The sequence below is a fragment of the Actinosynnema sp. NPDC059797 genome (genome assembly GCF_042732085.1).
Taxonomy (GTDB): domain Bacteria; phylum Actinomycetota; class Actinomycetes; order Mycobacteriales; family Pseudonocardiaceae; genus Actinosynnema.
Window position 1 is genome coordinate 1 of record NZ_JBHWIE010000006.1, and the last position, 57671, is coordinate 57671.

49 protein-coding genes (1 of these 49 running past the window's edge) are annotated in these 57671 nt (G+C 74.4%); 34 read left to right on the forward strand and 15 right to left on the reverse strand.

The window, feature by feature from the left end; translation table 11 throughout:
* Window positions 1-172 precede the first annotated feature (172 nt).
* The 13 genes from ACFV4N_RS03530 (at window position 173) to ACFV4N_RS03590 (ending at window position 18750) form a co-directional block, all read left to right on the forward strand.
* Window positions 173-2926 carry an AfsR/SARP family transcriptional regulator gene (locus ACFV4N_RS03530; RefSeq protein ID WP_499670910.1) on the forward strand — a complete coding sequence of 918 codons (2754 nt, stop codon included), beginning with the start codon at window positions 173-175 and terminating at the stop codon, window positions 2924-2926.
* 205 nt (window positions 2927-3131) lie between these two features.
* Window positions 3132-5870 carry an AfsR/SARP family transcriptional regulator gene (locus ACFV4N_RS03535; RefSeq protein WP_499670911.1) on the forward strand — a complete coding sequence of 913 codons (2739 nt, stop codon included), beginning with the start codon at window positions 3132-3134 and terminating at the stop codon, window positions 5868-5870.
* A gap of 81 nt (window positions 5871-5951) precedes the next feature.
* Complete coding sequence (locus ACFV4N_RS03540) at window positions 5952-8606, forward strand: AfsR/SARP family transcriptional regulator (RefSeq protein WP_499670912.1); 2655 nt, start codon at window positions 5952-5954, stop codon at window positions 8604-8606.
* A 196-nt stretch (window positions 8607-8802) separates the two neighbouring features.
* Window positions 8803-10575 carry a type VII secretion-associated protein gene (locus ACFV4N_RS03545; RefSeq protein WP_499670913.1) on the forward strand — a complete coding sequence of 591 codons (1773 nt, stop codon included), beginning with the start codon at window positions 8803-8805 and terminating at the stop codon, window positions 10573-10575.
* 4 nt (window positions 10576-10579) lie between these two features.
* Window positions 10580-11020 (forward strand): hypothetical protein, encoded by a 441-nt coding sequence (locus ACFV4N_RS03550; RefSeq protein WP_499670914.1) that lies wholly within the window; start codon window positions 10580-10582, stop codon window positions 11018-11020.
* A 145-nt stretch (window positions 11021-11165) separates the two neighbouring features.
* The gene (locus ACFV4N_RS03555; protein WP_499670915.1) at window positions 11166-11477 is read left to right on the forward strand and encodes a WXG100 family type VII secretion target; all 312 of its coding nucleotides are present in this window, start codon (window positions 11166-11168) and stop codon (window positions 11475-11477) included.
* Window positions 11478-11559: 82 nt separating this feature from the next.
* Entirely contained in the window at window positions 11560-11859 is a 300-nt protein-coding gene (locus ACFV4N_RS03560) for a WXG100 family type VII secretion target (RefSeq protein WP_499670916.1), read from the forward strand.
* A 492-nt stretch (window positions 11860-12351) separates the two neighbouring features.
* Window positions 12352-12795, forward strand: coding sequence for a 50S ribosomal protein L13 (rplM, locus tag ACFV4N_RS03565; RefSeq protein WP_499670917.1), 444 nt, complete (start codon window positions 12352-12354; stop codon window positions 12793-12795).
* 29 nt (window positions 12796-12824) lie between these two features.
* Window positions 12825-13385, forward strand: coding sequence for a 30S ribosomal protein S9 (gene rpsI / locus ACFV4N_RS03570; protein ID WP_499670990.1), 561 nt, complete (start codon window positions 12825-12827; stop codon window positions 13383-13385).
* A 113-nt stretch (window positions 13386-13498) separates the two neighbouring features.
* Window positions 13499-14833: a phosphoglucosamine mutase gene (gene glmM / locus ACFV4N_RS03575; RefSeq protein ID WP_499670991.1), complete on the forward strand. Its 1335-nt coding sequence runs from the start codon at window positions 13499-13501 to the stop codon at window positions 14831-14833.
* Between the two features lie 322 nt (window positions 14834-15155).
* Window positions 15156-15449, forward strand: a complete 294-nt coding sequence (locus tag ACFV4N_RS03580; RefSeq protein ID WP_499670918.1) for a WXG100 family type VII secretion target — start codon at window positions 15156-15158, stop codon at window positions 15447-15449.
* A 5-nt stretch (window positions 15450-15454) separates the two neighbouring features.
* On the forward strand, window positions 15455-18304 hold the full coding sequence (locus ACFV4N_RS03585) for a hypothetical protein (RefSeq protein WP_499670919.1): 2850 nt from the start codon (window positions 15455-15457) through the stop codon (window positions 18302-18304).
* 2 nt (window positions 18305-18306) lie between these two features.
* Entirely contained in the window at window positions 18307-18750 is a 444-nt protein-coding gene (locus ACFV4N_RS03590) for a hypothetical protein (RefSeq protein ID WP_499670920.1), read from the forward strand.
* 97 nt (window positions 18751-18847) lie between these two features.
* On the opposite strand, the gene ACFV4N_RS03595 is transcribed toward ACFV4N_RS03590, so the two are convergent.
* Window positions 18848-19663 carry a dienelactone hydrolase family protein gene (locus ACFV4N_RS03595; protein ID WP_499670921.1) on the reverse strand — a complete coding sequence of 272 codons (816 nt, stop codon included), beginning with the start codon at window positions 19661-19663 and terminating at the stop codon, window positions 18848-18850.
* A 124-nt stretch (window positions 19664-19787) separates the two neighbouring features.
* Here ACFV4N_RS03595 and glmS point away from each other — a divergent pair, with 124 nt between their 5' ends.
* Genes glmS through tsaE form a run of 5 tightly spaced genes read left to right on the forward strand, consistent with a single transcriptional unit; the run spans window position 19788 to window position 25749 of the window.
* Window positions 19788-21650: a glutamine--fructose-6-phosphate transaminase (isomerizing) gene (gene glmS / locus ACFV4N_RS03600; RefSeq protein ID WP_499670922.1), complete on the forward strand. Its 1863-nt coding sequence runs from the start codon at window positions 19788-19790 to the stop codon at window positions 21648-21650.
* A 15-nt stretch (window positions 21651-21665) separates the two neighbouring features.
* Window positions 21666-23060 carry an NAD(P)H-hydrate dehydratase gene (locus ACFV4N_RS03605; RefSeq protein WP_499670923.1) on the forward strand — a complete coding sequence of 465 codons (1395 nt, stop codon included), beginning with the start codon at window positions 21666-21668 and terminating at the stop codon, window positions 23058-23060.
* A gap of 30 nt (window positions 23061-23090) precedes the next feature.
* A complete protein-coding gene (gene alr, locus ACFV4N_RS03610) occupies window positions 23091-24200 on the forward strand; it encodes an alanine racemase (protein ID WP_499670924.1) in 1110 nt (369 codons plus the stop codon).
* Window positions 24197-25300, forward strand: coding sequence for an alpha/beta fold hydrolase (locus ACFV4N_RS03615; RefSeq protein WP_499670925.1), 1104 nt, complete (start codon window positions 24197-24199; stop codon window positions 25298-25300). Before alr ends, ACFV4N_RS03615 begins: the two co-directional genes overlap by 4 nt.
* On the forward strand, window positions 25282-25749 hold the full coding sequence (gene tsaE, locus ACFV4N_RS03620; protein ID WP_499670926.1) for a tRNA (adenosine(37)-N6)-threonylcarbamoyltransferase complex ATPase subunit type 1 TsaE: 468 nt from the start codon (window positions 25282-25284) through the stop codon (window positions 25747-25749). The genes ACFV4N_RS03615 and tsaE overlap by 19 nt, the downstream gene beginning before the upstream one ends.
* Here the strand turns inward: tsaE and ACFV4N_RS03625 are convergent.
* Genes ACFV4N_RS03625 through ACFV4N_RS03640 form a run of 4 tightly spaced genes read right to left on the reverse strand, consistent with a single transcriptional unit; the run spans window position 25738 to window position 29027 of the window.
* Window positions 25738-27006 (reverse strand): carboxyl transferase domain-containing protein, encoded by a 1269-nt coding sequence (locus ACFV4N_RS03625; protein ID WP_499670927.1) that lies wholly within the window; start codon window positions 27004-27006, stop codon window positions 25738-25740. The genes tsaE and ACFV4N_RS03625 overlap by 12 nt on opposite strands.
* On the reverse strand, window positions 27003-28328 hold the full coding sequence (locus ACFV4N_RS03630) for an acyl-CoA synthetase (RefSeq protein WP_499670928.1): 1326 nt from the start codon (window positions 28326-28328) through the stop codon (window positions 27003-27005). Before ACFV4N_RS03630 ends, ACFV4N_RS03625 begins: the two co-directional genes overlap by 4 nt.
* A 34-nt stretch (window positions 28329-28362) precedes the next feature.
* Window positions 28363-28668, reverse strand: a complete 306-nt coding sequence (locus ACFV4N_RS03635; RefSeq protein ID WP_499670929.1) for a thioredoxin family protein — start codon at window positions 28666-28668, stop codon at window positions 28363-28365.
* Complete coding sequence (locus tag ACFV4N_RS03640) at window positions 28656-29027, reverse strand: MerR family transcriptional regulator (RefSeq protein WP_499670930.1); 372 nt, start codon at window positions 29025-29027, stop codon at window positions 28656-28658. Before ACFV4N_RS03640 ends, ACFV4N_RS03635 begins: the two co-directional genes overlap by 13 nt.
* 70 nt (window positions 29028-29097) lie before the next feature.
* On the opposite strand from ACFV4N_RS03640, the gene tsaB reads away from it, so the two are divergent.
* The 3 genes from tsaB to tsaD are packed head-to-tail and all read left to right on the forward strand — an operon-like array spanning window position 29098 to window position 31287.
* Complete coding sequence (tsaB, locus tag ACFV4N_RS03645; protein ID WP_499670992.1) at window positions 29098-29787, forward strand: tRNA (adenosine(37)-N6)-threonylcarbamoyltransferase complex dimerization subunit type 1 TsaB; 690 nt, start codon at window positions 29098-29100, stop codon at window positions 29785-29787.
* Window positions 29784-30242: a ribosomal protein S18-alanine N-acetyltransferase gene (gene rimI / locus ACFV4N_RS03650; protein ID WP_499670931.1), complete on the forward strand. Its 459-nt coding sequence runs from the start codon at window positions 29784-29786 to the stop codon at window positions 30240-30242. The genes tsaB and rimI overlap by 4 nt, the downstream gene beginning before the upstream one ends.
* A complete protein-coding gene (tsaD, locus tag ACFV4N_RS03655; protein ID WP_499670932.1) occupies window positions 30235-31287 on the forward strand; it encodes a tRNA (adenosine(37)-N6)-threonylcarbamoyltransferase complex transferase subunit TsaD in 1053 nt (350 codons plus the stop codon). The genes rimI and tsaD overlap by 8 nt, the downstream gene beginning before the upstream one ends.
* 62 nt (window positions 31288-31349) lie before the next feature.
* Here tsaD and ACFV4N_RS03660 read toward each other — a convergent pair whose 3' ends face one another.
* Window positions 31350-34490 carry an AfsR/SARP family transcriptional regulator gene (locus ACFV4N_RS03660; protein WP_499670933.1) on the reverse strand — a complete coding sequence of 1047 codons (3141 nt, stop codon included), beginning with the start codon at window positions 34488-34490 and terminating at the stop codon, window positions 31350-31352.
* A 96-nt stretch (window positions 34491-34586) separates the two neighbouring features.
* On the opposite strand from ACFV4N_RS03660, the gene ACFV4N_RS03665 reads away from it, so the two are divergent.
* Window positions 34587-35462, forward strand: a complete 876-nt coding sequence (locus tag ACFV4N_RS03665; protein ID WP_499670934.1) for an NAD(P)-dependent oxidoreductase — start codon at window positions 34587-34589, stop codon at window positions 35460-35462.
* Between the two features lie 49 nt (window positions 35463-35511).
* On the opposite strand, the gene ACFV4N_RS03670 is transcribed toward ACFV4N_RS03665, so the two are convergent.
* Window positions 35512-37038: an alkaline phosphatase D family protein gene (locus tag ACFV4N_RS03670; RefSeq protein ID WP_499670935.1), complete on the reverse strand. Its 1527-nt coding sequence runs from the start codon at window positions 37036-37038 to the stop codon at window positions 35512-35514.
* Window positions 37039-37265: 227 nt separating this feature from the next.
* On the opposite strand from ACFV4N_RS03670, the gene groES reads away from it, so the two are divergent.
* Both groES and groL read left to right on the forward strand, forming a co-directional pair.
* Window positions 37266-37559, forward strand: coding sequence for a co-chaperone GroES (groES, locus tag ACFV4N_RS03675; RefSeq protein ID WP_015105192.1), 294 nt, complete (start codon window positions 37266-37268; stop codon window positions 37557-37559).
* Between the two features lie 86 nt (window positions 37560-37645).
* A complete protein-coding gene (gene groL / locus ACFV4N_RS03680) occupies window positions 37646-39271 on the forward strand; it encodes a chaperonin GroEL (RefSeq protein ID WP_499670936.1) in 1626 nt (541 codons plus the stop codon).
* A 307-nt stretch (window positions 39272-39578) separates the two neighbouring features.
* Here the strand turns inward: groL and ACFV4N_RS03685 are convergent, their stop codons facing one another.
* A complete protein-coding gene (locus ACFV4N_RS03685; RefSeq protein ID WP_033428626.1) occupies window positions 39579-39875 on the reverse strand; it encodes a WhiB family transcriptional regulator in 297 nt (98 codons plus the stop codon).
* A gap of 292 nt (window positions 39876-40167) precedes the next feature.
* Between ACFV4N_RS03685 and ACFV4N_RS03690 the strand changes: the two genes are divergently transcribed.
* From ACFV4N_RS03690 to ACFV4N_RS03710, 5 genes are all read left to right on the forward strand, one after another.
* Entirely contained in the window at window positions 40168-41055 is an 888-nt protein-coding gene (locus ACFV4N_RS03690; protein WP_499670993.1) for a MerR family transcriptional regulator, read from the forward strand.
* A gap of 255 nt (window positions 41056-41310) precedes the next feature.
* Window positions 41311-42273 (forward strand): hypothetical protein, encoded by a 963-nt coding sequence (locus ACFV4N_RS03695; protein ID WP_499670937.1) that lies wholly within the window; start codon window positions 41311-41313, stop codon window positions 42271-42273.
* A gap of 80 nt (window positions 42274-42353) precedes the next feature.
* On the forward strand, window positions 42354-42950 hold the full coding sequence (locus ACFV4N_RS03700; protein WP_015805222.1) for a response regulator transcription factor: 597 nt from the start codon (window positions 42354-42356) through the stop codon (window positions 42948-42950).
* A gap of 248 nt (window positions 42951-43198) precedes the next feature.
* The gene (locus tag ACFV4N_RS03705) at window positions 43199-43771 is read left to right on the forward strand and encodes a sigma-70 family RNA polymerase sigma factor (protein WP_499670938.1); all 573 of its coding nucleotides are present in this window, start codon (window positions 43199-43201) and stop codon (window positions 43769-43771) included.
* On the forward strand, window positions 43772-44695 hold the full coding sequence (locus ACFV4N_RS03710) for an anti-sigma-D factor RsdA (RefSeq protein WP_499670939.1): 924 nt from the start codon (window positions 43772-43774) through the stop codon (window positions 44693-44695). It begins immediately after the preceding gene.
* 54 nt (window positions 44696-44749) lie between these two features.
* Here the strand turns inward: ACFV4N_RS03710 and ACFV4N_RS03715 are convergent, their stop codons facing one another.
* A complete protein-coding gene (locus ACFV4N_RS03715) occupies window positions 44750-45196 on the reverse strand; it encodes a DUF5319 domain-containing protein (protein ID WP_499670940.1) in 447 nt (148 codons plus the stop codon).
* 66 nt (window positions 45197-45262) lie between these two features.
* On the opposite strand from ACFV4N_RS03715, the gene guaB reads away from it, so the two are divergent.
* Together guaB and ACFV4N_RS03725 are read left to right on the forward strand one after the other, a co-directional pair.
* Window positions 45263-46777 carry an IMP dehydrogenase gene (gene guaB, locus ACFV4N_RS03720; RefSeq protein ID WP_499670941.1) on the forward strand — a complete coding sequence of 505 codons (1515 nt, stop codon included), beginning with the start codon at window positions 45263-45265 and terminating at the stop codon, window positions 46775-46777.
* Window positions 46778-46824: 47 nt separating this feature from the next.
* Window positions 46825-47958, forward strand: coding sequence for a GuaB3 family IMP dehydrogenase-related protein (locus ACFV4N_RS03725; RefSeq protein WP_499670942.1), 1134 nt, complete (start codon window positions 46825-46827; stop codon window positions 47956-47958).
* Between the two features lie 32 nt (window positions 47959-47990).
* Here the strand turns inward: ACFV4N_RS03725 and ACFV4N_RS03730 are convergent, their stop codons facing one another.
* Both ACFV4N_RS03730 and ACFV4N_RS03735 read right to left on the reverse strand, forming a co-directional pair.
* Window positions 47991-49799, reverse strand: coding sequence for a hypothetical protein (locus ACFV4N_RS03730; protein WP_499670943.1), 1809 nt, complete (start codon window positions 49797-49799; stop codon window positions 47991-47993).
* Window positions 49796-50044 (reverse strand): hypothetical protein, encoded by a 249-nt coding sequence (locus ACFV4N_RS03735; protein WP_499670944.1) that lies wholly within the window; start codon window positions 50042-50044, stop codon window positions 49796-49798. The genes ACFV4N_RS03730 and ACFV4N_RS03735 overlap by 4 nt, the downstream gene beginning before the upstream one ends.
* Window positions 50045-50197: 153 nt before the next feature.
* Between ACFV4N_RS03735 and ACFV4N_RS03740 the strand changes: the two genes are divergently transcribed.
* Window positions 50198-51913: an FAD-dependent oxidoreductase gene (locus ACFV4N_RS03740; protein ID WP_499670945.1), complete on the forward strand. Its 1716-nt coding sequence runs from the start codon at window positions 50198-50200 to the stop codon at window positions 51911-51913.
* Here the strand turns inward: ACFV4N_RS03740 and ACFV4N_RS03745 are convergent.
* On the reverse strand, window positions 51910-53355 hold the full coding sequence (locus tag ACFV4N_RS03745; RefSeq protein WP_499670946.1) for an aldehyde dehydrogenase family protein: 1446 nt from the start codon (window positions 53353-53355) through the stop codon (window positions 51910-51912). The genes ACFV4N_RS03740 and ACFV4N_RS03745 overlap by 4 nt on opposite strands.
* Window positions 53356-53390: 35 nt before the next feature.
* Complete coding sequence (locus ACFV4N_RS03750; protein ID WP_499670947.1) at window positions 53391-54101, reverse strand: aminoglycoside phosphotransferase family protein; 711 nt, start codon at window positions 54099-54101, stop codon at window positions 53391-53393.
* A 51-nt stretch (window positions 54102-54152) separates the two neighbouring features.
* On the opposite strand from ACFV4N_RS03750, the gene guaA reads away from it, so the two are divergent.
* Window positions 54153-55712: a glutamine-hydrolyzing GMP synthase gene (gene guaA, locus ACFV4N_RS03755; protein WP_499670948.1), complete on the forward strand. Its 1560-nt coding sequence runs from the start codon at window positions 54153-54155 to the stop codon at window positions 55710-55712.
* 64 nt (window positions 55713-55776) lie between these two features.
* Here guaA and ACFV4N_RS03760 read toward each other — a convergent pair whose 3' ends face one another.
* Entirely contained in the window at window positions 55777-55983 is a 207-nt protein-coding gene (locus ACFV4N_RS03760; RefSeq protein ID WP_499670949.1) for a hypothetical protein, read from the reverse strand.
* Window positions 55976-57247, reverse strand: coding sequence for a PspC domain-containing protein (locus tag ACFV4N_RS03765; protein ID WP_499670950.1), 1272 nt, complete (start codon window positions 57245-57247; stop codon window positions 55976-55978). The genes ACFV4N_RS03760 and ACFV4N_RS03765 overlap by 8 nt, the downstream gene beginning before the upstream one ends.
* Before the next feature lie 111 nt (window positions 57248-57358).
* Here ACFV4N_RS03765 and ACFV4N_RS03770 point away from each other — a divergent pair, with 111 nt between their 5' ends.
* Window positions 57359-57671: the beginning of an ATP-binding protein gene (locus ACFV4N_RS03770; protein ID WP_499670951.1), read on the forward strand. Its footprint extends 920 nt past the window's final position; 313 of the gene's 1233 nt are visible here — the first part of the coding sequence; its start codon is at window positions 57359-57361; the stop codon falls past the right edge of the window.

The following is a 57671-nucleotide window of genomic DNA, read 5'->3' on the forward strand; positions in this document are numbered from 1 at the left end:
GGGTAACGCTGCCCGTGCTGATGATGCGGTTACCGAGAGAATTGTTCCGGGTCAACGTGGTGCGCGCGGCCACCGACGACCGGGGCGGCGTGCGCGCCGCCCCGCCCCGGGCTTCGAGGACGCCGGGGCGGGGCGCCGACCCGCCGCCGGCCCGGCCCGGGGGGCTGGTCGGGTGAACGACCTGCGCTTCGGTGTGCTGGGACCGCTGGAGGTGCGGTTCGACGACCGGGTGGTGCCCGTCCCCGCCGGCGCCGCGCGGGTCCTGCTCGCGTCGCTGCTCCTGCGCGCCAACGAGGTGGTGACCACCGACCTGCTGGTGGACCGCCTGTGGGACGGCGCGCCGCCCACCGCGTCCCGGGCCAGGGCGACGTTGCAGATGGTGGTGACGCGGCTGCGACGGGCGCTGGGCCCGGCGAACGTGGTGCGCACGGTGACCGAGGGCTACCTGGCGGACGTGCCGCCGGGGAGCCTGGACCTGCACCGGTTCCGCGACCTGGTGCGGGTCGGGCGGTTCGCCGAGGCGCTGGCGCTGTGGCGGGGCGAACCGCTGGCGGACGTCCGGTCGGACCTGCTGCACCGCCAGGGCGTCGCGCCGTTGCTGGAGGAGCGGCTGTCCGTGCTGGAGCGGCGCGTCGACGCCGACCTCGCCGCCGGGCGGACCCGCGAGCTGGTGGCCGAGCTGCGCTCGCTCACCACCGCGCACCCGCTGCGGGAGCGGTTCTGGGCGCAGCTGATGACCGCGCTGCACCGGTCGGACCGGCAGGCCGAGGCGTTGGCCGCCTACCGGGAGGTGCGCGCGCACCTGGCCGAGGAGCTGGGCGTCGAGCCCGGACCGGCGCTGCGGGAGGCGCACCGCCAGGTGCTGAGCGTCGACCCCGCGGAGCCCGCCGAGCCCCCGCCGCGCACCCCGGCGGTCCCGCGGCAGCTGCCCGCGCCACCGCCCTACTTCACCGGGCGGGAGGGCGCGCTGCGCGCGTTGGACGAGGCCGCGGCCGGCGGGACCGTGGTGATCTCGGCGATCAACGGCACGGCCGGGGTCGGCAAGACCGCCCTGGCGGTGCACTGGGCGCACCGGGTGGCGGACCGGTTCCCCGACGGGCAGCTGCACGTCAACCTGCGCGGCTACGACGTCAGCGGCGAACCCGTGGGACCCGACACGGCGTTGCGCGGCTTCCTCGAAGCCCTCGGGGTGTCACCGGCGAGCATCCCGTCGGGCGTGGACGAGATGGCCGCGATGTACCGCAGCCTGCTGGCCGACCGCCGGGTCCTGGTGCTGCTGGACAACGCCCGCGACGCCGACCAGGTGCGGCCCCTGCTGCCCGCCAGCCCGCGCTGCGCGGTGCTGGTCACCAGCCGCGACAACCTCACCGGCCTGGTCGCCGCCGAGGGCGCGGCGCCGCTGTCCCTCAGCCTGCTCGGCAACGCCGAGTCGATCGCCCTGCTGGAGCTGCGGCTCGGCGACCGGCGCGTGGCGGCGGAGGCGGGGGCCATCGACGAGCTGGTGGCCCGGTGCGCCGGCCTGCCGCTCGCGCTCAACGTCGTCGCGGCGCGCGCCGCGGTGAACCCCGGCCTGTCGCTGCGCGCCCTGGCCGACGAGCTGATCGACGAGTGCACCCGGCTCGACGCGCTGGACACGGGCGACCACGCGACCAGCGTGCGCACGACGCTGTCCTGGTCCTACCGCCACCTGGACCCGGACGCGGCCCGGCTGTTCCGGCTGCTCTCCCTGGCCAACGGGCCGGACCTGACCGCGCCGGCCGCGGCGAGCCTCGCGGGCGTCCCGGTCGGCGTCGCGCGCCGGCTGCTCGGCCGGCTGACCGGCGCGCACCTGCTGGCGGCGCGCGAACCCGGCCGGTACCACTGGCACGACCTGCTGCGCGCGTACGCGACGGAACTGGTGTGCGAGCACGAGACCGAGGACGAGCAGCGGGCCGCGGTGCGCCGGCTGCTCGACTTCTACCTGCACTCCGCCCACCGGGCCACGGCCCTGATGACCCGGAGCCAGGCCCCGCTGCCGCTGACCGCCGCGGACCCGGTCGTGCGCCCGCTGGAGTTCGCCGACCGGGAGGCCGCCGTCGAGTGGTACCGCAAGGAGCACCAGAACCTGGTCGAGGCGGTCCGGCTGGCGGGGCGGGAGGGGTACCGGGAGCACGCCTGGCAGCTGCCCGCCACCATGTGGCCCCTGCTCGACCTGCGCCAGAACTCCGCCCAGTGGACCGACCTGACCGAGATCGGGCTCGCCGCGGCCCGCTCGCTCGGCGACAAGTACGCGGAAGCGCTCGCGCTGCACACGCTGGGCTGCATCGCCAAGAGCCGCTCCGAGTACGGCAGCGCGCTGTCGCTGTTCAAAGCGGCGCTGCGGCTGCGCGAGGAGGTCGGCGACATCCGGGGCGTCGCGTCGAGCCACACCCAGGCCGCGACCACCTGCGCGCTGGCCGGCCGGTTCGACGAGGCCGTCGCCCTGCACCTGCGGGCCATCGAGCTGGCCCGCGCCGCGCCCGAGACGAGCATCCTGCTCGTCACGCTGAACAACTACGCCGACACGCTCGCGCGCATGGGCGAGTACGAACGGGCCCTGGAGGCCCACCGGGAGGCCATGGAGCTGGTCGGGCCGTCCGACCGGCACGTGCTGGCCTCGGTCCGGGACACGCTGGGCGTGATCTACCTGGGGTTGGGCCGGTACGACGAGGCGATCCGGGAGTTCACCGAGATCCTCGCGTCGCCCAAGGGCCTGCTGAGCAGCCGACAGGAGGAGCTGACGCTCGGCAACCTGGCCACGGTGCTGGAGGTGACCGGCGACCTGGCCGGCGCGGTCGGGGCGCTGCGCCGCGCCCTGGAGGTGCTGGAGCGCGACGCCAACCCGCGGGCGGAGGAGGTGCGGGCCCGGCTGGCGGAGCTGGAGCGCGCCGCGGGCGCGGTCCGGTGACGGGGCGCGCGCCGGGACCCGCCTTTGTGGACGGTGGGGGTCCTTGGCCGGGTTGACTGTGGGCGCACGACCCGCCACCGGCCGTAAGCTGGTCCGGGTCCAGGGGGAGGGACATGGTGGTTCGGTTCACGGCGCCGGGTTCGGTCCCGGCCCGGTGCTCGCGCCTCCCGGGTCCACCGCGCGTGCGGCGGCGGGTGGTCGCGGCGTGATCAGGTTCAACGTGCTGGGGCCGCTGGAGGTGTGGCACGGCGCCGAGCGGGTCGCGGTGCCCTCGGGCCGCGGGCGGGTGCTGCTGGCCACGCTGCTGCTGCGGGCGAACGAGCAGGTGACGGTCGACGAGCTGGTGGACCGGCTGTGGGACGGCGGCGCGCCGAAGCCGGAGCGGGCCAAGGCCACGCTGCAGATGGTGGTGCGCCGGCTGCGGCAGGCGCTGGGCGAGGCGAACGTCGTGCGCACCGTCGTGGGCGGGTACTCCGCCGACGTGCCGCCGGGCGCGCTGGACCTGCACCGCTTCCGCGAGCTGGTGGCCCGCGGCGGGCTCGCCGAGGCGCTGGCGCTGTGGCGCGGCGCGCCGCTGGCGGACGTGCGGTCGGACGTGCTGCACCGCGACGACGTGGCGCCGCTGCTGGAGGAGCGGCTGGCGGTGCTGGAGCGCCGGGTCGCGGCGGACCTCGACGCGGGGCGGTCCGCCGAGCTGGTGCCCGAGCTGCGGTCGCTCACCGCGCGGCACCCGCTGCGGGAGCGGTTCTGGGGCGCGCTGGTGCTGGCGCTGCACCGCTCGGGCCGCACCGCCGAGGCGCTCGCCGCCTACCACGAGGTGCGCGAGCTGCTGGCCGAGGAGCTGGGCATCGACCCGGGCGAGGAGCTGCGCGAGCTGCACCGGCTGGTGCTGGGCGCGGGCCCGGCGCCCCGTGCCGCGCGGCCCGTCGCGCCGCCGCGGCAGGCGCCGGCCGCGGCGCAGCAGCTCCCCGCGGACGTGCGCAGCTTCACCGGGCGGCAGGCGGAGCTGGCCGCGCTGGACCGGCTCGCCGCGGACACCCGCGCGGCCGGCGTGGTCGCGATCACCGGCATGGGCGGGCTCGGCAAGACCGCGCTGGCCGTGCACTGGGCGCACCGCCGGGCCGCGGACTTCCCCGACGGCCGGCTGTTCGTCGACCTCCGGGGCTTCGACCACGACACCCCGCCGCTGACCCCGCGGCAGGCGCTGACCCACCTGCTCGGCGCGCTGGGCGCCCCGCCGGAGCGCATCCCCGCCGCGCTGGACCAGCAGGTCGCGCTGTACCGGTCGCTGCTCGCCGACCGGCGGGCCCTGGTCGTGCTGGACAACGCGGCCGACGTGGCGCAGGTGCGCCCGCTGCTGCCGTCCGGCCCGGGGAACTTCGTCCTGGTCACCGGCCGCAACGACCTGCGCGGGCTGCTCGCGCTCAACGACGCCGCGCTGGTCCGCCTGGACGTGCTGGCCCCGGCCGAGGGGCTGGACCTGCTGCGCCGCATCCTCGGGCCCGCGCGCGTGGACGCCGAGGCCGCCGCGTCCGCCGAGCTGGTGGAGGTGTGCGGCGGCCTGCCGCTGGCCCTGCGGGTGGCCGCCGCGACCATGGCCGCCGAGGGCGGCGCGGCGGCCGACTGCGTGGCGGCGCTGAAGTCGGGAGACCGGCTGTCCGGCCTGGAGATCCCCGGCGACCCGGCGTCCGCGGTGCGCGTCACGTTCCACCTGTCCTACCGGGCGCTGACCCCGTCGGCGCGGCGGCTGTTCCGCCTGCTCGGCGTGGCGCCGTGCCGGGACTTCACCGCCGAGGCCGCGGCGGCGCTGACCGGCACGGGGCTCGACGGGGCCCGCCGCGCGTCGGCGGAGCTGCTGCGCGCGCACCTGCTGGAGCAGCCGCGACCGGGCCGGTTCGTCCTGCACGACCTGCTGCGGCTGCACGCGGAGGCGTGCGCGACGACCGAGGAGTCCGAAGAGGACCGGCGCCTGGCCGTCACCCGGCTGCTGGACTTCTACCTGCACAACGCGGACCGCGCGGACCGGGTGTCGCGCCGCAGCCGCACGCAGCTCCCGCTCACCCCGGTCGCGGACGCCGTGCCCCTGCTGTCCTTCGAGGACCGGCGGCGGGCCATGGCGTGGGTCGGCTCCGAGATGCCGAACCTGCGCGTGCTGGTCCCGTTCGCCGCGGAGCGCGGGTGGCACGAGCACGCCTGGCAGATCCCGGCCGCCATGTGGAGCTACCTGCACACCCACTACGTCTGGGCCGAGTGGCGGGCGCTGAACGAGGTCGCGCTGGCCTCGGCGCGCCACCTCGGCAACCGGTTCGCCGAGGCGGTGGCCCTGCACACGCTCGGCAGCATGACCCGCCGCGTCCGGCCCGAGGACTCCCTGGCGGAGCTGGGCCTGGCGCTGGAGATCCGCGAGGAGATCGGGCACGGGCACGGCACGGCGGCGACCTGCCTCGAACTCGCGGGCGCCCACGAGTCGCTCGGGCGCTACGACGAGGCCGTCCGGCACGGCGAGCGGGTCGTCGAGCTGTGGACGGCGCAGGGCAACCAGGAGGGGCTGGCGGTGGCGCTGAACAACCTCGCCGGGACGCTGAGCCTGGCGGGCCACCACGAGCAGGCGCTGGCGGTGGGCGAGCGGGCCGTGGAGCTGTACCGGCGGTCGAGCGGCATGTGGTCGGTCAAGCACGCGCGGGAGACGGTGGCGCAGGTCCTCCACCGCGCGGGGCGGTGGGCCGAGGCCGCCGCCACCTACGAGTCGATCTTCGCGGGCGGCGTGGAGGACATGGGCAGGCTGGCCGCGCTCCACACCCACCTGCACTACAGCGACCTGCTGCTGGACCTGGGCGACCCGGACGCCGCCCGGGTCCACCTGGGTCACGCGCTGGACATCGCCGTCGCCACGGGCTACCCGGACGTGGACGCCGTCCGGGCCCGCCTGGCGCGGCTCGGCTGAGCGCGTCCCGGGGGAGGGGTGCCAGTGGCGGTCGAGTTCGGTGTCCTGGGTCCGTTGTGCGTGCGGGTCGACGGTCGGTCGGTGCCGTTGCCGGCGGGGCGTGGTCGGGTGTTGTTGGCGGCGTTGTTGTTGCACGCGGGTGAGGTGGTGTCGGCGGACCGGTTGGTGGAGTGGTTGTGGGACGGTGAGCCGCCGAACCCGCGGCGGGCCAGGGCGACGTTGCAGATGGTGGTGCGCCGGCTGAGGCAGGCGTTGGGCGAGGCGAACGTCGTGCGCACGGCGGACGCGGGCTACGTCGCCGACGTGCCGCCGGGCAGCCTCGACCTGCACCGCTACCGCGAGCTGGCCGGTGCGGGCGACCACGCCGGCGCGCTCGCCGTGTGGCGGGGCGAGCCGCTGTCGGACGTGCGGTCGGAGCTGCTGCGCCGCGAGGTGGTCGAGCCGCTGCTGGAGGAGCGCCTGGACGTGCTGGAGCGGCGCGTCGACGACGACCTGGCCGCCGGGCGGGCCGGCGAGGTGGTGGCGGAGCTGCGCGAGCTGACCCGGCGCCACCCGCTGCGCGAGAGCTCCTGGGCGCGGCTGGTGACCGCGCTCGACGCCGCGGGCCGGCGGGCGGAGGCGCTGGCCGCGTACCGGGAGGCGCGCTCGCGGCTGGTCGACGAGCTGGGCGTCGAGCCCGGACCGGCGCTGCGGCAGTCGCACCGGAACGTGCTGGGCGCCGGGCCGGCCGCCGCGCCGCCGCGCGTGCCGCGCCAGCTCCCCGTGCCGCCGCGCGTGTTCGTCGGCAGGCGGAGGGCGCTGGCCGAGCTGGACGCCGTCCGCTCCGGGCGGGGACCGCGCATCGCGGTGATCAGCGGCACGGCGGGCGTCGGCAAGAGCGCGCTCGCGGTGCGCTGGGCGCACCTGGCCGCTCCCCGCTACCCGGACGGCCAGCTGTACGCGAACCTGCGCGGGTTCGACCCCTCCGGGCGGCGGGCGTCGCCCGCGGAGGTGCTGCACGGGTTCCTGGAGGCGCTCGGCGTGCCGGCCGCCCGGATCCCCGCCGGCGCGGACGAGCGCGCCTCCCTGTACCGAGACCTGCTCGCCGACCGCCGGGTCCTGGTGCTGCTGGACAACGCCCGCGACGCCGACCAGGTGCGGCCCCTGCTGCCCGGCTCGCCCGGGTCCCTGGTCCTGGCCACCAGCCGCGACCGGCTCACCGGGCTGGTCGTGCGGGAGGGCGCCCGGCCGGTCCGGCTGGACCTGCTCACCCCGGGCGAGGCGGTCGAGCTGCTGGAGGCGGGCGTGGGCGGCGACCGGACCGCGGCCGAGCCGGACGCCGCGGACCGGCTCGTCGCCCGGTGCGCGGGACTGCCGCTCGCCCTGGCCGTGGTGGCGGCCCGCGCGGCGATCGAGCCCGCGGCGTCGCTGGGCGCCCTGGCCGACGAGCTGGAGGGCGACGGCGCGCTGGACGCCCTGGACACCGGCGACCGGCTCACCACGGTCCGCGAGGTCCTGTCCTGGTCCTACCAGCACCTGAGCGACCGGGCGGCGCGCGTGTTCCGGGCGCTGGGCCTGCGCACGTGCCCCGAGCTGTCGCTGCCCGCCGCCGCGAGCCTCTCCGGGCTGCCGCTGCCCGAGGCGCGCCGGGCGGTGGTCGAGCTGGTGCAGGCGCACCTGGTCACCGAGGAGGTGCCCGGCCGCGCCATGACGCACGACCTGCTGCGCGCCTACGCCGCCGACCGCGCCGCGGCCGAGCTGTCCGAGGAGGAGCTCCGCGCGGCCCGGCTCCGGATGCTCGACCACTTCCTGCACACCGCCGAGCACGTGGACCGGGTGCTCTACCCCCAGCGGGAACCGGTGGAGCTGCCGCCGATGGCGGAGGGCGTGGTGCCCGAGCGGGTCGGGTCGCACGCCGAGGCGCTCGACTGGTGCCGGGCCGAGCTGCGCACGCTGGTCGCGGCGGTCGGGTACGCGGTCGAGCACGGGCGCGACGACCACGCGTGGCTGATCCCCCACTGCACGGCGACGTTCTTCCACTCCAGCGGCCACTGGTCGGAGTGGGCGGAGGTGTGCCTGACCGGCCTGGCCGCCGCCGAGCGGCTGGGCGACGCGCGCGGTCGCGCGCACATGCACCGCGGCCTGGGCCGGGCCTACACCCTGCTGCGCCGCTGGGCCGACGCCGAGGAGCACCTCGGGAAGGCGCTGGAGCTGTTCCGCGCGACGGGCGACCGGGCGTCCGAGGCGTACGCGCTGGTGAACCTCGCGGGCACGCGCGTGGCGCGGTCCGAGCCGGACGCGGCCCTGTCCCTGGAGCGGCGGGCGCTGGAGCTGTTCCAGGAGCTGGGGCACGTCGCCGGGCAGGCCCGCGCGTACACCGCGATCGGCTACCTGCACCACCGGCTCGGGCACCACGAGGAGGCGGTGCGGTGCTCCCGGGCCGCGATCGGGCTGTACGGGTCGATCACCGACCTGCCCGGCGAGGCCTCGGCGACCGAGAACCTCGGGCTCGCGCACCGCGAGCTGGGGCGCCTGGCGGACGCGGTGACCTGGCAGCGGCGCGCCGTGGCCCTGTTCGCGCGGATCGGCGAGCGGTACTACGAGGCGGGCGGGTGGCGCGAGCTGGGGGAGACCCACCGGCGGCTGGGCGACCTGGGCGCGGCGCGCGACGCGCTGCGCAACGCGCTGGTCGCGTTCGAGGAGCTGCACCACCCGCACGCGGACGAGGTGCGCGCGGAACTGGGGGCGCTGGGGTGACGGGGGAGCCCCGCCGCGCCGGGCCCGCCGGAGGCGCGGGTCGGCGACCGGGTCGTCCCGGGAGCCGCCCGGCCTCGCCACCGCGGGCGACGCGGTGGGGTGGTTCGAGGCGGTGCCACCGTGCTGTCGGGACGGATCGTTCCCCCATCGGGTATGCATGTGCGTGCCCGCGGGTGCCGGGACGAGGGGATGGCGCATGAGCTTGCACGTGGCGGTGGACTTCGGCACGTCCAGCACCTGCGTCGCCCTGTCCTCGAACGGGCGGGAACCGCAGGTCGTGGTGGTCGACGGTCAGCCGATCGTGTCGTCGGCGGTGTTCGCCGCGGCGGACGGCACGCTGTTCGTCGGGCAGGAGGCCGAGCGCCAGGCGGCCGTGGACCCGTCCCGCTACGAGCCGCACCCGAAGCGCCGGGTCGACGAGGGCGAACTGCTGCTGGGCACCAGCGTGCTGCCGGTGGCGGACGTGGTGCGGGCCGTGCTGGCGCGGGCGGTGGGCGAGGCCCGCCGGGTGGCCGGCAACGCGCCGGTCGACCTGCTGGTGCTCACGCACCCCGCGGACTGGGGCGCGACGCGGACCCGCGTGCTGCTCCAGGCGGCCCGGGGCCTGGCCCAGGAGACCCGGCTGGTGCCCGAGCCGGTCGCGGCGGCCGTGTTCCACTCCGCGACCCACGCCGTGCCGGACGGCGCGGCGCTCGCCGTGCTCGACCTCGGCGGCGGCACGGTGGACGCGAGCGTGGTGGTGCGGCGGGGCGGCGCGTTCCGGGTGCTGGCCGCCAAGGGCGACCCCGGGTTCGGCGGCGCGGACGTCGACCAGGCGCTGCTGGAGCACATCGGCTCGCTGGTCGGGCCGGGCGACCCGGAGGCGTGGCGCGGGCTGGTCGAGGGCCGGGAGCTGGCCGACCGCCGCAAGCGCCGGGTGCTGCGGCAGGACGTGCGCGGGGCCAAGGAGACGCTGTCCCGGCACTCCTACACCGACGTGCCGCTGCCCCCGCCGTTCCCCGACGCGCACGTCACCCGCGCGGACCTGGAGCGCCTGGTCGCCGCGCCGCTGACCAGGGCCGCCGCGCTGGTGGTCGGCGCGGTGCGCGACGCCGGGCTCGACCCGCGCGAGCTGGCGGGCGTGTTCCTGGTCGGCGGGTCGAGCCGGATACCGCTGGTGGCCCGGCTGGTGCTGGAGCAGTCCGGTGTGGTGCCGACGAGCATCGACCAGCCGGAGACCGTGGTGGCGCGGGGCGCGCTGCGGGCGGTGGTCGTGGACCCGCTGCGCACCGGGGCCCTGCCGCCGCGCGAGGACGTCACCCAGCGGATCACCGACGACAGCACCCGCAAGCTCACCCGGCGGATCACCCCGCCGCCGGCCGCGTTCCCCGCGAACTTCCCGCCGCCGCCACCGCCCGCGCCGCGCAAGAGCCGGGCGCCGCTGGTGGTGGTCGGCGCGCTGGTCGTGCTGGCCGCGATCGGCGGTTCCGTGGCCTACGCGCTGACCAGGGGCGAGGGCGGCACGCCCGGACCGACCACGCCCACGTCCACCTCGACGGGCGGCAAGGCGATCGCCCAGTACGACTACAGCTTCACCGCGCCGGAGGGCTGGGAGCAGACCGGCGGCCAGGTCGAGACCCGCAAGGTGCTGCTGGAGCCCGCGCCCGGCGGGTCGGGCCCGGAGGCCATCGCGGTGCAGGAGCAGAAGCTCGCCTACGACTCCTCCGCGGAGCCGCAGCGGGCCCGGGACGAGCTGCGCGCGCTGTACGACCAGGGCGCCAACCTGTCCGATTTCGACGCTTCCGCCACCTTCGCGGGCAAGGATGTCGTTTACTACCGGGAGATGGCGGGCGCGACGACCATCGACTGGTACGTGCTGTTCCAGGACGCGTTCCAGGTCAGCGTCGGCTGCCAGTACCCGGCGGACGGGCGGGAACGGGTCCTCCCGGCCTGCGAGCAGGTCGTCCGCACGCTGACCGTGACCAGCTGAACCCGTGGGGAAGACGATGACCGGCATCCCGGAGGCCATGACCAGGTTCCGCGCGGACCTCGACGCCGCCGTCACCAGGGCCCGCCGGGCCGCGGCCGCCGCCGGCGCGAGGACGGCGGCCCAGCGCGAGCGGAACCGGGAGTCGGCCGAGCGGGCCCGCGCCCGCGAGGTGCGGCCCGGGGCGCACGCGGCCACGTCGGCGGACGTCCGGCGCGTCGCCACCGGGTTCCGCGAGCACCGGGGCCTGCCGATGGAGCAGTTGCCGCCCGCGGCCGAACTGCTCACCCCCGCAGGGGAGAAATCGCGAGAGCAAACGGACGCGAATGCAAATCCAGTGCCGCCCGTCACTCCGCTGGGTTCTCGCGCGGTAGCCGGACCGAGTGGTCAGCTCCCCCCGGACACCGGCGATGACGAGGACTTTTCGCAAGCGCGAATCCTCTACTGACCGCGTTTGCTCCCTCAAACGTTTACTAGAGCAACTACTTCGAGGAAAAACGCGCCAGGGCGGAACCGGTCGTGGCAAGGTCTGCGTCGGAAGAGGCGTACGAACCAAGAACGCCTGAACGCGAAGACCTAGGGGGTCGCACCCAATGAGTGGCTTTCAGACTGGACACGCCGAACTGGTCAAGGGCGCCGAGGACATCATGAGCGTCGACGAGTCTGTTCAGGGCATCCTGAAGCAGCTCGCCGGCACCGTCGAGGGCCTGTCCAGCGCGTGGTCCGGTAGCGCCGCCCTGGCGTTCACCAACCTGATGGAGCGCTTCAACGCGGACGCCCAGAAGCTGCACACCGCGCTGGTGGAGATCGCCGAGCAGATGAGCGGCACCGCCTCGACCTACCTCACCCAGGACCAGGACCAGGACCAGGTGATGTCGAGCATCGCCAACCGCCTCAACGGCTGATTCGCCGGGGCAACTCCTGCTCTCCTGTTCTTCCGCTCCACCCGCTTTCGCTTCTTCCTGACTTGCCTTTAAGAGGGGAATCATGGTCGACACCAACCGCATCAAGGTCAGCTTCGGCGAAATGTCGAACGCGGGCTCCGCGATCCAGAGCCAGGCGAACCAGGTCCAGTCCGAGCTGGACAACCTGAAGTCCCGCCTCGCGCCGCTCATCGCCCAGTGGGACGGTGGCGCGTCCACCGAGTACCAGGCCCGCCAGAAGGAGTGGGACGAGGCCGCCGCCGGCATCCAGCAGGTGCTGGCCAGCATCGCGACCGCCGTCCTCCAGGCCGGCGAGGCCTACCAGGCCGCCGAGCAGCAGAACGCCTCGCGCTGGGGCGGCTGATCGCCCTCGGCGCACGGCGCCACCGCGGGTCCCGGAACTCGACGTCGGTTCCGGGGCCCGCTTCTGTGTGCCCGCTGTGCGCCCGCCGTCGGTCCGGTGGCGGTTCAGGCCGCCGTCGGTCCGGCCCGCTGCCGGTCCGGCTCGCCGCCGGCCCGGTGTCGGTCGAGCCCGCCCGGGTCCGGTCCGCTCGGGTTCGACCTGCCCCGGTCCGGCCTGCCCGGGTCCGGTCCGCCGCCGTGGTGCGGTTCGGGCCCTCCGGGACCGCTCGGGAGCTGTGACCGGGGGCACAGGACCGGCTCCGCGAGGCAGGTCGGAACCCGTTCGACGGGGCCCGTTTTGACCGCCCCAACCCCACCCGGTATCTTCTTACGTTGTTGTGCGGTACTCGGTGCGCAGTAGCGTGCCTGTGTTCTGGTCCTCTGCCCACCTGGGGTCTCTGGCCTGAGCAACCGCCGCGATGACCCCAGACGCAAGTGACGACGAGGTAGACCCGTGCGCACGTACAGCCCGAAGCCCGGCGAGGTGACCCGAGCCTGGCACGTGATCGACGCCCAGGACGTGGTGCTCGGTCGGCTCGCCACCCAGGCCGCGACGCTGCTGCGCGGCAAGCACAAGCCGACTTACGCACCCCACGTTGACACCGGTGACTTCGTCATCGTCATCAACGCGGACAAGGTCGCGTTGACCGGCAAGAAGCGTGACCAGGAGTTCGTGTACCGGCACTCCGGCTTCCCGGGCGGCCTGCGCCAGCAGTCCTTCGGCGACGTGCTCGACACCCGTGCCGACCGGCTGGTCGAGAAGGCGATCAAGGGCATGCTGCCCAAGAACCGCCTCGGCCGCGCCATGGCGGGCAAGCTCAAGGTCTACACGGGCCCGAACCACCCGCACGCTGCGCAGCAGCCGCAGCCGTTCGAGATCAAGAAGGTCGCCCAGTGACCGAGCCGCAGCAGACCGAGGACATCGACGTGACCACCCCTGACGCCGACGTCGACGCGGTCGAGACGACCGACGTCGAGACGACCGACGTGGACGAGGCCGTTGAGACCGACGCCGTCGAGGCCGAGGACATCGACGGCGAGGCCGTGGAGGCCGAGGACGCGCCCGCGCCCGTCGTCCGCCACACCCTGAACGCGGGTGCTCACCACCTGGCGCAGACCGTTGGCCGCCGCAAGGAGGCCATCGTCCGCGTCCGGCTCGTCCCGGGCACCGGCAAGTTCACCCTGAACGGGAAGTCGCTGGAGCAGTACTTCCCGAACAAGGTGCACCAGCAGCTCATCCGCGAGCCCCTGGTGACCACCGAGAAGCCCGAGACCTTCGACGTCATCGCGAACCTGCGCGGCGGCGGCACCACCGGCCAGGCCGGTGCGCTGCGCCTCGCGATCGCCCGCGCGCTGATCGCCGTCGACTCCGAGGACCGCCCGGTGCTGAAGAAGGCCGGCTTCCTCACCCGCGACCCCCGGGTCAAGGAGCGGAAGAAGTACGGTCTGAAGAAGGCCCGCAAGGCGCCTCAGTACAGCAAGCGCTGACCTCCGGGTCCAGCGAGCACCACCCTGCGGGAGCAGTCAGTTCTTCGTCGAACTGCTGCTCCCGCAGTGCATTCCGCCCCTTGTTGTTCACGTCACTGGAGGACACGGCGATCATGGCTCGGCTGTTCGGCACCGACGGCGTACGCGGACTCGCCAACGGGGAGCTGACCCCCGAACTCGCGCTGTCCATCGCCGCCTCGGCGGCCCGCGTACTGGCCGAGCACGACCGCTCGCACCGCCCGGTCGCGGTGGTCGGCCGCGACCCGCGGGCCAGTGGCGAGATGCTGGAGGCGGCCGTGGTGGCGGGCCTCACCTCGGCGGGCGCCGACGTGCTGCGGGCGGGTGTGCTGCCCACGCCGGCCGTCGCGCACCTGGTGGCCGCGCTGGGCGCCGACGTCGGCGTGATGATCTCCGCCTCGCACAACCCGATGCCCGACAACGGCATCAAGCTCTTCGCCGCGGGCGGGCACAAGCTGCCCGACGCCGTGGAGGACGAGATCGAGCAGAAGATGGGCGAGCGGCCCCACCGCCCGACCGGCGCGGGCGTCGGCCGGGTGCGCGACGTCGAGGACGCCGAGGGCCAGTACGTGCAGCACCTGCTGAAGGTGACGCCGCACCGCCTGGAGGGCCTGAAGGTCGTGGTGGACTGCGCCAACGGCGCGGCGTCGGTGGCCGCGCCGGACGCCTACCGCCGCGCGGGCGCCGAGGTGGTCGAGATCCACGCGAGCCCCGACGGCCTGAACATCAACGACGGCTGTGGCTCCACCCACCTGGACCAGGTGCGCGCGGCGGTGCTGGAGCACGGCGCGGACCTGGGCATCGCGCACGACGGCGACGCGGACCGCTGCCTGGCCGTGGACGCGAACGGCGAGGTCGTGGACGGCGACCAGATCATGGCCGTGCTCGCGCTGGCCATGAAGGACTCGGGCGAGCTGACCGACAACACCCTGGTCGCCACCGTCATGAGCAACCTGGGCCTGCACATCGCGATGCGCGAGGCGGGCGTCGAGCTGAAGACCACCGCGGTCGGCGACCGGTACGTGCTGGAGGAGCTGCGCGCGGGCGGGTACGCGCTGGGCGGCGAGCAGTCCGGGCACGTGGTGCTGCCCGCGCACGCCACCACCGGCGACGGCCTGCTGACCGCGCTGCGCCTGATGGCGCGCGTGGCCGAGACCGGCAAGCCGCTGGCCGAGCTGGCGGGCGTGATGCGCCGGCTGCCGCAGGTGCTGGTCAACGTCGTGGTGACGGACAAGGCGGCGGTGGCCAAGGACCCCGCGGTGAAGAGCGCCGTGGCCGACGTGGAGGCCGAGCTGGGCGACACCGGCCGGGTCCTGCTGCGCCCGTCGGGCACCGAGCAGCTCGTGCGGGTGATGGTGGAGGCCGCCACGCACGAGTTGGCGGAGTCCGCCGCCCAGCGGCTCGCGGGCGTGGTTTCCGCGGTGCGCTGAAGCCCGCTGCGCCGGCACCGGGTTGAAGACGGCACCGGGTTGAAGACGGCAGGCGAGGGCGCGCCCGCTGCCGGGCCTCGCGGACCGGGTGTGCCCGCTGCCGCGTTCAGCGGATCGGGCGCGCCCGCTGCCGGGCCTCTCGGACCGGGCGCGCCCGCCGGCTCCGACCCCGCCTGACCTCCCCGCCAGGGGTGAGTTCCGCTTCGCGAAGGCAACCGGCTGGGCCGAACGGCCCTTGTCCGCCCGCCCGTGCTGGGATCCTTGTCCCCGGAACCCGGAGGGGCGCGGTCGCGTCTGACCGGGGACGAGGGGAGGCGGAGGCATGGCAGGCTTCGGCGTCGGGCCGGGTGAGCTCCAGGGCGTTGCCAAGCAGTACGAGGACCACGGTGCGGACATCACGCAGCTGAAGAGCACCGTGACCCCGTCCGTCGGCGCGGGCCAGGTGGGTCGGAAGTTCCGCGGCACCGAGACGAAGTACAAGTCGTACTTCGACCGCCTCCAGGCGAGCATGGAGACGTTCGGGCGTGAGGCGACCAACGTCGCGCTGCGCCTGAAGGACGTGGCCAAGACGTACGAGAGCAACGAGTCCGCCACGTCCGACCAGTTCAGGGGGTAGCGGCGGTGGCCGACCAGAACGAGATCAAGCAGCTCCTCGACGACCCGAACGTCACGCCGGAGACCAAGAAGGAACTGGTCCGCGCGCTCGCCGGCTCGGGTGCGAGCGAGGAGGACGTCCGCCGCTACGCCGAGGCGAACGGCGTCGACGTCCCGAACGACCCCGGGCTGCTCCAGCACGGCGCCGGCATCCTGCTCGCCCCCGTCACCGGCGGCGCGAGCGTCGCCTACAACGTCGGCCAGGAGGCGCGGCACGGCGACTGGACCGTGGAGGGCGGCGAGGCCGACGACCTGGTCAACAAGGCCAAGGAGGAGCGCGAGCTCGGCAGCACGCAGAAGGTGCTGAACGAGACCGGCGACTTCCGCACGTCCGACGAGCTGCTCGACGCCGGCGCGCCGGGCCTGCGGTTCTTCGAGAAGTTCATCCCGATCTACCAGGAGGCCGCGCCGCTCGCCGGGCACGGCGGCCAGGCGCCCGACCTCAAGACCTACGTCTACCGGAACTACGACGAGGTCAGGGAGATCGACCTCGGCAAGTTCCGCGAGGACGCCGACAAGATCAACAAGACCGTCGCCGAGCTGGACAACCACGAGAACGGCCTCGGCACGGCGTGGAACGGGCTGGCCTCCTGGGAGGGCGACGCGGCCAACGCCGCCAACGCCTACAACGGCAAGTTCCTCAACACCGCGGGCACCTTCATCCAGGACGTCAAGGGCGCCCCGGGCACGATCACGGCCGCCGCGAGCACGATCCAGCAGCAGGTCAAGGAGTACGCCCAGCACGTCCACGACCTGTACTCCGAGCAGTGCGGCGGGCTGACCGTCGACGAGGCCAAGCAGGCCATCCGGCACGCCAAGGGCGACATCTTCGAGAACGACGCCGGCATCCTCGACTGGCTCTCCGGCGTGCCCGGCCCGCTGACCGGCGCGGTGCTCGGCGCGATCTGCGGCGGGCCGCTGGGCATGCTCGCCGGCCTGGGCTGGGGCAACTGGATCAGCGACGCCCGCAACGCGATCATCAACGAGGCCAAGCAGAAGCTGAAGGCCCTCTGCGAGGAGTTCGACGGCAAGAAGCAGGCGTTCGACGGGTACTGCCAGACCGTGCAGACCGGTGTCCAGGGCGCCTACGACACGATGTTCGGCCAGCTCGACACCCAGATCAAGGACCAGCCGTTCGGCAAGGTCGGCGACCCGCCGCCGTTCACCGGCGACCAGGGCGGCCGGGACAAGGTCCGGCAGCCCGACGGCGGCGGCACGCCACCCGGTGGTGGCGGTACCCCCGGCGGTGGTGGCACGCCCGGCGGTGGCGGCACCCCCGGTGGTGGCGGCACCCCCGGTGGCGGTGGCGGCCCGCAGGCGGAGATGCCCAAGCCGCCGGAGAACCCGTTCGACAAGGACGGCGACGGCAAGCCGGACGTGCCGGGCGACACCGACGGCGACGGCAAGCCCGACGACCTCGACGGGGACGGCAAGCCCGACGACCAAGGCGTGAAGCCGGACGGCCTCAAGGGCGAGGAGGAGCCCGAGGTCGTCACGATCCGCAACGGCGAGAACGAGATCAAGGTCACCGAGCCGGACGCCGACGGCCACGTGAAGATCACCGTGGACACGCCGACCGGCGAGCCGAAGACCTTCGACGTCGACTTCAGCGAGAACCCCGACGCGGTGAACGCCCTGCTGGGCCAGAACGGGGCCGCCGCGCTCGCCGGTGCGACGCCGGTCATGTCCGGCGCCACGCCGGGCGCCGCGCAGGGCGGTCCGATCGCCGGCGGCGCGACCGGTGCGGACGGCGCCACCCCGATCCGGGCGGGTGAGGACGGCAAGGCGCTGATCGAGGTGGACGGCCTGTCGATCACCGCCGAGGTGGACCCGCTGACCGGCGAGATCAACCTGTCGGTGGACAACGGCGACGGCACGCCCGACGAGTACGGCGTGGCGTTCGGCGAGGACGAGCCCGAGGGCACGCCGCGCATCCCCGGCCTGGAGGGCGCGGTGCCGGTGCCCGGCGAGGTCGGCGGACCGGGCGACGTGCGCACGATGCCCGAGGTCGGCGTCGGCGTCGGTGGCGGCGCGGAGCCGATCACCACCATGCCCGCGCCCGACGACGGCGCCTTCCGCCCGGAGCCCGCGATCGGCTTCACCGAGCCGGGCGCCGCCCCGGCCTTCACCGAGCCCGCCCCGGCCTTCACGGAAGCCGCACCCGCCTTCACCGAACCGGCCGCCGCGCCCGCCTTCACGGAACCCGCCGCGGCCCCGGCGTTCGCGGAACCGGCCCCGACCCCGACCAACCCCGCCCCGGCCCACAGCGCGTCCGGCGGCTTCACGGCCCCCGCCGGTTTCGCCGCCCCCGCCGGTTTCGCCGAACCGCCGTCGGCGGGCTTCGGCCAGTCGTTCAACCAGCCGTTCCAGTCCGGTCCCGACGGTGGGTTCGCGTCGTCGCCGTCGTCGTCCGCGGACACGACCAGCGCCTCGGGCGTCTCGATGTTCGGCGACAGCTCGTTCAACGCGGCCGACTCGGTCCTCGGCGGCTCGGGCACCGGGGACAACCCGTGGAGCGGCCCGACCGCGGACCCGGCCGACCAGGGCCTGGCCGACACGAACGCCTCCCAGGCGGGCCAGCCGGGCTCGGCGACCCTGCCGTCCATGCAGGACGGTGGCCAGCCGGGCGGCCAGCCCGTCGGCGGCGGCATGATGGGCGGCGGGATGATGGGCGGCGGCATGGCGGGCGGCGGCCAGCAGCAGAGCGGCGACACCGAGCGCAGCCCCGGCCAGTGGCGGACCACCGGCTCGCTGTTCGACGACGACCTGAACCTCAGCCGGGTGCAGGGCGTCCTGGGTGACGAGGGAGGCCGGTAGCGGTGGGCGTCATCGAGGTGGACCCGAAGGTCCAGGCGGCGTTCGACGAGCAGGTCGCGGCGGCCAGGCGGGCCAACGCCGAGGTCACCGGCGCGCTCAGGGCGGACCAGGAGCGCCTGGCCGCCGAGGCCCGGGAACGCGAGGCCCGCGCCGCCGCCGACCGCGACCGGTTGCGCGACCAGGCCGAGCAGGTCGCGGCGAAGGGCGACAAGCCGCAGCGCCAGCCCCAGTGGGCCCCCGGCCCGCAGCGAGGCGCGGGCGAACTGGCCTTCGGCCCGGAGGAGGACGACGAGGCGTCGCCGCGGACGGCACCACCGCGCCCGCTCCCGCCACCCCCGTCCCCGGTGGTCCACCAGCCACCCCCGCCGCCCCCGGCCGCCAGGCACCGCCGCCAGACCCCGGTCGAGGACGACGACGACCTGAGCGGCCAGAGCTGGCTGACCTGAGGCACGCCGGCTGACCTGAGGCTCGACCGCAACCCATCCACTGCCGGCGGCCGAGTTGTCCACAGGCGACGGCTCACCGGCCGGGGCAACCAGGACCTCAGCTGCGCGCCAGCGGCCCCCGCTGGTAGGCCAGCACCGCGCCCTTCACGTCGCTGTCCAGCAGCGCGTCCCACTGCCGCTCACCCTTGACCACCCGCAGCAGGAACGCCGTGATCAGCGCCCTGGCGAACTTCTGCGCCGCCCGCTCGCCCTTCCCGTCCAGCAGCAGCTCGCTCCAGTGCCGCCCCTCGGCGAACCCGAGGTGGCTCGCCTTGGGCAGCGTCCTCAGCTGCACCGGCCCCTGCCACGCCTCGGCGATGGCCTCCGCGTGCCCGACGGGCGGTGCGATGCGGTCCGCGCCGGCCGCCACGTGCAGGCCGGGCACCGAGACCCGGCGCGCGGCGTCCAGGGCGGACGGTCGGGTCTCGGATGCGGCGAACGTCACCACCGCCCGCACCCGCTCATCGTCGGCCGCGGCCAGCACCGCCGCGCCGCCGCCCATCGAGTGGCCCGCCACGGCCAGCCGTTCCGGGTCGACGCTGATGTCGCCCTCGCCGAGCCGCACGCCGGTGCAGACGTCGAGGGTCGTGCGCAGGTTGCCGGCGAGCAGCCGCGCCGACATCAGCGGCCCGCGCTGGGTGCCCGGCGCGGCGGCCACGAAGCCCCACGACGCCAGGTGGCGCAGCAGCGCCCGGTACCGCTCGACCGGCTGCAACCAGCCGTGGGCGAAGGCCACGGCGGGCAGGCCCAGGCCGGAGGAGGGGGTGTAGACGAGGCCGGGCAGGCCGACGAGGGCGAGGTCGCCGCGCAGCACCGCGTGCCCGCCTGGCCTGCTGAGCTGGTCGAGCACCTGCTTCGCCGAGTAGCCGCTCACCGCGTGAACGGTAGTCGATCGCCGCTCATCATGATTGGTCTAAACCAAAGAGGGGGCCGACCTGCGGAAACGGTCGCGAGTGGGCCTCGAAGATCGCCCCGCTGGTCTGGTTACGCTGTGCGGCGTGTGCGGAATCGTGGGATATGTGGGACACCGCCCGGCGCTGGACGTCGTGCTCGACGGCCTGCGGCGCCTGGAGTACCGGGGCTACGACTCGGCGGGCGTCGCCGTGCTGGACGGCGAGGGCGGCCTGGCCGTCGAACGGCGGGCCGGCCGCCTGAGCAACCTGGAGACCCGGCTGGACGAGGTCGGTCGCGAGTCCTTCGCGGGCACCGCCGGCATGGGCCACACCCGCTGGGCCACCCACGGCGCGCCGGTCGACCGCAACTCGCACCCCCACCGCGACGCGACGGGCCGGGTCGCGGTCGTCCACAACGGCATCATCGAGAACTTCGCCGCCCTCCGCGCCGAGCTGGAGGCCGACGGCGTGGAGATGGCCAGCGACACCGACACCGAGACCACCGCGCACCTGATCGCCCGCGCCTACGACGAGGGCGACACCAAGGGCGACCTGGTCGCCAGCGTGCGCGTCGTGGTCCGCCGCCTGGAGGGCGCGTTCACCCTCGTGGTCACGCACGCCGAGCACCCGGACCTGGTCGTGGCCGCCCGCCGCTCCTCGCCGCTGGTGGTCGGCGTCGGCGAGGGCGAGACGTTCGTGGCCAGCGACGTGTCGGCGTTCATCGAGCACACCCGCGAGGCCGTCGAGCTGGGCCAGGACCAGGTCGTGGTGATCGACCGCGACGGCTACACCGTGACCGACTTCGACGGCGAGGAGGCCGCGGCCAAGCCGTTCACGGTCAACTGGGACCTGTCGGCCGCCGAGAAGGGCGGCCACGAGTACTTCATGCTCAAGGAGATCGAGGAGCAGCCCGAGGCGCTGGCGAACACGCTGCGCGGGCACTTCGCCGACGGTCGCATCGTGCTGGACGAGCAGCGGCTGTCCGACCAGGACCTGCGCGACGTGGACAAGGTGTTCGTGGTCGCCTGCGGCTCGGCCTACCACTCCGGCCTGGTCGCCAAGTACGCCATCGAGCACTGGACGCGGCTGCCCGTCGAGGTCGAGCTGGCCAGCGAGTTCCGCTACCGCGACCCGGTGCTCGACCGCGACACCCTCGTGGTCGCCGTCTCCCAGTCCGGCGAGACCGCCGACACGCTGGAGGCCGTGCGGCACGCCCGCGCGCAGAAGGCCCGCGTGCTGGCGGTGTGCAACACCAACGGCGCGCAGATCCCGCGCGAGTCCGACGCGGTGCTCTACACGCACGCCGGCCCGGAGATCGGCGTCGCGTCCACCAAGGCGTTCCTCGCCCAGATCGCGGCGAACTACCTGGTCGGCCTGGCCCTGGCGCAGGCGCGCGGCACCAAGTACCCGGACGAGGTGGCCCGCGAGTTCCACGAGCTGGAAGGCGCCGCGGCGGCCGTGCAGAAGGTGCTGGGCACCGTCGAGCAGGTCCGCGCGCTCGGCCGCGAGCTGGCCGACTCCAAGGCCGTGCTGTTCCTCGGCCGCCACGTCGGCTACCCGGTGGCGCTGGAGGGCGCGCTCAAGCTCAAGGAGCTGGCGTACATGCACGCCGAGGGCTTCGCGGCGGGCGAGCTGAAGCACGGCCCGATCGCGCTGATCGAGGAGGACCTGCCGGTCGTCGTGGTCATGCCCTCGCCCAAGGGGCGCGCGGTGCTGCACTCGAAGCTCGTGTCGAACATCTCCGAGATCCAGGCCCGCGGCGCGCGCACCATCGTGATCGCCGAGGAGGGTGACGAGACGGTTCGCCCGTTCGCGGATCACCTGATCGAGGTGCCCGCGGTGCCGACGCTGCTCCAGCCGCTGGTCTCCACCGTCCCGCTGCAGGTGCTGGCCGCGGAGATCGCCCGCAGCCGGGGCTACGACGTGGACAAGCCGCGCAACCTCGCGAAGTCCGTCACGGTCGAGTAGGGCAGGCTGGTCGGCGTGCGCGGTCTGTGGACGACAGCTCGGGTCAGGTCGGCTGAGGAACGGGTGCTGGCGGCGACGCCGCCGGGCGCGCTGATGCGCCGGGCGGCGTTCGGCGTGGCGTCGGTCGCCCTGGAGCTGCTCGGCGGCAGGCGGCGCGTCGGCCTGCTGGTCGGCGCGGGCAACAACGGCGGCGACGCCCTGTGGGCGGGCTACTACCTGCGCAAGCGCGGGGTGGCCGTGTTCGCCGTGCTGCTGTCGCCGGAGCGGGCGCACGCGGAGGGCCTGGCCGCGTTCCGGCGCGCCGGCGGCCGCGTGGTGGCCGAGCTGCCGCCGGTGGACCTCGCGGTCGACGGCATCGTCGGCCTGTCCGCCCGCGGCCCGCTGCGCCCGGACGCCGCCGAGCACGTCGCGCGCCTGGACGCGCCCGTGCTGGCCGTCGACCTGCCCAGCGGGATCGACCCCGACACCGGCGCGGTCGACGGGCCGCACGTGCGCGCGCACACCACCGTCACGTTCGGCTGCCTCAAACCGGTGCACGCGCTGGCCGACTGCGGCGACGTGCGGCTGGTGGACCTCGGCCTCGGCCCCGAGCTGGGCGGCCCCGACCTGCTCGAACTCGACCTCGACGACGTCGGCGCGGCCTGGCCGGTGCCCGGTCCCGGGGACGACAAGTACACCCAGGGCGTCACGGGCGTGGCCGCCGGCTCGGCCACGTACCCGGGCGCGGCCGTGCTGGCGACCGGCGCGGCCGTGCTGGCCACCTCCGGCATGGTCCGCTACGCCGGCGCCGCCGCCGACCACGTGCGGGCGCGCCGGCCCGAGGCCATCTGCACGGGCTCGATCACCGACGCGGGCCGCGTGCAGTCCTGGGTGGTGGGCCCGGGGCTGGGCACCGGCCTGTCCGCGGAGGCGGTGCTGCGCGGCGTGCTGGAGGCGGGCGTCCCGGTGTGCGCGGACGCCGACGCCATCACCATGCTCGCCAACAACCCCGACCTGTGGGACGCGCGCGACCCCGACGCGCCGCTGGTGCTGACCCCGCACGACCGCGAGTACGAGCGCCTGGCGGGCCCGGTGGGCGTCGACCGGGTGGCCGCCGCGCGCCGCGCCGCCGAGAAGTTCGACGCCGTCGTGCTGCTCAAGGGCCACACCACGGTGGTCGCCGGGCCCGACGGCCGGACCCTGGTCAACCGCGCCCGCACGTCGTGGGCGGCGACCGCGGGCTCCGGCGACGTGCTGTCGGGGATCCTGGGCGCGCTGCTCGCGGCCGGCCTGGACCCGGTGCTCGCGGCGGGCTGCGCGGCCAGGGTGCACGTCCTCGCGGCCGAGCTGGCCTCGGACGGCGCGCCGATCCCCGCGTCGGCGCTCCTCGACGCGCTGCCGGACGCGATCCGCGCCGCCCGGCCGCTGTGACCGGGCCGTTGTGACACCATGAACGGCGTCATGGCTGCTCCTCGCGCTGAGGTCGTGATCGACCTCGACCACCTCCGGCACAACGTCGCCCACCTCGACGCCCTCGCGCCCGCCGCCGACACGATGGCGGTGGTGAAGGCCGACGGGTACGGCCACGGCGCCGTGGAGGTCGCCCGCGCCGCGCTGGAGGCGGGCGCCACGTGGCTCGGCTCGTGCTCGCTCCCCGAGGCCCTCCACCTGCGCGCGAACGGCCTGACCGCGCCGGTCCTGGCCTGGCTCGACCCGCCCGGCACGGACTACGCGCCCGGCGTCGAGCAGGGCGTCGACCTGTCCGCGTCCTCGGTGCGGCAGCTCGACGAGATCTCCGCCGCCGCGAGCCGGGCCGGCCGCACCGCCCGCGTCCACCTGAAGATCGACACCGGGCTGTCCCGCAACGGCTGCCCGCCCGCCGACTGGCCCGAGCTGGTCGAGCGGGCCGCGCGCACCCCGAACGTCGAGGTCCACGCGATCTGGTCGCACCTGGCCGTGGCCGACGAGCCGGGCCACCCGGGCACGGACGCCCAGGCCGGGCGCTTCGACGACGCCTTCCGCGAGGCGCGGGCCGCCGGGCTCGACCCGCGGCGCCACCTGGCCAACTCCGCCGCCCTGCTCACCCGCCCCGACCTGCACTTCGACCTGGTCCGGCCGGGTATCGCGATCTACGGCCTCAACCCGGTGCCGGTCCCGGCCGACCTGCGCCCGGTGATGACGTTCCGCTCGGTGGTCGCGCTCGCCAAGCGCGTCCCGGCCGGCGAGTCGGTGTCTTACGGCCTGACCTGGACCGCCAAGTCCGACACGACCCTGGCCCTGGTGCCCGTCGGGTACGCCGACGGCGTGCCGCGCGCCCTGTCCAACCGGATGCACGTGTGGCTGAACGGCCGCAGGCACCCGGTCGTCGGCCGCGTCTGCATGGACCAGGTCGTGGTCGACTGCGGCGACGACCCGGTGACCGAGGGCGACGAGGTGGTGCTGTTCGGGTCGGGCGCGCACGGCGAGCCGACCGCCCGCGAGTGGGCCGACACCACCGGCACCATCGACTACGAGATCGTCACCGGCATGTACCGGCCGCGGGTCGCCCGCGCCTACCGGGGGCGGCGGTGAACACCCTGTGGAAGGCCGCCGGGTGGGTGGGCGGCGTGCTCGGGGCCGCGGCGACCGGCGTGGCGGTGGGCGTGGCCGCGAACCAGAAGAAGGTCTCGCACGACCGGCTCGCCGCCGACCCGCTGGCCGACGAGCCGCTGGGCGAGCTGCCCCCGACCCGCGAGTCCACCGTGGACGCCGACGACGGCGTGCCGCTGTCGGTGCAGGAGGTCGAACCGGACGACGGCGGCGCGCCGGAGCTGACCGTCGTCCTCGTGCACGGCTTCGCCCTGGACCGCCGCTGCTGGCACTTCCAGCGCCGGGACCTCGCGGCGCTGACCGGGCCGCGCGTCCGCCAGGTCCTCTACGACCAGCGCAGCCACGGCCGCTCGGGGCGCGCGCCCGCCGGTTCCAGCACCATCGACCAGTGCGCCCGCGACCTCGACGCGGTGATCCGGGTGACCGCGCCCGACGGCCCGCTGGTGCTCGTCGGGCACTCCATGGGCGGCATGACGATCATGGCGCTGGCCGAGCAGCGGCCCGAGCTGTTCGCCGACCGGGTGCGCGGCGTCGCGCTGGTCGGCACGGCGGCGGGCGCGGTCGGCGGCGCGGGCCTGCCCAAGTCGGTGCTGTCCCGGTACAACCCGGTGACGCTGGGCGTCGGCAGGATCGCCGGCCTCCAGCCCGGCCTGGTCGAGTGGGTCCGCGGCCGGGCGTCCACGCTGACCTGGAGCGGCATCCGGGTGCTGGCGTTCGGCGACCACCACGTCAGCCCGTCGCTGGTCGACCTGATGGCGAAGATGATCAACGGCGTGCCGGTGCGGGTGCTCACCGAGTTCCTGGAGACCCTGGGCACGCACAACCGCTACAAGGCGCTGGCCGGCCTGCGGCACTGCGAGGTGCTGGTGATCAGCGGCGACGCGGACAAGCTGACGCCGTTCTCGCACGCCGAGCGGATGGCCGAGGAGATGCCGCACGGCGAACTGGTCCGCGTGCCCGGCGCGGGCCACATGCTCATGTTGGAACAGGCCGACCTCGTCACCGGGCACCTGGTCGGTCTGGTTCGGCGCAGCGCCGCCGAACGGTCGGAAAGCAGGCGGTCGTGGTGGCGACGAGCGTGACGCTCCCCGAGGTGGCGGACACCGAGGAGTTCGGGCGCAGACTGGGTGGCCTGGTGCGGGGCGGCGACCTCGTGCTGCTGTCGGGGCCGCTGGGCGCGGGCAAGACGGCGCTGGTCCGCGGCCTGGCCGCGGGTCTGGGCGTGACCGGCCGGGTCAGCTCGCCGACGTTCGTGATCGCGCGAGTGCACGACCCCGCGCCGGGCGGCCGGGGCGTGCCGCTGGTGCACGTCGACGCCTACCGGCTCGGCGGGCACCTCGACGAGCTGGACGACCTGGACCTCGACACCGACCTGGTGGACGCGGTGGTGGCCGTGGAGTGGGGCGAGGGCGTCGCCGAGCGGCTCAGCGCCGACCACCTGCTGATCACCCTGGAGCGGCGGGACGACGACGTCCGGGTCGCGAGCCTGCACCCGCACGGCGCGTGGGCCGACCGCGAGCTACCGGTCTGAGTCCTCGTCCGGCGCCGGTTCCGCGATACCGCGCACCACGCCCAGCTCGACCAGGTCCTGCGGCCGCAACCGCAGGTCGTCGGCCAGCTCGGGTACGTCCGACCGCTTGAGGACGGCGGCGGCCGACTCGGGCGCGATCACCGAGAAGAAGGCGTCCGGCGCGATCCACGTGTGCTCGGGCGACGACAGCGCCAGCGCGCCGCCGGACCCGCCCTCGCCGACGACCAGGGTGGTGATCGGCACGCGGGCCCGCGCCACGGTCGCGAACAGCTCGGCGATGGCCGGCCCGACCCCCGCCCGCTCGGCCGCCGCGTCGTTGGCCGCGCCGGGCGTGTCGACCAGGGTCAGCACGGGCAGCGCGAACCGCTCGGCCAGCCGGACCAGGCGGGTCGCGGTGCGGAACCCGGCCGGGGTGGTGGGCGTGCCGGTCTGCGCCGCGAACGCGATGGACCGCCCGCCCCGCGAGCCGATGCCGCACAGCACGCCGGGGTCCACGCCGCCCGCGCGGTCGCCGCTGACCGGCACCCGGTGGTCGAAGTAGTCGTCCAGGTAGGCGCGGGCGCGCGGGCGTCCCGGGGCGCGGGCCCGCAGCACCGCGTCCCACCCGGACACCGGCAGGTCGCGCGCGCCCAGGGCCCGCGGCACCTCGGCGGGCGCCGCGTCACCGCGGGTCAGCAGGTCCAGGACGGCCCGGACGGTCGCTCCGACCTCCTCCCCGGGCACCACGACGTCGGCGGAGCCCGCCGCGAACTGGCCCTCGGCGGTGTAGGCGGGGTCGTCGGCGGGCCGCACCCTGCTGCCCGCGAACCCGACCTGCGCGCCCGCCACCGCGACGACGTAGTCCGCGCCCGCGCCCAGCGACGCCCACAGGCCGCCGGTGGTGGGGTCGCCCAGCACGGACACGTGCGGCAGCCCGGCCTCCCGGTGCCGGGCGCACAGCCGGGCCACCCGCTGGAGCTGCCGCAGCGACAGCATCCCCTCCTGCAGCCGGCTGCCGCCGGTGGCGATCCGCGACACCACCGGCAGGCGCGCCGACCGCGCCTCGGTGAACGCCTCCTCGATCAGCGCGCCGGTCGCCGTGCCCACCGAGCCGCCCAGGAACCGGAAGTCGAAGGTGATCACCACGGCCCGCCGGGACCGCGCCCAGGACACGGACTCGGCGCCGCCGGTCCGCGCCCGGGCCCGCGCCAGCTGGGCCTCGTAGCCGGGCCAACCCAGGGGGTTCGGGCGCGGGAGGTCCGGGCGGGGCGGTGTCACCGCAGTTCCCGCTTGAGGACCTTGCCCATGTCGTTGCGAGGCAGCTCGTCCAGGTAGCGGACCGCGCGCGGGCGCTTGTGCGGCGCGAGCAGGCGCGCCACGTGGTCGGCCAGCTCCTCCGGCGCGGCCGGCTCGCCCCGGGCCACCACCCACGCCACGACCCGCTCGCCCAGGTCGTCGTCGGGCTCGCCGGTCACCGCGACCTCGGCCACGGCCGGGTGCTCCAGCAGCGCGTTCTCGATCTCGCCCGCGCCGATCTTGTAGCCGCCGCTCTTGATCAGGTCGGTGGCGCGGCGGCCGACGAGCCGCAGGTAGCCGTCCGGCTCGACCACGGCCAGGTCGCCGGTGCGGAACCAGCCGTCGCGGAAGGCGTCCCGGGTGGCGTCCGGGCGGTTCAGGTACTCCAGGAACAGGTTCGGGCCGCGCACCTCCACCTCGCCCGGCTCGTCCCCGACGACCCGCACCTCCACGCCGGGCAGCGGCAGGCCGACCGTGCCGGGCCGCCGGTCGCCGTCCGCGCGGACGCTGGTGATCATCAGCGTCTCGGTCATCCCGTAGCGCTCGACCACGCGCAGGCCGGTCAGCTCCTCGACCCGCTGGTGCACCGCCGCGGGCAGCGGCGCCGAGCCGGACACCAGCAGCCGGGCGCGCCGGAACGCCCCCGCGTGCTCGGGCTCGTTCACGACCCGGTGGTACATGGTGGGCACGCCGAACATGACCGTGCCGCCGGCCTCCAGCGCCGCCGCGGCACCGGCCACCGTGAAGGTCCCCAGGTGGTGCACGGTCCCGCCGCGCCGCAGCACGCCGAGCACCCCCAGCCCCAGCCCGTGCACGTGGAACAGCGGCAGGCCGTGCACGACCACGTCGTCCCCGGTCCAGGCCCACGCCTCGGCCACCGCGTCCAGGTTGGACGCCAGCGCGCGGCGGGGGAGGACCACGCCCTTGGGCGGCCCGGTGGTGCCGCTGGTGTAGACGATCAGGGCGGGCGCCTCGCCGTCCGGCTCGGGCAGGTCGACCGCCGGGCCGGACGGCAGCTCGTCGTCGATCACGAGGTCGGGCTCGCTGTCGCCCAGGACGTGGGCGAGCTCCCGCTCGCCGATCTTCGGGTTGAGCGGCACGACCGGCACCCCGGCCAGCAGCGCGCCCACGATCGCCACGCAGGTCTCGGGCGTGGACCGGGCCCACACGGCGATGCGCTTGCGACCCCTGAGCCCGTACGCCACCCGACGGGCTTCGTCGGCCAACTGCTCGTAGGTCAGCTCCCGCTCGGGGAAGCGCAGGGCGGTCTTGGGCGACGGCGAGGCCAGCGCGGGCAGCAGCATCCCTTTACCTTGGCCGGCCCCACCGTCACGCGCATCACAGATGTGGTTCGAGCCACGCCATCAGCTGCATCTTCGGCCGCGCGCCCACGGTCTCCGCGACCAGCTCGCCGTCCTTGTAGAGCTGGAGCGTCGGCGCGGACATGATCCGCTGGTCCCGGGCGGTCCTCGGGTTGGCGTCCGTGTCGAGCTTCGCCACCACCAGCCCGTCCAGCTCGCGGTCGATCTCGGCCAGCACCGGCTCCAGCATCCGGCACGGCGGGCACCAGTCGGCCCGGAACTCCACCAGCACCGTCCCGGTGCTCACCGCCTCGGTGAACGTCTCGTCGGTCAACGCCCGCACGGCCTGCTCCTCTGCTCGGCTTCCTCCAGTTGCGCGCGCACCCGGTCCCGGGCCTCGGTCAGCCTGGCGACGTACTCGTCCAGCTCAGCCAGCTTGCGCCGGTACACGGCCACCGAGGCCGGGCACGCGTCCCCGCTCTCGTGGCCGTCGCGCAGGCACTGCACGAACGGGCGGGTGTCCTCCAGCGCGAACCCGATGCCGGTGAGCGAGCGGATCTCCCGCACCAGCCGCAGGTCGGCCTCGTCGTACTCCCGCCGGCCCTGGGCGTCCCGCCGCGCGGACAGCAGGCCCAGGGACTCGTAGTAGCGCAGCGCCCGGGTGGTGGTGCCACCTCGCCGCGCCAGTTCACCGATGCGCACGTGCCGATCCTCCGACTTGACGTGGACGTCAAGGCAAGTGTGGCCCCCTTCACCTCTATCCTTGTTCGTTGTGCTCGTGCTCGCCTTGGACACCGCCACCCCCGCTGTCACCGCCGGTGTCGTCGAACTGACCGCCGACAGCGCACCGCGCCCGCTCGCCCAGCGGGTGACGGTGAACCCGAAGGCGCACGGCGAGCTGCTGACCCCGCACCTCCAGGAGGCGCTGGCGGAGGCGGGCAGGTCGTTGGCCGACCTCGACGCGATCGTGTGCGGCTCGGGCCCCGGCCCGTTCACCGGCCTGCGCGTCGGCCTGGTCACCGCCGCCGCCCTCGGCCAGGCCCTCAACCGGCCCGTCTACCCGGTGCCGACCCCGGACGCCATCGCCCTGGACGCCCTGGCGCTGGGCACCACAGCCGGCAAACCGCTGCTCGTGGCCACGGACGCGCGCCGCAAGGAGGTCTACTGGGCCGCCTACGACGCCGCCGGCCGCCGCACCGACGGCCCGCACGTGGACCGGCCCGCCGACGTGCTGCCGAAGCTGCCCGCGGTGGCCGTCGCGACGGGCGAGGGCGCCGAGCTGTACGCCGACGTGCTGGGCCTGCCGGTGGTCGGCGCCCGCTACCCGTCGCCCGCGTCCCTGGTCGCCGCGGCGGCCGAGGAGCTCCTCGCGGGCGCCCGCCCGGCCGCGCTCACCCCGCTCTACCTGCGCCGACCCGACGCGGTCGAGCCGGTCGGCCGCAAGCGGGTGACGAAGGCGTGAGCGCCCGCACCGTCACCACCGCGCCGCTGCGGCACGAGGACGCCGCCCGGTGCGCGGAGATCGAGCGGGAGCTGTTCCCCGGCGACGACCCGTGGAGCGAGCAGGCCTTCCACAGCGAGCTGGACAACGGCAACTTCTACGTCGGCGCCTACTCCGACGGGCAGCTGATCGGCTACGCGGGCCTGGGCCTGACCGACTTCGAGTCCAGCGTGCACACGCTCGCCGTGGACAAGGGCTTCCAGGGCGGCGGCGTCGGCAAGACCCTGCTGCGCACCCTGCTGGCCAAGGCCGACGAGGCCGGGCTGCCGGTGTTCCTGGAGGTCCGCACGGACAACGTGCCCGCGATCAACCTCTACCTGGCGCACGGCTTCGAGCACCTGGGCGTGCGCCGCCGCTACTACCAGCCGTCGGGTGCCGACGCGTACACGATGGGAAGGCCCGCCAACCGTGACTGACCGGCTCATCCTCGGTATCGAGAGCTCGTGCGACGAGACCGGCGTCGGCATCGTCCGGCTCGGGCCGGACGGGGCGATGGAACTGCTCGCCGACGAGGTCGCCTCCAGCGTCGAGGAGCACGCCCGCTTCGGCGGCGTCGTGCCCGAGGTCGCCTCGCGCGCCCACCTGGAGGCCATGGTCCCGACCATGCGCCGGGCCGTGGAGAAGGCGGGCGTCGAGCTGCGCGACGTGCACTCGATCGCGGTCACCGCGGGTCCGGGCCTCGCGGGCGCGCTGCTGGTCGGCGTGTCGGCGGCCAAGGCCTACGCGGCGGCGCTGGACAAGCCGCTCTACGGCGTCAACCACCTGGCCGGGCACGTCGCCGCGGACACCCTCCAGCACGGCCCGCTGCCGGCGCGGTGCGTGGCGCTGCTGGTGTCCGGCGGCCACTCGCAGCTGCTGCTGGTCGAGGGCCTGGCCGAGCGGATCACCGAGCTGGGGTCCACCGTGGACGACGCGGCGGGCGAGGCGTACGACAAGGTCGCCCGGCTGCTCGACCTGCCCTACCCGGGGGGTCCGCCCATCGACAGGCTCGCCAAGCAGGGCAACGGGTGCGCGATCGCGTTCCCGCGCGGCCTGACCGGGCCCCGGGACGCCAAGTACGACTTCTCGTTCTCCGGCCTGAAGACCTCCGTCGCCCGGTGGGTGGAGCGGCAGGAGCGGGCGGGCGAGGAGATCCCGCTGGCCGACGTGGCCGCGTCGTTCCAGGAGGCCGTGGCGGACGTGCTGACCGCCAAGGCGATCCGGGCGTGCAAGGACCTCGGCGTGGACACCCTGGTGATCTCCGGTGGCGTGGCGGCCAACTCGCGGCTGTCCGGCCTGGCCGCCGAGCGGTGCGCCGAGGCGGGCATCGAGCTGCGCGTGCCGCGGCCCCGGCTGTGCACGGACAACGGCGCGATGATCGCGGCGCTGGGCGCGCACCTGGTCGCGGCGGGGGCCAAGCCGTCCCCGATGGACCTGTCCACCACGCCCGGCCTGCCCGTCGGCACGATCCAGGTCCTCTAGGCCGGGTCCTCCGGGTCGGGTTCTCTTCCGGGCGGCGTCCACCGCGCCGTCCGCCCGGGAGGTCACGGCTCCGCGCGGGAGGTCACGGCTTCGCCGGGGCGGCCCGCGTACCCCGCGTCGAACGCCGCCGCGAACCCGTCCGGGCCCAGCGCGGCCCGGGCGGCGGCGGCGATCCGGTCCACGTCACCGCGCTCGGCCGCGGGCAGCGGCACGCCGACCGAGTCGCGCGCCGCGCTCGCCGCGCCGAGCAGCCGGGCCGCCTCCGCCGGTTCGCCCGCCACCGCCCGCGCCCCGGCCAGGCCCTCCAGCCCCAGCGCGACCGCCCGCGGGTCGCCGGACCGCCTGGCCAGCTCCAAACCCCGCGCCTGGAGGTCCAGCGCCCGCGCCGCGTCCCCGCGCAGCTCCGCCACGAACCCCAGCTCGGCCAGCACCAGCGTGGAGGCCAGGTCACCACCGACCCGCCGGTGCCACGCCAGGACGCGCCGCAAGCGCTCCTCGGCCTCGTCCAGCAGGCCCTCCCGCCGCGCGCCCAGCGCCAACCCCGTCTCCGCGTACGCCTCGCCCGGTGAGAAACCCTGCTCCGCCGCGATCCGCCGCGCCCCTTCGTGCAGGTCGCGCGCTGCCGCGAGGTCGCCCTCCAGCAGCGCGACCCGCCCCAGCCAGGACAGCTTGTACGACACCTCCGGCCATGACCGCAGCTCCTCGGCCACCCGCAGGCCCTCCTGGTGCACGGCGGCGGCACGCGCGTAGTCGCCGTCCAGCTCCGCGAGCATCCCCAGCCCGAACGACGACTTCAGCAGCCCCCACCGGTCACCCAGCTCGGTGAACAGGCCGGCGGACCGCGCGGCCGACTCCCGGGCCGGTCCGACCAGCCCACGCGCCAGCACCAGGCTCACCAGGTCGGCGTGCGCGGCGGCCACGCCCCACCGGTCGCCCAGCTCCTCGAACGCCGCCAGGGCCTGCCCGGTCAGCGGCTCGGCGCCGTGCATGTCCCCGGCCGTGCCCAGCACGTACCCGAGGAACCACCGCGCCCGCGCGCGCCGCAGCGGGTCCCGGATCCGCGCGGTGCCCTCCACCGCGCCCGGCTCGACCGCCTCGCCGGCGAGCACCCCGAGCCCGGAGCGCCAGGCGACCGTTTCGGGGTCGTCGCCGGTCAGCAGCCTGCGCGCCTCCCGCAGGTGCCCGCGCAGGAACCAGTGCCAGGTCAGCGCCCGCGCCAGCCGGGCCGAGCCCGCGTCGTCCAGCACCTCGAACGCGGCCCGCAGGTTCGCCGCGTCGGCGTCGAGCCGGTCCAGCCACGCGAGCTGGTCGGGTCCGCGCAGGCCGGCGTCGGCCCGTTCGGCGAGGTCGAGGTAGAACGCGGCGTGCCGGAGGCGGACGGCGTCCAGCTCGCCCGCGTCGCGCAGCCGCTCCCGGCCGTAGTCGGCCACCGACTCCAGCAGCCGGAACCGGGGGACGCCGATGTGCTCGGGCGCGACCACCAGCGACCGGTCGACCAGGCGGGTCAGCGCGGCCGGCACGTCCGCGACCCCGTCACCCGCGCACACGGCCTCGGCGGCGTCCAACGCGCACCCGTCGACGTGCGCGGACAGCCGGCGCAGCACCGCCCGCTCCGCGTCGTCGAGCAGGTCCCAGCTCCAGTCGATCACGGCGCGCAGGGTGCGGTGCCTGGCGGGCGCGTCCCGGTGGCCGGCCGCCAGGACCCGGAACCGGTCGCGCAGCCGGTCGAGCAGGGTGGTGAGGCCCAGGCCGCGCACCCGCGTGGCGGCCAGCTCCAGCGCCAGCGGCAGCCCGTCGAGCCGGCGGCAGAGGGCCGCCACGACCGGCGCGTTCCCCTCGGTGAGGGCGAACCCGGGCGCGGCGGCGGCGGCCCGGGCCGCGAACAGCTCGACCGCGCTCGGCACGTCCAGCGGCGGGACGGCCCAGACGGTCTCGAAGGCCAGGTTCAGCGGCTCCTGGCTGGTGGCCAGCACCCGCAGCCGGGGCGCGGTCCGCAGCAGCCGCGACACCAGCCCGGCCACCGGCTCGACCAACCGCTCGCAGTTGTCCAGCACGAGCAGCGCGTCCCGGTTCCGCAGCGCGTCCACGACCCGGTCGACCGGGTCGCCGAACCGGCGGTCGCCGTCGTCCCGGACCCCCAGCACGGCGGCGACCGCCGCGACCACCTGCTCGCCGTCACCGGCGCCGGCCAGCTCGACCAGCCAGACCTCGTCCGCCACCACCCCGCGCGCGACCTCGACGGCCAGGCTGGTCTTGCCCACCCCGCCGGGCCCGGTGAGGGTGACCAGCCGCGCCCGGCCGACCAGGTCCCGCAGCTCCCGGACCGCCTCGTCCCGCCCGACCAGGGCGGTGACCGCCACGGGCAGGTTGGACGCGGGCGGCGCGGCGAGCACCTGACCGCGCCCCGTCCCCGGCTCCCCGCCCCCCGACCCGGGCAAGCCGGTGAGCGGCACCGGGCCCTGGCCGACTGCCTGGTCCCTGTTCGGCGCCGGGTCCTGGTTCAGCGCCGGGTCCTGGTTCAGGATCGCCAGGTGCAGCGCGGCCAGCTCGGGCCCCGGCTCCAACCCGCGTTCCTCCGCCAGCAACCGCCGCAGCCCGGCGTAGCTCTCCAGCGCCTCCGCCTGCCGCCCGGCCCGGTACAGCGCCCGCATGTGCGCACCGCGCAGCCGCTCCCGCAGCGGGTACCGCGCCACCTCCGCCGCCAGGTCGACCCCCGCCGCCCCGACCTCCACCGGCCCGACGCCCGCCGCCCCGATTTCGGCGAGCCGCTCCACCACCGCCAGCCGCTCCTCCTCCCACCGGGCCACCAGCCCCGCCCGGAAGGGCGCGTCCGCGAACTCGGCCAGCGGCTCACCGCGCCACAGCGCCAGCGCCTCCGCGAACCGCCCGGCCGCCGCCAGCTCCCGGAACCGCAGCAGGTCCAGCGAGCCGGCGTCCACCCGCACCGCGTACCCGGCCGGCTCGCGCACGACCAGCGGCCCCAGCAGCCGCCGGAGCTGGGAGACCTTCGTCTGGAGCGTGTTCACCGGGCTCCCGGGCGGCCGGTCGCCCCACAGGTCGAACACCAGCCGGTCCACCGACACCGGCCGCCCCTCGTGCGCCAGCAGGTCGGCCAGCAGCAGCCGCACCTTGGCCTCCGGCACCCGCACCGGCTCACCCGCCGGCGCCCACACCGCCAGCGCCCCCAACACCCCGAACCGCACGAGGGGCACCGTAGCCAACGACCCCCAGCGAACCCCCAGGGTTTCGTGCGCGCGGGCGGGCACCGTGGTGATCACCCGGACGAGGAGTGAGCGCACATGAGCAGCAAGACCCCGTTGACCTTCATCGGCCTCGGCCCCATGGGGCAGGCGATGGTCAACCGGTTCCTGGACGAGGGCCACCCGGTCACCGTGTGGAACCGCACCGCGAGCCGCGCCGACGGCGTGGTGGCCAGGGGCGCGACCCGCGCCGCGACCGCCGCCGAGGCCGTCGCGGCCAACCGGCTCGTGATCCTGAGCCTGACCGACTACGAGGCGATGTACGCCGTGCTGGGGGGCGCGGACCTGGCCGGTCGCGTCGTGGTCAACCTCAGCTCCGACACGCCGGACAAGACCCTCAAGGCCGCCGCGTGGCTGGCCGAGCAGGGCGCCGAGCTGGTCGTCGGCGGTGTGATGGTGCCGGCGGAGCTGGTCGGCGACCCGAGCGCGTACGTGTTCCACAGCGGCCCGCGCGAGGTGTTCGACCGCCACCGGGAGACCCTGGCGGTCATCGGCAGGCCGGAGTACCTGGGCGAGGACCACACCCTGGCCCAGCTGTTCTACCAGGCGCAGCTGGACATCTTCCTGACCGCGCTGGCGGGCATCCTGCACGGCGTCGCCCTGGTCGGCTCGGCCGGTGTGACCGCCGAGCGGTTCGCGCCCTACCTGAAGGACCTGGTCGGCTCGCTGGACATGTACCTGGACGAGGTCGTGCGCAGCATCGACTCGGACGAGCACCCCGGCGACCAGGCCAACGTCACCATGATGGGCGCCACGGCCGACCACGTCGTGGGCGCCACCGAGGCCGCCGGCCTGGACACCGCGCTGCCCGGCGCGGTCCAGTCGCTCTACCGCCGCGGCCTGGAGGCGGGGCACGGCGGGGACAGCTGGACCTCGCTGATCAACGTGATCCGGGGCCACCGGCCGACCGGCTGAGCCACCGGGGTGGCGGGTCGGTCGGCCGGCCGACCCGCCACCCGACCGCCTAGACCTCGTTCAGGCCGGGGTTGCGGTCCTCGACGACGAACGACTTCAGCGTCGTGGCCTGCGCCCCGGCCGTGCGGACGTACGGCAGCGAGCGGAAGTCGGCCCGCAGCTCGCGCGCGGTGAACTTGGTCCGCACGTAGCCGCGCCGCCTGCTGTGCAGCTTGATGTGCGGGTTGTTGCGCAGCTGCACCTGGTCGGAGGTGTCGTTGCCGTCGCCGCCGGAGGTCACCGAGGTGCACACCAGCTCGGTGCCGACGGTGCGCGACGCCGGGTCGTTCCAGTCCGCCTTGATGTCGGCGGCGTAGGCGGCGTGCACGTCACCGGTGAGCACGACCGCGTTGCGGACCTTCGCGTCCACCCAACCGCGCGTCACCCGGTCGCGGGACGCGAGGTAGCCGTCCCAGGAGTCCATGGACAGCTCCTTCTCCGAGCCGTCCTTGCGGTCGCGCTCGGCGAAGAACACCTGCTGGCCGAGCACGTCCCAGCGCGCCCGCGACCGGCGGAAACCGTCGAGCAGCCACCGCTCCTGCTCGGCGCCGGTGATGGTCCGGGTGGGGGTGCCGGCCTCGGCGCAGGTCTTCCAGCCGTCGCCGCACGCCTGGTCGTCGCGGTACTGGCGGGTGTCCAGCATGTGGAAGTTGACCAGGCCGCCCCACTGGACCCGCCGGTAGAGCTGCATGTCGATGCCGTTGGGCCGGGCGCCGCGCCGCAGCGGCATGTTCTCGTAGTAGGCCTGGAACGCCGCCGCGCGCCGGTCGGGGAAGTTCGGGTCGGGCTGCTCGGGGACCTCGTCGGCCCAGTTGTTCTCGACCTCGTGGTCGTCCCACACGACCACCCACGGCGCCACCGAGTGCGCCAGCTGGAGGTCCTCGTCGGTCTTGTACTGGGCGTGGCGCAGCCGGTAGTCGGCCAGCGTGCGGGTCTCCGGGCCGAGCACGGTGCGCACGTCCGCCGCCTTGGCCGCGTACTCGTACTGGTAGTCGCCCAGGTGGAGGACCACGTCGGGGTGGTCCTCGGCGAGCCGCCGGTACGCGGTGAAGTAGCCCTCGCCGTAGTGCGAGCACGACGCGAAGCACATGGTCAGGTCCTGCCCGACCACCCACGGCTCGGGGGTGGTGCGGGTGCGGCCGACGGGGGAGAGGTGCGAGCCGACCTTGAACCGGTAGAAGTACTCGCGGCCGGGCCGCAGGCCGAACGTCTCCACGTGCACGCTGTGCCCGCTCTGTGGGCGGGCCACCTCCACGCCGCGCCGCACGACGCGCCGGAAGCGCTCGTCCTCGGCCAGCTCCCAGTGCACCGGGACGACCCGGTTGGGCATACCGCCGAGGCCGTCCTCGTTGAGGGGGTTGGGCGCCAGCCGCGTCCACAGCACCATGCCGTCGGAGCTGGGGTCACCGGAGGCGACGCCGAGGGTGAAGGGGTCGTCGAGCTTCGCGAAGCCCGCACCCGTGGTCGCGAGGCCCGCCCCCGCTGTCGCGAGGGCCGCACCGCCGATGAGCAGGGAACGTCGGGTCACCGAGGTCATGGCTGGACACCGTTCCCGACGATGTTGGCGACCAGGTGAACGTCGGTGTGACACGAGTGGACGACTTCGCGCGGGACGTTCCGGGGGGTCGTTGAAGCGTTGGCACTCGCGTGGGTAGAGTGCTAGATGCACGGCACCAGCAACCGCCCCGACCCCCGCGACGGCGGGGTGGCAGGAGCCGTAAACGCAACCTGCCAACGCTTTCGACGACCGTGGAGGTCAGCCCGGTGAGCGTGAACATCAAGCCGCTCGAGGACAAGATCGTCGTCCAGGCCAGCGAGGCCGAGACCACGACCGCTTCCGGCCTCGTGATCCCGGACACCGCGAAGGAGAAGCCCCAGGAGGGCAAGGTCATCGCGGTGGGCCCCGGCCGGATCGACGACAAGGGCAACCGCGTTCCGGTGGACGTGGCTGTCGGCGACGTCGTCATCTACTCGAAGTACGGCGGCACCGAGGTCAAGTACAACGGCGAGGAGTACCTGATCCTCTCCGCCCGCGACGTGCTGGCCGTCATCAACTGACGCTCGGCTGACACGCAAAGCGCCCCGGCGACCCCATCACCGGGGCTTCCCGGGGCGTTTTCGCACTTGAGAGAGGCGTAGAAGGTATGGCCAAGCAGATCAGCTTCGACGAGGACGCTCGTCGGGCCCTTGAGCGCGGCGTGAACAAGCTGGCGGACACGGTCAAGGTGACCCTGGGCCCGCGCGGCCGGCACGTGGTGCTCGACAAGAAGTTCGGCGGGCCGACGGTCACGAACGACGGTGTGACCATCGCCCGCGAGATCGAGCTGGAAGACGCGTTCGAGAACCTGGGCGCGCAGCTGGCCAAGAGCGTGGCCACCAAGACCAACGACGTGGCCGGCGACGGCACGACGACCGCGACCGTGCTGGCCCAGGCCATGGTGCGGGTCGGTCTGCGCAACGTCGCCGCGGGCGCCAACCCGACCTCGCTCGGCCGCGGCATCCAGGCCGCCGCCGACGCCGTCGTGGACGCGCTCAAGGCGAAGGCCACCCCGGTCAAGGGCCGGGACAACATCGCGCAGGTCGGCACCGTGTCGTCCCGCGACGAGTCCATCGGCGCCCTGCTCGGCGAGGCGATCGAGAAGGTCGGCGAGGACGGCGTGATCACCGTCGAGGAGTCCTCGACGCTGGCCACCGAGCTGCAGATCACCGAGGGCGTCCAGTTCGACAAGGGCTACGTCTCGGCGCACTTCGCCACCGACCTGGAGGCGCAGGAGGCGGTGTTCGAGGACGCCCGCATCCTGCTGCACCGCGAGAAGATCTCGGCCCTGGCCGACCTGCTGCCGATCCTGGAGAAGGTGGCCGAGGCGGGCAAGCCGCTGGTCATCATCGCCGAGGACGTCGAGGGCGAGGCGCTGTCCACCCTGGTGGTCAACGCCCTGCGCAAGACGCTGCGCGTGGTCGCGGTCAAGGCGCCGTACTTCGGCGACCGCCGCAAGGCGTTCCTGGACGACCTCGCGGTCGTCACGGGTGCCACGGTCATCTCGTCCGAGGTGGGCCTGAAGCTGTCCGAGGCCGGTCTCGACGTGCTGGGCAGCGCCCGCCGCGTCGTGGTCTCCAAGGACGACACCACGATCGTCGACGGCGGCGGCACCAAGGCCGACGTGGCCGGGCGCGCCGAGCAGCTGCGCCGCGAGATCGAGGCCACCGACTCCGACTGGGACCGCGAGAAGCTCCAGGAGCGGCTGGCGAAGCTGTCCGGCGGCATCGCGGTGATCAAGGTCGGCGCGGCCACCGAGACCGAGCTGAAGGAGCGCAAGCACCGCATCGAGGACGCCGTCGCGGCGACCAAGGCGGCGGTGGAGGAGGGCATCGTGCCCGGCGGCGGTTCGGCGCTGGTGCACGCCTCCAAGGTGCTCGACGGCGGTCTCGACCTGACCGGTGACGAGGCGACGGGCGTCGGGATCGTGCGCGAGGCGCTCGGCTCGGCCCTGTTCTGGATCGCCGCGAACGCGGGCCTGGAGGGCGCGGTCGTGGTCAACAAGGTGCGCGAGCAGGACTGGGGCTTCGGCCTCAACGCCGCCACCCTGACCTACGGCGACCTGCTGGAGGCCGGGATCATCGACCCGGTCAAGGTGACCCGCTCCGCGGTCGCCAACGCCGCTTCCATCGCCCGCATGGTGCTCACCACGGAGAGCGCCGTCGTGGAGAAGAAGGAAGAGGAGCCCGCCGCTGCCGGCGGCCACGGCCACGGTCACGGCCACGGCCACTGACCCACCGGCTCACACCCGCCAACCCGGAAGGGGCGGCACCCACCAGGGTGCCGCCCCTTCCGCATCCCACCCCCCGCGTGTCATGCCTTCAACCCTCGCGAGTCGTACGCCCAGACCCGCCGTGTCGTACGCCCAGACCCCCCGAGTTCAACGCTCGGAACGCGCGTGTCCTCCAGTCCGGCACCGCGTGTCCGCGGGGCGGCCTGGGGGTGTCCTCCGGCCGGCCACCGCTAACCCACATGTGGGGCACCACAAAAAACGCGGTGGGGCGCCCCCCCGTGGGGCCCCCCCTCCCGCGCGCCGTGCGTCAAGCGGGTGTCAGTTGCCGTTTGCGGGCTTTGATGATGCTGTCCCGCTCCGACTCCGAGAGCCCGCCCCATATCCCGTACGGTTCCTGAACCGCCAGGGCGTGACGTCGACACATCTCCAGCACCGGGCACGACAGGCACACGGCCTTGGCCCGCGCCTCCCGTCGGGCCCGCGCCGGTCCGCGTTCACCGTCCGGGTGGAAGAAGAACGCGCTGTCCATCCCGCGGCACGAGCCGCGCATCTGCCAGTCCCACAGATCGGCGTTGGGACCGGGAAGCCTACGGGTGTCCGCCATCGAGACCGCCTCCTTGGCCCATTGACGTGCACTGCTCCATTCGGCTTAACGATGATCCACCGTAGAACCGCGTCAATGCTTGTTCAAGGGGGTGGACGACATACAGCGGTCAATTCATTCGATGGGTGATCGGATGTGGTTCAAACCACGAGTTGCCCGTGACAACAGGTGAACGGAGCATGTCAGCGTGACGACCCCCGCCGATCACGACGGAACCTCACCCGAGGGCGAACGGGAAACCGTTGGGGCGAAGGGTGATCCCGCACATTCCGTGACGCTCTCGGTGGCCGCCGTGGCCCGTCGGCTGGGGGTCGCGCCGGCTACTCTGCGCACTTGGGATCGGCGCTATGGCCTCGGACCTGGTGATCACACAACCGGGCGACACCGCAAGTACGGGCCGCTCGACGTGGCCCGCCTGGAGCTGATGCAGCAGGCGCTGCTGCGCGGCGCGTCGTCCGCCGAAGCCGCCAAGTACGCCCTCTCCGCCCCCGTGCCCGACCCTCGCGCCGCGCCACGCCGGTCGCCGGACTCGCGCCCGTCACCAGGGGGCCGCGGCCTCGGTCTCCACGCGGCCAACCGGCGGGCCCGGGGCGTGGGGCGGGCGGCGTTGGCGATGGACTCGGCGGCGGTGCAGTCGCTGCTCGCGGACGCGGTCGAGGCGGACGGCGTGGTCGCGACGTGGGACGAGGTGATCCGCCCGGTGATGGCCGCCGTCACCGCGCGCTGGGAGCAGTCGGGCGCCGGCCTGGAGGTGTCGCGCCTGCTGGAGGAGTGCGTGCGGGCCGCGATGGTCCGGGCCGCGCCGATCGTGACCGAGCCGCGCAACCACCGCCCGGTGCTGCTGGCCTGCACGCCGGGGGAGCGCCACGACCTGCCCCTCCACCCGCTGGCGGCGGTGCTGGCCCAACGCGGGATCGGCGCACGTCAGCTGGGTGCGGACCTGCCGCTGGAAGCCCTGGTCGCCGCGGTTCGGCGGACGGCGCCGGCCGCCGTCGTGCTGTGGGCCCAGCTGCCGCGGTACGCCGATCCGGGTGTGGTGGTCGCGGTGCCCCGGACGCGCCAGCAGGTCCGCGTCTTCGTCGGCGGTCCCGGGTGGGAGCGCGGCGTGGTGCCGCAGCCGTCGGAGCGGATCGACGACCTCGCGTCGGCCGCCGACGCCGTGGAACGCGCCGTCTGCTGACCCGGTGGTCGGTTCGCGGTGTCGGACTGGAGGACACGCGGTGCCTGAGTGGAGGACACGCGCGTTCTGAGCGTTGAACTCGGGGGGTCTGGGCGTACGACACGGTGGGTCTGGGCGTACGACACGGTGGGTCTGGGCGTACGACTCGCGGGGGTTGAAGGCATGACACGCGGGGGCTGAGGGCATGACACGCGAGGGGGGAGGGCATGGCACGCGGGGGTTGGGGGTGTGGCTCGCGGGGCGGAGGATGAGGGGGTGGATGTTCGGCGTGCTGCGTTCGGGGACCGGCCCGAGGCCGAGGTGTGGGCGGCCGTTCGGGAGGGCGGGGTCGAGGAGCGGTGGCTGGCGGCGGTGGTGCTGGGTGGGCAGGGGCACTACGCGGCGGCGGCTGCCGTGCTGAGGGAGTTGATCAAGGGCGGTGGGCTGTTCGGGTCGTTGGCCGCCTCGACGCTCGCCTCGCACCGCCGCCAACTGGGTGGGCACGCGGCGGCTCGGAAGCTGGACGCGGTGGCGTTGGGGTTGGCGGAGGAGGAGAGGGGGAGGGAGGAGAGAGGTAGGGAGAAGAGGGAGGGAGAGAAGAGGGAGGGAGAGAAGAGGGGGAGGGGGGTCGATTCGGACGGGGTGGATGTCGCGGGGGCGGTCGCGGACGCGTTGTTGGGGCTCGCGGCCGACGCGGTGGGCGCCGGACGGGTGGGTGAGGCCCGGAGGGTGCACGGGCGGGTCGAGGCGCTCGGTTGGCGGAGCCGGGTGCGCCACCAGTGGGTGGCCGCCGAGATCGAGTTGGCGGACGGTCACGCGGAGCGCGCGGTCGAGCCCGCCGAACGGGCCGCGGCGCTCGCGAGGGAGGCGGGCGCGACGCGGCACGTCCTCAAGTCCGACCTCGTGCTGGGGACCGTCCTGGTGGTCCTCGGGACGCCCGTCGACCTCGATCGGGGGCTAGATCTCCTCCGGTGTGATCTAAATCACACTGACCGGCGGGGCCTCTTCTCGTTGATCTGGCCGACGGCGCTCGTGCTCGCAAACGCGCAGGAAAACCGCACTTTTGCGGTCGGCCAGAACGTGAAGGAACGAACCCAAAACGCTCTGAGCTGCGTGTTACGGAGAGCTGATCCGATCAGCCGACGACTGGCCCGGCAATCGCCGTGGATCCCGACTGCGCTGCTCCGTTCCGGGGAACCCCCGAACGCAGACCCTGAGACGAACTTCTTGACGGATTAAGCACCGGATCGTGTCAAGGTCCGGCCCCTAGCGTCCGATAGGGGATGTGGAACGTCACTCGGCTGCAGGAAGGAGTCCCCGTGACCACGGTCCTTATTTGCGACGACCGGCGCAGTGTGCGGGAGGGTCTCACCCGTGTGATGTCGGCTGTCCCCGGGGTTAGCCGCATCGACTGCGTAGCGCACGGTGACGAGTTGTTGGCTCGGTTCTCTCGGCAGCCGGTCGACGTCGTACTGGTTGGTACCCAGCGCGCCGTCCCGACCGGGGTCGAAGCGACCCGGCGACTCGTCTCGGCCAACCCGCAGGCCAACGTCATCGTCTTCGGCGCACCGGACGACGCGGGCAGCATCGCCGCCGCGATCGCCGGCGGCGCCCGCGGCTACCTCCGCTGGGACGCCTCGCGCCCCGAGCTGGTCGCCGCGCTGGCGCACACGCTCGCGAGCACCAGCGTGCCCGCGCCGCGCCAGCCGTCCGACCCGGGCGTGCAGCTCACCGAGCGCGAGCTGCAGGTGCTGCGGGGCATGAGCCAGGGCAAGAGCAACGGGCAGATCGGGCGTGAGCTGTACCTCTCGGAGGACACGGTGAAGACGCACGCCCGCCGGCTGTTCCGCAAGCTCGGCGTGCGCGACCGCGCGCAGGCCGTCGCGCACGGCTTCCGGCGCGGCCTCGTCTCCTGAACCCGCTGAGACGGGTGAGGCGGTTCACGCCGACGCTCCTTACCTCTTGCCGGCCCGGCCGACGTCACCGTCGCCGGGCCGGCTCGCCGTCCGCGGCGTGTCGGCAGGTCACGGGCCTCTTCTCGCCCATTGCGCAACACGGGGCCGGAAGACCGGTACCGTAAGCGTCACCGGTACGGGCGACGTCGGCCGTCCCGTGCTGTTCTTTGTCGATACGCCTATGCGTAACACCAGGGCTGCTGTCTGCGATGACCAACTTGGGGGACGGACTGGACGCCGAAGTGGGCGCGGCCGTCGATGGCGACCGCCACGCGATCGAGCGGCTCCTGGCATCCATCCGCCCTCTGGTGGTGCGGTACTGCCGCGCCCGAGTCGGAAGGCAGGAGAGGTCCTTCGCTTCGGCGGACGACGTGGCCCAGGAGGTGTGTCTCGCGGTGCTGACGGCCCTGCCCAGCTATCGCGACCAGGGTCGGCCGTTCTTGGCGTTCGTCTACGGGATCGCCGCGCACAAGGTGGCCGACGCGCATCGCTCAGCCGCCCGGAACCGGTCCGAACCGGTCCCGGAGGTGCCGGACGCCCCCGAGACGGAGGCCGGTCCCGAGCAGCGTGCCATGCAGGGTGAGCTGTCGGGCCGGATGGCCGCGCTCCTGAAAGTCCTTCCGGAGAAGCAGCGGGAGATCCTGCTGCTCAGGGTGGTCGTCGGCCTGTCGGCCGAGGAGACCGCCGACGCGGTCGGCTCCACGCCGGGCGCGGTACGGGTGGCGCAGCACCGGGCTTTGGCCCGCCTCCGCAAGACGTTGGCGGCGGAGGAGGTGGTCTGAGTGGCTGACCAGCACGAGAAGGGCAACGGAGAAGTCGTGCGCGGACGAGAGGAAAGACCGCCGCAGCCTGATGACGCCCTGGTCGAACCGGGTGACGACCTCGCGGGCATCCGGGCTGACGACGCGCTGCTCGACGCACTGGGCGGGAGGAACCCGGAGCAGGCCGATTCCCTCGTCGACGACGAGCTGAACGCGCTGCTGCTGGCCTGGCGGCGCGAGGTGGACAGCCGCCCGGTGGGCGAGCTGGTCGACACCGACACCGCCGTGGCGACGATCGCCGCGGCCCGACCCCAGCCGCGCAGCAGGCACCGCTACCTCATCCCCCTCGCGAGCGCCGCCGCCGTGCTGGCCATCGCGTTCACCGGGGTCAGCCTGGTCGCCCGCGACGCCGAGCCGGGTGACGCCCTCTGGGGCCTGACCAGGGTCCTCTACTCCGACCACGCGCGGTCGGTCGAGGCCGCCGTGGCGGTCCGCACCGACCTGGACAACGCGGGCACCGCGCTGCGCGAGGGCCGCTACCGCGAGGCCAAGGTCGCCCTGGACAAGGCGGGCGAGTACCTCCGGTCGGTCTCCGACGACGACGGCCGCGACGACCTGACCCAGCGGCACGAGACGCTCAAGCAGGAGCTGGAGAGCACCACGCCGACGCCGACGGCCACGCCGTCACCGGTCGCCTCCCCCACGTCGACGACGACGCAGCGCGCGCCGAGCAACCCGCCCTCGGCGGTCCAGCCGACCACCACGACGACCACGACCCCGCCACCGCCGGTCAGCACCACGGAACCGGTGCCCTCCACGGGCGGCGAGGAGCCACCGCCACCGCAGCCCAGTTCGGGCGAGTCGCCGGGCCAGGGCCAGTCCCGCGGCGAGACCCAGAACTCCGGGGACCAGGCGCCGGCCGACACCCCGGCCACCCAGGAGTGACCGCACCTGTGACCAAGCCCGCGCCGGGAAACCGGGGCGGGCTTCGTCACACCTTCAACGGGCGCTCTCCGCGGTGACGCCGTCCGCGTAACCGCGGCAGTACTCCCAGCTCACGTAGGCGGAGGGGTCCGGGTCGTACGCGGGCTCGTGCGGTCGCATCCGGCCGTCGGCCAGGAGCTGCTCCAGGCTGGACCTCAACAGCGCCCAGTCGTGGTAGTGCGGCTCCTGGCACTCGCCGCAATCCACCACGATCCCCCTGATCCCACGGGGTTCCAGCAGCGCCTGGTACACGGCGAGGTCGCTGAGGTCGCCCACCAGTTCGGCGCGTTCGGCGTCGTCCATGGGCGGGTGCTCGTGGTCGTGCTCGGGTTCGCCGAGAGCCCGGGCGGGGTCGTCCGGGTCGCCCGCGAACGGGTCTGGTGGCAACGCGTCGTGCGGCACGACCCCGCACGGTACCGGGCGGACCCCCGACCACGTCCAGATACCATGGGCTGAACCCATCGCCGCCTGTGGAAACCCGATCCGCGGCGGCGGGATCACCGCACCACGGAAGGCATGCCAGCCGCCATGACCAGCGAGCTCAACGCTGACGGAGTCCCGCCCAAGTTCGCCATGCTGGGACTGACCTTCGACGACGTACTGCTGCTGCCCGCCGAATCGGAGATCATCCCGAGTGCGGTCGACACCACCACCCGCCTCTCGCGCAACGTCACCCTGCGCATCCCGCTGGCCTCGGCCGCGATGGACACGGTGACCGAGGCGCGGATGGCGATCTCGATGGCCCGCCAGGGCGGCATCGGGGTGCTCCACCGCAACCTCTCGGTCGAGGACCAGGCCCGGCAGGTGGAGACGGTGAAGCGCTCCGAGGCGGGCATGGTGAGCGACCCGGTGACGTGCTCGCCGGACGACACCATCGGTTACGTGGACGAGCTGTGCGCCCGCTACCGGATCTCGGGCGTGCCCGTGACCGACGGGAACGGCAAGCTCGTGGGCATCATCACCAACCGCGACATGCGCTTCGAGGTGGACCACTCGCGCAAGGTCAGCGAGGTGATGACGAAGGGCCCGCTGGTGACCGCCCAGGTGGGCGTGTCCGCCGAGGCCGCGCTGGGCCTGCTGCGCCGCCACAAGGTCGAGAAGCTGCCGATCGTGGACGGCGACGGCAAGATCCGCGGCCTGATCACGGTCAAGGACTTCGTCAAGACCGAGCAGTACCCGAACGCCTCGAAGGACCCGGACGGGCGGCTGCTGTGCGCCGCCGCGATCGGCGTCGGCGAGGACAGCTTCACCCGCGCGATGGCCCTGGCCGAGGCGGGCGTGGACGTGCTGATGGTGGACACCGCGCACGGCCACCAGCGCAACGTGCTGGAGATGGTCGCCCGCGTCAAGAAGGAGCTGGGCGACGAGGTGGACGTGGTCGGCGGCAACATCGCCACCCGCGCCGGCGCGCAGGCCCTGGTGGACGCGGGCGCGGACGGCGTGAAGGTCGGCGTCGGCCCCGGCTCGATCTGCACCACGCGCGTGGTCGCGGGCGTGGGCGTGCCGCAGATCAGCGCGATCTACGAGGCGAACCTGGCGTGCGCGCCGGCCGGCGTGCCGGTGATCGGCGACGGCGGCATCCAGTACTCGGGCGACATCGCCAAGGCCATCGCGGCCGGCGCGAGCGTGGTCATGCTGGGCAGCCTGCTCGCGGGCACCGCCGAGGCGCCGGGCGACGTGGTCCTGGTCAACGGCAAGCAGTTCAAGACCTACCGCGGCATGGGTTCGCTGGCGGCGCTGCGCGGTCGCGGCGACAACAGCAAGTCCTACTCCAAGGACCGCTACTTCCAGGACGACGTGCTGTCCGAGGACAAGCTGGTGCCCGAGGGCATCGAGGGCCGCACGCCGTTCCGCGGCCCGCTCCAGCAGGTGGCGTACCAGCTGGTCGGCGGCCTGCGGATGGCCATGGGCTACACGGGCTCGAAGACCATCCCGGAGCTCCAGGGCAAGCAGCTCGTGCGCATCACGGCGGCGGGCCTGAAGGAGAGCCACCCGCACGACATCACGATGACCGTCGAAGCGCCGAACTACACCAGCCGGTGAGCTAAGGTCCACTGGTTCGAACCGGCACCACGGAAGGACTACTCAAGGTGCGCGATCTGGTCGAGATCGGCATGGGCCGGACCGCGAGGCGGGCCTACGAGCTGGACGACGTCGAGATCATCCCCTCCCGCAGGACGCGGTCCTCGAAGGACGTCTCGACGGCGTGGCAGATCGACGCCTACCGGTTCGAGATCCCGCTGATCACCCACCCGACCGACGCGATCGTGTCCCCGGGCACGGCGGTCGCGATCGGCGAGCTGGGCGGCCTCGGCGTCCTCAACGCGGAGGGCCTGTGGGCCCGGCACGGCGACGTGGAGGAGGCCCTGTTCCGCCTGGTGCAGTCGGTGGAGGACACCGACGACCCGGCCGCGCCGGTGAAGGTGCTGCAGGAGCTGCACGCCGCGCCGGTCCGCATGGACCTCATCGCGGAGGCGATCAAGCAGGTCCGCGAGTCGGGGGTGACGGTGGCCGTGCGGGTGAGCCCGCAGCGGGCCGCCGAGCTGACCCCGGACCTGCTGGCCGCGGGCGTGGAGATCCTGGTCGTGCAGGGCACGATCATCTCCGCCGAGCACGTCTCGCGCGACGGCGAGCCGCTGAACCTGAAGTCGTTCATCGCGGACCTGGACATCCCGGTCATCGCGGGCGGCGTCGGCGACTACCGGACGGCCATGCACCTGATGCGCACGGGTGCGGCGGGCGTGATCGTGGGCTACGGCTACACGCCGGGCGTCACGACCACGGACGCCGTGCTGGGCATCGGCGTGCCGATGGCCACCGCGATCGCGGACGCGGCCGCGGCGCGCCGGGACTACCTGGACGAGACCGGTGGCCGGTACGTGCACGTGATCGCCGACGGCGGCGCGCTGACCAGCGGCGAGATCGCCAAGTCGATCGCCTGCGGCGCGGACGCGGTGATGCTGGGCGAGCCGCTGGCGGCCGCGGCGGAGGCGCCGGGCCAGGGCCTGTACTGGACGGCGGCGTCGGCGCACCCGTCGGTGCCGCGCAGCCACGTGTCCAGCGGTGTCGACCAGGTGGTCGACCTGCGGAGCCTGCTGTTCGGCCCGTCGGTGGACCCGCGGGGCGTGACGAACCTGTTCGGCTCCCTCCGGCGGGCGATGGCGAAGACCGGGTACTCCGACCTCAAGGAGTTCCAGAAGGTCGGCCTGACCATCCGCGGCTGACCATCCGCGGCTGACCAACCGCGGCAGGGCCGTCAGAAGACGGCGGGCACGCCGGGGCAGTGGATCCCCACCACCCCGGCGAGCCGCGGCGGCATCCCGCCGCCCTCCGCCGCGGGGGAGGTCGTCCGCTCCTCGGCGACCCGGACGAGCCGCCCGGACGCGGGGTCGGCGGCGTAGGTCACCTCGTGGAGCACGTACTCGGACGGGCCGTCGAGCGAGGTGAACGGGCCGGCCGTGACGGTGCTCGTGCGCACCAGCGCGCGGTCGCCCCCCGCCAGGCACTCGACGCCGGTGGCCTCGTGCACCGCGCCGCCCACCACCAGTTCGGCCAGGTCGCCGCCGACCCGCGCGAGCCCGCCGTCGACGTGCTCGAACACGCCGATCACCACGCTGTGCGCGCCCGCCCCGGTCGGGACCAGCACCTCGACCCGGCCGTCGTCGGTGAGGTCGGTGGCGCCCACCCAGCGGGGCACGCCCACGTCGATGGTCGCGGGCAGGTCGAAGCGCTGTTCCCGGCCGTCCGCGAAGGCGACCTCCAGGCGGGCCGAGTCGGTTCCGCCGGCCCACGACCGGACCACCGCGAGCCGGTCCGCCGCGCCGTCGCCGTCGAGGTCGCCGCTGGTCGAGCCCAGCTCGTAGGCGCCGCCCGTGCGGGACAGGCACACCGGGTCGGCGGGGTCGCACAGGTGGGCCAGGACCTCGTCGTCGCCGGGTGGCCGGAACTCGGGCGCGTCGACCGACAGCACGCCCCCGGCGATCGGGACGCGGCGACCGCCGCGTTCGAGCACCAGGTCCGCGCCGTCCCCCGGCGCTCTGGGCAAGCGCGTGACCAGCTTCGACCCGCTGCGCAGGTGGCGGGAGCCGAGCGTCGGCTCGGACGACACCTGGACCCACCTGTTGCGCTCCAGCACCCACTCGCCGGTGGTGGGGCCGGTGGAGGAGGTCCCGTCGCACACCCCGGCGAGCACGGCGGTGCGCAGGCGGTGCGCCGGGTCCCACCACAGCGACAGGACCTCGGTGGCGGTCGGTCGGGTGTCGACCGGCGCGGCGGCGCTGAGGTCCGTGGGCACGGTCGACCCGCTCGCGGGCAGCGCCGCGAACACCTCCGCCGCGCCCTCGCACGGGTCGTCGCGCCCCCGGAAGGCCCCGGCGACCGCGTAGACGGTGTCGCCGGTCCCGTCGGAGGTGACGGCGACGGGGCCGCGCCCGCGCTCGTAGAGCTGCCCGGAGCGGTCCCGCCGGGTGGCGGTCACGGAGCCGAGCGGCGTGACCCCGCCGTCGACCCGGACGCGGAACCAGCTCTCGGCCACGCCCCGCTCCACCCCGCTGAGCAGCACCTCGCCGCCCGTGCCGGAGAACAGGTCGACGTGCTCCAGCGGGGGCAGCCGCGCGGGGACCTCCACGGGGTCGCCGCCGGCGTCGAGGTCCAGCCGCCGGAGGCCGGTGAGCAGGTCCGTGTCGCCGTCCGCGCCGGTGCTGACGAGCAGCGCGCCACCGCCCGGGGCGGCGATGCGCGCGCAGTCGTCGCAGAGCACCGAGCGGGTGTCGCCCGACCGGGCGTCCACGGTGACCAGCCTGCGGATCGCCACGGGGGTGTCCGCCGCGCCGACCGAGGTCAGGAAGGCCACGTGGCGCCCGTCCCCGGTCCACACCACGGGTCCGACGCGCTCCGACCGCTCCTCCCGCCACCGGGTGACGAGCCGTTCGCCCCGCATGACCACGACCTCGTCGGCGGTGGTGTAGGCGTAGGCGCCCTCGTCGGGCGCGGGCGCTCCCGCCGGCGAGGCCGCGGCCGCGACCAGCGCGACGACGGCGGCGGCGAGCCGGCGCCCGACCGTCACGGGAGGTACCCCCGTAGGTCACCGGGTTCGACGGGCACGGTGTTCTCCGCGAAGTGGTCGTCGACGAGCCCGCCGGTCTCGTGGTGCCGGGCCACGGGCAGGTCGGCGTCCAGGTCGAACCCGATCCGCCCGGCCCGCTCGCCCTCGCCGGCGGGTGGGTTGTGCAGGAGGGTGCCCGTCGCGGGGCCCCGGCACTCCTCGAGCACGCGGACGTCCGTGCCGCCCGCGCCCACCGGTTCGTCCACAGCGCCTCCTCCGACATGTGCGTTTCGGGCAAGACCGCCGCGCTGTTTCGCCGGGACGCACGGATGCACCCGATCGGGCGAACGTGACCGCCGCCGGCGGCTGAACCGATGAAGAACTAGCTGTTACCGGAGGTAACCCCTAATCTCGCAACCATGGGTGAACTCGCCGGTAACAACACCGACTACGACGTCGTCGTGGTGGGCTCGGGCTTCGGCGGCAGCGTGGCCGCGCTCCGGCTCACCGAGAAGGGCTACCGGGTCGCCGTCGTCGAGGCGGGTCGCCGGTTCGCCGACGACGAGTTCGCCAAGACCTCGTGGAACCTGCGCCGCTACCTGTGGGCGCCCTTCCTCGGCTGCTACGGCATCCAGCGCATCCACGCCCTGCGCAACGTCATGATCCTCGCGGGCGCCGGCGTCGGCGGCGGGTCGCTGGTGTACGCCAACACCCTGTACCGGCCGCTCAAGCCGTTCTACAACGACCGCCAGTGGGCGCACATCACCGACTGGGAGTCCGAGCTGGCCCCGTTCTACGACCAGGCGAGCCGGATGCTGGGCGTGGTGCAGAACCCGACCACCACCCCCAGCGACCGGGTCATGCGGCAGGTCGCGGAGGACATGGGCGTGGCCGACAGCTTCCACCCGACCCCCGTCGGCGTGTTCTTCGGCGAGCCCGGCAAGTCCGCCGAGGACCCGTACTTCGGCGGCGCGGGCCCGGACCGCACCGGCTGCACCGAGTGCGGCTCGTGCATGTCCGGCTGCCGCGTCGGCGCGAAGAACACCCTGGTCAAGAACTACCTGTACCTGGCCGAGCGCAACGGCGCCGAGGTGCTGCCGCTGACCACGGTCACCGACCTGCGCCAGGCGCCCGACGGCACCTGGGCCATCGGCACCCGCCGCACCGGCGGCAAGCTGCGCCGGCGCCGCCGCACCATCACCGCGAACCAGGTCGTGCTCGCCGCGGGCACCTGGGGCACCCAGCAGCTCCTGCACCGGATGCGGGCGACCGGCGCCCTGCCGCGCCTCTCGCCCAAGCTCGGCGAGCTGACCAGGACGAACTCCGAGGCGATCATCGGCGCGGGCCGCTTCACCGTGGACGAGGAGCGCAACTTCAGCCGGGGCGTGGCCATCACCTCGTCCATCCACCCGGACGAGCAGACCCACATCGAGCCCGTCCGCTACGGCAAGGGCAGCAACGCCATGGGCCTGCTCCAGACCCTGGCCACCGACGGCGCGAAGTCGACGCCCCGGGTGCTCCAGTTCCTCGCCCAGGCGGTCCGGCACCCGGTCCGCCTGGCCCGGCTGCTGTCGGTGCACCGCTGGAGCGAGCGGACCGTGATCCTGCTGGTGATGCAGAGCCTGGACAACTCCATCACCACCTACACCAGGAAGGGCCTGTTCGGCCGCAAGCTGTCCTCCAGGCAGGGCCACGGCCGGCCGAACCCGACGTTCATCCCGGCCGGCCACCGCGCCAACCTGCTCGCGGCGAAGCACATCGACGGCATCCCCGGCGGCACGTGGGGCGAGCTGTTCAACATCCCGCTCACCGCCCACTTCATCGGCGGCTGCCCGATCGGCTCGGACCCGGCCTCCGGCGTCATCGACGCCTACCACCGGGTCCACCACTACCCGACCCTGTCGGTCGTCGACGGCGCGGCGATCTCGGCGAACCTGGGCGTGAACCCGTCGCTGACCATCACCGCGCAGGCCGAGCGGGCGTTCGCGCTGTGGCCGAACAAGGGCGAGCCGGACCGGCGGCCCGACCAGGCGGCGGGGTACCGGCGCCTCGCGCCCGTGGCGCCGAAGCACCCCGCCGTGCCCGCCCACGCACCCGGCGCGCTCCGGCTGCCGGTGGTGGAGGTCAAGCCCTAGAGGCTGATCCCGGTGAGCACCAGGGTGCGCTCCTCGGTGAAGTCCTCCATGGCCGACCGCACGCCCTCGCGCCCGGTGCCCGACCCCTTGACCCCGCCGTACGGCATCTGGTCGGCCCGGTAGGACGGCACGTCGCCGACGATCACGCCGCCGACCTCCAGCTCGGCCGCCGCCTCGAAGGCCACGGTCACGTCCCGGGTGAACACGCCCGCCTGCAACCCGTAGTCGGTGGCGTTGGCCTGCTCGAACGCCTCGGCCACGGAGCCCACCACGGACACCGCGAGCACCGGCCCGAACACCTCCTGGTGCCACAGCCGGGCCGAGGCGGGCACGTCCTGCACCACGGTCGGCTCCACGGTCGTCCCCGACCGGCCGCCGCCGAGGTGCAGCACCGCGCCGCCGGACACGGCCTCGGCCACCCACTCCTCGACGCGCCGCGCGTTGTCCTCGTCGATCAGCGGCCCGACCTCGACCTCCGGGTCGTGCGGGTCGCCGGTCCTGAGCGACCGCACCGCCGCGACCAGCTTCGGCACGAACTCCTCGGCGACGTCCCGGTGCACCAGCACCCGCTGCACCGCGATGCACGACTGCCCGGCCTGGTAGTTGCCGAACGTGGCGATGCGCGAGGCCGCGAAGTCGAGGTCCGGCCAGTCCGGGCACACGATGGCCGCCGAGTTCGAGCCCAGCTCCATGACGACGTGCTTGCGCGGCGCGTCGTCCATCAGCGACCACCCGACCGAGGTCGACCCGGTGAACGAGATGACCGGCAGCCGCTCGTCGGTGACCAGGGCCTTCATGTCGCCGCCGCGCACCGGCAGCACCGAGAACGCGCCCTCGGGCAGGTCCGCCTCGGCCAGCAGCTCGCCCAGCATCAGCGCGGACAGCGGCGTCGCCGACGCGGGCTTGACGATCACGGGCGCGCCGACCGCCAGCGCGGGCGCCACCTTGTGCGCCACCAGGTTCAGCGGGAAGTTGAACGGGGCCACGGCCAGCACCGGGCCGCGCGGCACCCGCCGCACCACCGCCAGCCGGCCCTCGCCGCTGACGTCGGTGTCGAGGCGCTGGAGGTCGCCGGTGAACCGGCGCGCCTCCTCGGCGGCGAACCGGAACGTGTTCACCGCGCGCTGCACCTCGACGTTCGCCCACTTCAGCGGCTTGCCGTTCTCGGCGGTGATGATCTCGGCGATCTCCTCGGCGCGCTCGGCCAGCGCCTGCGAGACCTGGAGCAGGGCCTTGGCGCGGACGTGCGCGGGCGTGCGGCGGAACTCCTTGGCCACCGCCGCCGCGGCGGCGACCGCGCGTTCCACCTGCTCCGGGCCCGGCACGGCGACCGAGGCGACCTCCGTGCCGTCGAACGGGTGGTGAACGGTCATGGCCTGCACGCCCTGCTCGGCGTGTCCGGCGATCCAGCAGGGCCGTGGCTCGGGAGTGGTCGCGTCCATGGGAGTCACCGTATGCCCGTACGGCGTGCTTGGCGCTACCGATCTTGGAAGTGCGCCCGCACGTACTCCGCATGGGCGAGGTAGTAGTCGTCGTGGCGCTCCGCCCGCTGCCGGTGGAACTCGGGCCGCTCGCGGATCATCGCCACCATGTCCTCCAGCCGGGCCAGCACACGCCCGCCCAGCCCCCCGGCGGACGTGCCGTAGGCCTCGCAGAACAACGCGGCCCGCCGCCGCTGCTCGTCGGGCGTGCCGAACTCCGGCGAGAACGGCACCAGGCAGTACGCCGCGTAGGCCACGTCCCACCACCGCGGCCCCGGCCGCGCGGTGTCGAAGTCGATCACACCAACGGGTGATCCTCCGCGGAACACCACGTTGTAGGGCGCGAGGTCGTTGTGGCAGATCACCTCGACCGGCTCGATCGCCGGGAACCGCCAGCCCTCCCGCAGGTGCGCCAGCCCCGCGCTCGCGTCGTGCAGCCGCCGCGCCAGCCGCGCCACCTCGACCAGCACCCGGTCCGAGCGCACCGCCTCGGGCAGCGGCGGGTGGGCCACCTCACCCTCCAGGTAGGACAGCACCTCGCGGCCCCGCTCGTCGATCCCGAGCGGCACCGGGGAAAGCCCAAGCGGGGCAAGGTGTTCCAGCAGGCGGTGCACGTTGGGCGTCCACGGGCCGGTCGGCCGGCGCACCGTGGCGCCGATCCGCACGACCTCGTTCAGGCCGCCTCCGGTGAGCGGTTCCTCCTCCACGCATGACATCCTTCACCTGCGCGGACCCGCCGGACGAGAGGTTTTCACCCAGTGCCCGAGAGCAGCAACCGCCCTGTGCTGGTAGTCGACTTCGGCGCGCAGTACGCGCAGCTGATCGCCCGGCGAGTCCGGGAGGCGCAGGTCTACTCGGAAGTCGTGCCGCACACCACGCCGGTGTCGGAGCTGGTCGGGCGCGACCCGGCCGCCATCGTGCTGTCGGGCGGGCCGTCCAGCGTCTACGAGCCCGGCGCGCCGCAGGTGGACCCGGAGCTGTTCGACGCGGGCGTGCCGGTGTTCGGCATCTGCTACGGCTTCCAGGCCATGGCCGGCGCCCTGGGCGGCACGGTGGAGCACACCGGCACCCGCGAGTACGGCCGCACGGAGCTGGGCGTCGAGCAGGAGGGCGGCCTGCTGCACGACGAGCTGCCCGCCAAGCACCCGGTGTGGATGAGCCACGGCGACTGCGTGACCAAGGCGCCCGAGGGCTTCACCGTCACCGCGACCAGCGAGGGCGCGCCCGTGGCCGCCTTCGAGGACCGGCAGCGCCGGTTCGCCGGCGTCCAGTACCACCCGGAGGTGGGGCACTCGCCCCACGGCCAGGAGGTCCTGCGCCGCTTCCTGCACGAGATCGCGGGCATCCGCCCCCAGTGGACGACGTCCTCGATCGTCGACGAGCAGGTGGCCCGCATCCGCGAGCAGGTCGGCGACGGCAAGGCCATCTGCGGCCTGTCCGGCGGCGTGGACTCCGCGGTCGCGGCGGCCCTCGTGCAGCGCGCCATCGGCGACCGCCTGACCTGCGTCTTCGTCGACCACGGCCTGCTGCGCGCGGGCGAGCGGGCCCAGGTCGAGCGCGACTTCGTGGCCGCGACCGGCGTCAACCTGGTCACCGTGGACGCCCGCGAGCGCTTCCTGGACGCCCTCGAGGGCGTCACGGACCCCGAGCAGAAGCGCAAGATCATCGGCCGGGAGTTCATCCGGGTCTTCGAGCAGGCCGAGCGCGACCTCAAGGCCGAGGGCGACTACCGGTTCCTCGTGCAGGGCACGCTGTACCCGGACGTGGTCGAGTCCGGCGGCGGCACGGGCGCGGCGAACATCAAGAGCCACCACAACGTGGGCGGCCTGCCCGACGACCTCCAGTTCACCCTGGTGGAGCCGCTGCGCGCGCTGTTCAAGGACGAGGTGCGCCGCGTCGGCACGGAGCTGGGCCTGCCCGAGACCATCGTCCAGCGGCAGCCGTTCCCCGGGCCCGGCCTGGGCATCCGGATCATCGGCGAGGTCACCCAGGAGCGCCTGGACATCCTCCGCAAGGCCGACGCCATCGCCCGCGAGGAGCTGACCAGCGCGGGCCTGGACAGGCAGATCTGGCAGTGCCCGGTGGTCCTGCTCGCGGACGTGCGCAGCGTGGGCGTCCAGGGCGACGGCCGCACCTACGGTCACCCGGTCGTGCTGCGGCCGGTGTCCAGCGAGGACGCCATGACCGCCGACTGGACCCGCCTGCCCTACGACGTGCTGGAGCGCATCTCGACCCGCATCACCAACGAGGTGAACGAGGTCAACCGGGTCGTGCTGGACGTGACGAGCAAGCCGCCGGGCACCATCGAGTGGGAGTGAGCGCGACGAAGGGCCCGTCCCCCCGGACGGGCCCTTCGCCTCCCCACCTCCCCCGCGGACCGGGCTACCCCCGCCGGCGCATCGACCCCGCCAGCAACCCGATCCCGATCACCATCGCCCCCCCGGCCAGCGCCCACCTCAGGTCGAGGAAGTCCGGCCACGCCGCGCCGTCGGAGAGCGTGTAGGCGGCGGCGACCAGGGCCGCGACCCCGAACACCAGGCCGACCACGTCCACGCCCCGCTTCTCCACGCCCTTGTCCTGGTCAGCCACGGCTCACCTCCACCTCTCCGATCTCGCTCCGCACGTCCAGCTCGATCCTCAGCCCGCCGGGCCCGTCCGGGCCCCGGTCGTCCTCGACCCGCTGCTCCACGTCCTTGCCGTCGGCGTCCCGGCCGAGGCACTTCACGTTCCCCACCTCGGTCGAGCAGGTCACGGACACGTCCGCGTCGCGCGGCACCCGCACCCGGGCGCTGCCCAGCCCGACCTCGACCTCGGTGACCACCGTGCCGGTGCGCGGCAGGCCGGTCAGGTCCAGGTCGACCTCGCCGACGCCCCAGTCGTACCGGTCCTCCACCTGCTCGACCGACGTCGGCGCGGGCCTGGTGCTGCCGACCTCGCCCGACCTGATGCCGTCGAAGTCGACCGCGGTCGAGGCCACGCCGACCACCGACAGCGGCACGGCCAGCCAGACCAGCCCGCGGCCACCGCCGCCGCGCAGCGCGCCGAACACCATGCCCGCGCCCAGCACGGCCACCACCAACCCGATGGTGTGAACCTCGTCGAACCACGCCCACTCCTGCGACAGCGCCGCGGCGGCGGCCAGCACGATCAGCGCCAGCCCGAACGTCACCGTCCCCACCCGAGACTTCCGCCGCGCCGGCCGCGCGGCCGGGGACACGGGCTCGACCTCCGCCGCCGGCTCCGGCAGGTCCCACGCGAACGGCGCCGCGCCCAGCGGGTCCCACGCGGGCGGCCTCACCGGACCGGTCGGCCCCTCCTGGTAGGCGGGCACGCCGACCGGGTCCACCCCGCCCGTGCTCGTCGCCACCGGGTCCACCCCCACCCCGTCGAAGGCCGCGGCGGGCGCGTGGGCCACCTCCGGCCGGTTGTACTGCCCGCGGGCGCGGTGCAGCAGGTAGATCCCGCCGACGGACAGCAGCACGCCGCCGACCATGGTGAACCCGCCGTCGACGAACACGCCGGTCGCCGGCACCACGGCCAGGCCCAGCAGCACGGTCAGCGGGGTCGGGGTCGAGCTGCGGCCCTGCCCGAGCAGCGCCTCCGCGGGCGACACCTCGTCACCCTCCTGCGCGAGCAGCAGCCAGCCCAGCAGGTAGATGAGGATCCCGGCGCCGTTGCACAGCGCCATGGCCACGAACGCGACCCGGACGATCACCGGGTCGACCTGGTACCGCCGCGCGATGCCCACGGCCACGCCGGCGACCTTGCGACCGTCGTGGGGCCGCCGGGGCCTGCTGGCCCAGAAGTCCTTCAACGTCTCCTCGACGTTGGCCGCGCTGATGTTCCCGCTCACGGTGAGGAGCTTGCTCGACGGGGGCGCCACCGCACATCCGGGACCCACCCTGATCCCGACATGGGGTGGAACCCTGATGACCGGCCCCCGCCCGCGTGTGACCCTTGAGCGGTGAGCGTGGAGACGAAGGCCGCCAAGCCGGCCAAGGCCGTCGAGCCCGTGCGCCGCAGGCGGACCGGCCGGGTGGTCGCGGGCGTGGCGGGCGGGGTCGCGGACCACCTGGGCGTCGAGGTGTTCTGGGTGCGGGCGGTGTTCGCCGCGCTGACCGCGCTCAACGGCGTCGGCGTGATCGCCTACGGCCTGCTGTGGCTGTTCGTGCCGCAGCGCGCGGCCGGCGAGCCGGAGGAGCCCTCGAACCCCAGGGAGCGGCAGCAGGCGCTGGGCCTGGTCGCCCTGGGCATCGCCGCCGCCGTGCTGGCGGGCC

Coding starts and splice junctions, on each gene's coding strand:
- guaB (WP_499670941.1), top strand. CDS start 45,263: ATGACCAGCGAGCTCAACGCTGACGGAGTCCCGCCCAAGTTCGCCATG.
- ACFV4N_RS03670 (WP_499670935.1), bottom strand. CDS start 37,038: ATGACCTCGGTGACCCGACGTTCCCTGCTCATCGGCGGTGCGGCCCTC.
- ACFV4N_RS03715 (WP_499670940.1), bottom strand. CDS start 45,196: ATGGGTTCAGCCCATGGTATCTGGACGTGGTCGGGGGTCCGCCCGGTA.
- ACFV4N_RS03665 (WP_499670934.1), top strand. CDS start 34,587: ATGAGCAGCAAGACCCCGTTGACCTTCATCGGCCTCGGCCCCATGGGG.
- ACFV4N_RS03545 (WP_499670913.1), top strand. CDS start 8,803: ATGAGCTTGCACGTGGCGGTGGACTTCGGCACGTCCAGCACCTGCGTC.
- ACFV4N_RS03560 (WP_499670916.1), top strand. CDS start 11,560: ATGGTCGACACCAACCGCATCAAGGTCAGCTTCGGCGAAATGTCGAAC.
- ACFV4N_RS03740 (WP_499670945.1), top strand. CDS start 50,198: ATGGGTGAACTCGCCGGTAACAACACCGACTACGACGTCGTCGTGGTG.
- ACFV4N_RS03745 (WP_499670946.1), bottom strand. CDS start 53,355: ATGGACGCGACCACTCCCGAGCCACGGCCCTGCTGGATCGCCGGACAC.
- ACFV4N_RS03685 (WP_033428626.1), bottom strand. CDS start 39,875: ATGGCGGACACCCGTAGGCTTCCCGGTCCCAACGCCGATCTGTGGGAC.
- ACFV4N_RS03555 (WP_499670915.1), top strand. CDS start 11,166: ATGAGTGGCTTTCAGACTGGACACGCCGAACTGGTCAAGGGCGCCGAG.
- ACFV4N_RS03580 (WP_499670918.1), top strand. CDS start 15,156: ATGGCAGGCTTCGGCGTCGGGCCGGGTGAGCTCCAGGGCGTTGCCAAG.
- ACFV4N_RS03705 (WP_499670938.1), top strand. CDS start 43,199: ATGACCAACTTGGGGGACGGACTGGACGCCGAAGTGGGCGCGGCCGTC.
- ACFV4N_RS03630 (WP_499670928.1), bottom strand. CDS start 28,328: ATGCTGCTGCCCGCGCTGGCCTCGCCGTCGCCCAAGACCGCCCTGCGC.
- glmM (WP_499670991.1), top strand. CDS start 13,499: ATGGCTCGGCTGTTCGGCACCGACGGCGTACGCGGACTCGCCAACGGG.
- alr (WP_499670924.1), top strand. CDS start 23,091: ATGGCTGCTCCTCGCGCTGAGGTCGTGATCGACCTCGACCACCTCCGG.
- groL (WP_499670936.1), top strand. CDS start 37,646: ATGGCCAAGCAGATCAGCTTCGACGAGGACGCTCGTCGGGCCCTTGAG.